This window comes from Brevundimonas sp. GW821-FHT02A10 (genome assembly GCF_059422025.1).
This window is the reverse complement of sequence record NZ_JBWKWC010000001.1, coordinates 1,287,347-1,339,631: the sequence shown is the minus strand read 5'-3', so window position 1 is coordinate 1,339,631 and position 52,285 is coordinate 1,287,347. Positions and strand designations below refer to the sequence as shown.

Below are 52,285 nucleotides of genomic sequence, written 5' to 3'. Positions count from 1 at the left end.
TGGATGGTGCAACGGTCGGCGAGACCGGCGGCGACCACGTTCTTGGCCAGGTAGCGGCAGGCATAGGCGGCCGAGCGGTCGACCTTGGTCGGGTCCTTGCCCGAGAAGGCGCCGCCGCCGTGGGGCGCCGCGCCGCCGTAGGTGTCGACGATGATCTTGCGGCCGGTCACGCCGGCGTCGCCATCAGGCCCGCCGATCTCGAAGATGCCGGTCGGGTTAATGTGCCAGACGGTATTCTCGTCGGTGAAGCCTTCCGGCAGCACTTCGAGAATATAGGGCTTCACGATGTCGGCGACATCAGCAGACGACAGGCCCGGCGCGTGCTGGGTCGAGAGCACGATCGAGGTCGCGCGGACCGGCTTGCCGTCTTCGTAGAGGATGGTGACCTGCGATTTGGCGTCAGGCTCAAGGCGCTTGTCGCCGGCGTGGCGGACCTCGGCCAGCTTCTTCAGGATGTTGTGGCTGTATTGCAGGGTCGCCGGCATCAGCTCGGGCGTCTCGTTCGAGGCATAGCCAAACATGATGCCCTGGTCGCCCGCGCCTTCGTCCTTGTTGCCGGCGGCGTCGACGCCGACCGCGATATCGGCCGACTGACCGTGCAGGCGGTTGATGAACTCGAACTTGTTCCAGTGGAAGCCGGCCTGCTCATAGCCGATGTCCTTGACGGCGGCGCGGACGGCGGCCTCGATCTCGGCCTCGACGCCCGGGGCCCAGTTGCCGGCGGTGTCCATCACGCCTTCGCCGCGGATCTCGCCGGCCAGGACCACCAGATTGGTCGTGGTCAGGGTTTCACAGGCGACGCGAGCGTAGGGGTCCTTGGACAGGAACAGGTCCACGACGGTGTCGGAGATGCGGTCCGCGACCTTGTCGGGGTGGCCCTCGGAAACGCTTTCCGAGGTGAAGAAGAAGGAAGAACGGGACAAGGGTCTGGCTCCGGGAACGCCCGCTGGGCGCGATTGGGACCAGACATATAAAGATATGCTTATATGTTCAAGGCTTCGGGTGGAGGGAACGGCGCGACAGGGGGGGCGCCGCCGACGGTTCCCCCGCCAGCCAGCGTTCGAGAACGCCGCCCAGCAAGGCATAGAGGGTGATCAGGCCGAATACCCATTGCGCCACAATATTCTCGCGCGCCGTGACCTCGGGTCGGCTCATGACGGCCAGATAGGCGAGGACGACCAGCCCCTGGGCGGCGGTCGCCAGCAGCAGCCACCAGCGATCGTACTTCAGCGTCATCCAGCCGAGCACAGCCAGCAGAACGAGATCGGCGGCGGCAAGACCGACCATCACTTCCCCGACCCGGGCCGGCTGCAGGAAGGGGGCCGCGAGATAGTTGAGCAGCAGGACCACAACGACCGCACGCTCGGCGTGCCCCCCCTTCAGCCAGGCGACCGGCAGGATCACCACGGTCGAAATCAGGAAGAAGAGCTGGGTCGGCGGCACGGGTCGGCTACGACTTCTGCTTGGCGACGCCGGGATAGACCTTGGCGTCGATCTTGCCGACCGCTTCGTGCATCTCGCCCAGCATCACCACGGTCGTCGCGACGAAGGCGGCCAGGATGATGGTCAGGCCCACGATCAGGGCGATGCGAAGCGCCGGGTTTCGCGGGGGTGGCCGATATCCGAGACGGGCGCCGTCGGAAGGGTCCGGCGCCGCGACGGCGGCCCGCTCGCGCTCGGGCTTGTCCGGCTCGGTAATGGGCCCGGAGGGTGTGATGGACCTTTTCGGATCCTCCACAACACCGTCCGCGACGGGTCCGGCGGAGGCCTCTGGTACGATCGGGTCCAGGAGCGCGAGGGCGGCCTTGCGCCGGTTGACGCCCAGACGCTGACACGCCTCATGGACGTGCTTCTTCACCGTGGCTTCCGAAATGCCGAGGTGGGCCGCGATCTCCTTGTCTGTGCGGAAGGCGGTGAGGCGCAGACACTGCTCCTGACGCGCGCTCAAACGGGGATGCATCGACGACTCCAAGGGATCGTCTCAACTAGAGCGTTTGCCCTGTCGCCGTCCACCATCTGAACGTGGTTCATCAGGCAGAAAACGCGGGATTTCAAGCCTGCCGTCCTGCAGCATCTTAAAAGTGGGACACCTCGCCCCGCTTTGGGACGGTCGCGGACGTCGGTCTCGCTGTCGGGACGAGGGACGATGGCCCGACGCTGGAACATCGGGCCACCCCATCCGCAATGGATCGCCGCTCGAGGGTGCGGCGCAGGGGTGTGAGCCCCATAGAAAAGACGTCGCCGCCGGGGCCCCGCCTCAGGTCTCGCGCAGAAATATTGCGGGCGCTTCGCTCTTCGGGCGTCGTCGCGGCCCGGCCTTTGCAACCTGAGCCATATTCAGCGGCCCGTGTATCAGGCCGCGACGTCCGGATATGCCGTATGCTCATCGCCGCCATCGTCCTCGCCGCCGCCGCCGTCGTCGCGGTCGTCGTCCTGTTCATCCGCGAGGGGATCGAAAAGCGCGGCTATCTGAGGAACGCCCGACGCAAGCCCGGCCGCATCCCGCTCAACTGAAACAGACCATCCCGACGGCACCCGCCGCGGAGCCTTGGATTTCGGAAGAAAAGGTCGCAGCGCTAGTCAGCGTCGAACGCATTACCGAAACCGTCGGGCCAATTAATCTCATCGAGACCGTATCGAGAGACGCTAAACCCGTCCAGATGGTCAGCGAATCCCGGCTTATCGACGTAATGTCGTATAGCCTCTTTAGCTGCCTTCTCTGACCGAAAGATGCCGAGCGTCTTAACGTGCTCGCACCTGTCTTCATAAGCATGCTCAAGCAGCCAGACTTCTTCGCTGGTTTTATTCATTCAAAACCTCGATCGCGTAATTCCGCAGCCGATTAAACGCACCTCTCGCCCCAGCCATTCTACGCACATTCCGCAAATTCACGGCCATTACGGGCGCTATGGTCGTGAATTCCTGGTCAATACTCGAATTGTTGGTCACTTCGCGCCTCCCCGCCGATCACAAGAGAACATCCGCTTAGTGATGCTCGGGAGGGAGTGGTGCCGCTTAGGTGACTCGAACACCTGACCCCATCATTACGAATTCCACTCAACCGGTGCCGTCAAACCCATTGCCGGCTTGGCTTCAAGCGCCAAAAGGCCAACCAGAAATTCGGGCACCCAACCCCTTCCCAGTTTGGCCGAAGCGAGTGTCTGAAACGTTCCGACGGGAGGCGCCTTCCCGTGGATGCGTCTGGAATTTCGACCTGCGCCATACCTGCGAACCCGTGACCACCGCGCGTTTTAGATGTCGCGTTTCTGATCGGTGCCCACGGCCGCTTCCGACCCATGTCGGACATTAGCACAGTCCGCTTTAGAGGGGGGCGTCGCGTATGACTCAGCCGATATCGGGGTAGTTAGTTTTCAACGCGCGCAAATCGCTGATCCGGCGATCATGAGCGGGAATGATGTGGTTAAGCAGCGCGGAGGTCATTGCATCCGTGAACGAGAGGCCCGCCATGCGTTTGGCATCCTCTAGGACGTATTCGTTCGCCACGATCAGACTGTTGATCTTTTGCGGCATGAAGGACGTGACCAAGGTGTCGTCGATGGCTTCCGGCGGAACCCCTGCCTCAGCTATCTCGCCGAGGAGTTGGTTGCGGATCAGTTTGTCGAGGTCCGGGAGATTCATAGCTCGATCATGCACGCTTCCGGATGATTTTGTCATCAGCGTTAGGTTTCGGCCTCCAGCGCCCCACCCTTGTCGGACGTTGCGAAAGTCCGCTTACGGCTAAGACGCCGTCGGGCTTTCGTAAACATCAGAGCTGAGAGATCACAAGGGCTTGGCAAAGCCCCAAAGGGCTCCGAAAGCCGCTGACAAGAGGATTATCGAAAAACACCGCTAGACGGATCGAGCCTTCTCATACACTTCTGATTGTGACGAGGGGCTTAGAATGTCTAACGAAGACCTAGAGTTGCCGGCGAGCGAGCCGGTGTCCGTGTTCAACAGCGATCTGCCGATCGAAGTGAAATTGGATCGAGCTCGAACCGAGCTACTCGATCTTTCGGCGCGCAATCGCCTGCTCAGCATTCCTCGATCTGCAAAGAGCGCCAAGACGCTCGAATGCGTTGATGAGCTTGGAGTTGAGGTTTTCCGCCTGCTGGTGAAGGAGAGCAAGGCCTTCACCTTTGTTCCCGGAAAAGGTGAGGTGATCGAGAACGAGGATGGCGTCGAAGAAATCGCTGAACTCGCTCAGCCCGAGGACGATGGTGTAGATTCGCGAGGGGTCGCCAATCGTCATGCCGACACCCGGTTGCAGACACGTCTCACCCCCGCCGGGCTGCAGAAAAAGTTGCTGGACCTCTATTACGACGCTCGGACTCTCGAAGAGGAGCAGGGCGTCAATATCCTCTTCCTGGCCATCGGCACGCTCAAGTGGGTCGACCCCAAGAACCCGGCTTTGGTGCGCTACGCCCCTCTCGTTCTCGTCCCTGTAGAACTGGAGCGAGGAAACGCGGCAGAGAAGTTCAAACTAAGGGCGAGGCAGGAAGATGTTTCCGCAAACCTGTCCCTCGAACTCTTTCTTGACCGTGTGCATGGGCTGAAACTGCCGACATTCGAGGCTTCCGAGGATTTCGACTTGTCGGCCTACATGGCGGCTGTAGCCGAAGCGGTTGCCGCCAAGCCGGGCTGGGAGGTCAATCAAAACGATCTGGTCTTGGGCTTCTTCTCGTTCGCCAAATTCCTGATGTATCGGGATCTCGATCCTCAGAACTGGCCCGCTGGCGCGAAACTCTCTGATCATGCGATTCTGAAGCCGCTGATGACCGTGGGCTTTCCCGAAGGAGAGCCACCTTCATCGCACCGGGCGATAGCGGCTTTCGCGAACGCGATCGACCGGTCCGGATCCGCGCGGACGCCGACGTGAACCGGTTGGCCTTTTCGGGTCTGGAATCCCTCATGGATTTCGAGCGAGGGGTCAGGCCGGAAATCAAACGTGGTCGCCATGGCGTCGTAGGGCGTCACGCACCGATACTCACGGCCGTCGGTCACAACGCTATGGGTCGTGAAGTCCGCGAATGGTCCGTTCTCGATCCAGCCGGCAACGGGCCTCAGGGTTCCGAAGCTACGTGCGGCGGCTTCAGCTGCATTGTTATGACAGTCATGCGGAATGAATCCGAAGCTCGCTAAATGCCGAGCGGGTTCACGGGTGACGGTGACGGTCGGTAGCGCTGCAATCTCCGAGTAGAGCTCGGCCTCGTCCGGGAACGGATCTAGCAACGAAGGTTCGATGGCTGCCCGGTAGGCCTGAGCAAACTTTGCGTCCCGTCTGGCCCGATTGCGCTTTCCCTCACCCATTTCTTAGCCCGTGTATCAGCTGCGCGGGCAACTGCAATGTGAGGGTGGTGCCGAAGTGGCGGGATGCCAACACCTACACCTGCGCAACGTGTGACGACCTGCGCTTCACAAACACATCTGGCAGCTTGGCCCGTAGCTCTTGCTCCACGAGATGTGTAAGTGCTCCTTGACCGGAGGAATTTTCTTCAATTCGGACGGCGATTTTGTCCCGTACCGCGCCCGAAGTTGCCTTAGGAATCACTATCGATAGCAGGTCTTCTGTTGTTACGGACGAGAGGCCGTCGGAGCCTGTAGCAAGGCCCCGCATCTGCACTCTGAACGCTTCGCTCGATAGCCCGAACACGATGTCCGCGAGATCCACACCTGAGTCTGGACGAAGCTCGAACTGGGTGCAGCCGCTCGTTACAAGCAACTTCCCGTCCGCGGCTCTATCGTCGGCGATTAGCCATTTCCCCGCGCTAGACCAAATGTTCGCAATGAAAATGTCTCCCGGCAGCGCCGCCAGCTTTGCTCGGCTGGGAAGCGCCCAGCCCTTCACGCGCTGGATGACGTAGGATCCGAAATTCTCGAAGATTTGGTCGATTTCGACGTAATCATACTCCGTAGACGGCTGTTTCTTCCACTTGCGCTGAACTGGCTGAAGCACATCGCCGAGTTGGACATGCGGATGTTGGCGGATTTGAGCGACAACGGTTTGCAGCTTAGCTGATCGGCGCTTCGCATCGAGTATGAGATCCGGGTCGTCCAAAATCTGGCTCGCTTGAACTACCCAACTGGACCCGCCTACCGCATCGGCTACCCCTGGCCGAAACCACGGGAATGCCTCCACTGTCGTCGAGGTATAAAGCTCCGCCAGCACACGGTCGAAATCCGCGTCGATCGCCGGGGTATTTTCTGGCGTCAGCTCCAGAGAGCCGTCGCTGTCGTTGCGTCGGTAAATGCGCTCAGCACGCTTGCTCTGAAGGTTCCAACCGACCTTGTCGACTAGGTTGAAATGAATAGGATATGCGTCTCGATAAACGATTCAGATATCATTGTTCAAAGTCTCGCTCCCGAGTGCTAGAGGACAGCGGCGCACTACTCCCTGTTGAATTAGGCTCCGTAAGAATGAACTTGGATCTCGTGAAAGGCATCGCTTCCGATCTCGTGTCCGAGAAGGGGTGGGAGTTGGTCGAGTACATCGACGCAGGCGCATCGGGAGCCGTGTTTGAAATCAAACACCCCGAGCATGGCCGGGCAGCCCTGAAGGTCTACGATCCCAAATTCTTCGAAGGCGATGATGCCGCTATCGAAGTGAGACGGGTGGTCTTGCAGGAGGATCTTAAAGGCCACGGAAACAAGTATCTCGTCGAGATCTTTGAGATTGGCGAGTACGTGCCCGGCGCGACCCATTATCTCATCATGGAGCTTTGTCCCTGGAAAAGCCTCGACAAACACATCGCCGAGCTTCCGGATGACAGAGTGGAGGAGCTGCTCCGCCAGCTCGTCGAAGCTGTTAGTTTTCTCGACAGCCGCCAACTGGTCCACCGGGACATCAAGCCGGCGAACATCGCGCTCGCTCCCGACTTCAGTCAGTTGAAGCTGCTCGATCTCGGGGTGTTGCGGAAGATGAACCCAGAGGAAGGCGGAGGCACGGAAAGCAAGCGTTTCGTAGCCACGACTCAGTACAGTCCACCTGAATATCTATCGCGGGATGAGGCAGAGGGCGAAGAGGGCTTTGAAGCGCTCAACGTCTACCAAGTCGGAGCCGTATTGCATGACATGATCATGAAGCGCCCGATCTTTGACGATGAAGTAAAGACCAAGAACAAATACATCCTCTTTAAAGCGGTAACTTTCACGCGCCCAACGCTCTTCAATCGCAACCTGCCAGCACGCCTGATCTCGCTGTGCCGCGCTGCTCTCCAGAAGGATCCTGCCAAGCGCTTGGCGGGCGTCAAGCTGCGCGATTTGGCCCAACCGATGGACAGCACCGAAGCGGTAAGACGGCGTCTTGCGGCGCAAAGGCCAGATCGGGAACCGTCCACGAACGAGCCGTCCCTTCGGCTCTGGACGCCGCGCGCCGAGGCATGGATTCGGTCTGCGCTGACTTCCGAGAAGGCGATCATCGGCCCTCACGTTCTCAAGCTCGATAAAGACGCTGCGGGGGTGACGTGGACATTACGCCTCAAATCTCTCGGTCTAACGATGGGTTTGCGGCTAGAGCGGGCGGAGGATGGCCCCTACCTATCTCTGATTGTTGCTGATGGAGCCGCCTCGGAAGGAACACCTCTGCTCGAAATCTACGCGGACGGTCCCGGCATGGAAAAGGACGCCATCGTCGTGCAACTGCGTGAACTGATCTTGTTTGCATTAGACGCCGCCCAAGACGGCGAAATCGAGGAAGAAGCGACCGATGAATGAGACTTGGTGGGTAGACCCGGCGGATCTGGACGAATCCCAGCTTAAGGTCCTCGCCGAGGGGCCGGACAGCTCAATGCTGATCATCGGACCGCCCGGGTCCGGGAAAACGAATATACTGATCTTGAGGGCGAACTACGTTCGGTCGGTCGCACCGCGCATCTTGTTCCTGACGTTTACGCGCACCCTAACGGAATTCCTAAGGGCCGGACCAAACGTAGTTCGGCCGGACCAGCTCCAGCCGGGCGAGATCATGACCTTCATGGCTTGGGGCATCCGCACCATCAAGGAGAACGGGGGTCAATTCGAGTTCTCGGCTGATTTCGACGCTCAAAGAGAGGCGGTGATCGAAGAGCTCAATCGTCTGCTTGACGAAAACAAGATCGGGGAGCTCTACGACGTCGTCTTCATAGACGAGGTCCAGGATCTCCGCGCGGACGAGCTCGCAATCATTCAACGCGTCACAGACCGCATCAACGCGGCTGGCGATGCGCGCCAACGCATCTACGATCATCGGGAAGGTCTTCCGACGATTGAAACGATGGTCGACAAAGTCCTCGAACTGGACACGCACTACCGCGTCGGCCGGAAGATTTGTGCGTTCGCCGACAAAATTCTCCCCCCGCCGCCGGGAGGCCAGACTTTGGAGGAAGGATCCAACTATGATGAAGACAAGCGAGAGTCGTCGGTAGACGTGGTTTCGTCGGCTACCCGTGATGGTCAGCGTCAATGTGCACGCTGGCCGCCAATCTGACCTGCTCCGACCCGGTCCCGCTCGGACTGAATGCTCCGACGATCACCTGAAGGCTGCGACGATCGTCCAGCGTCCAACGATTCCAGGCGAGGAGCTGATGCATTGGCACAGCGCTGCGCCTGACCGGAGGCGGACGAGAGCCACCCCGACGAACGGCGTCCGCACGTACAAGCTGGGCTTCCATCTGGCGGAAGAGACCCAGCGCCTTGTCATAGCCGGCGCATTTCATGGCTAGTTCCCCGAACACCACTTCGGCTTTGTCATCAAACTCGACCAGAAGGTCAGACCTTTCATCGCCAGACAGTCGGGCTTGCAGCGGAGTCGTGCCTCCAGCGCTCGAACGGCATCGAAACCGCCGTTCGATTTCGGTGCGAGACATGTAGGGCTTGATAGTGATCAATCGGTCGAGATGCTGCATCACTGCTGCCCTCGGTTCGGTTGGCGCCCGCTCTGAAAATCGAGTTTGGCTTTGCTTGGGATTGCCTTCTTCCTAATGGACGACGGCTGGGTCTGGGCGGCTTCGGCCTCCTCACACAGGTCCCAGAGAGATCGGGTAGAAAGAGAGGCGGCTCCAGGCTGATCGAACTTCCGGATGACGATCAGCTGGATCAACTCCCGGGTGCCAATCTCGGTGCTGCGACGCCTCTGAACTTCTACGCTTTCGAACTGATTGGCTTTCCATCTCACGTAGGCGCCTTTCAGGTAGCTGTTGGAAGAGGCAGGCTCACCGTGACGGGCGTAAAAGAACGCCCATAGGCCTGCCCAAGCACCTTGGAAATCGTTTGAATTCCAGACGGTGGCCCTTACCCATATCTCGACCAGATGCGTTTCAGTGAAGGTGAGTTTGATATCGAGGGCGTCCGTGAAAGCCCCCCCGAATAGTCGCCGCCCCCACACGCCGGGCTTCGCTTCAAGGAGCCCGGGAAACGATGATTGCGCTTCTGCGAGACTAGCGGTCGCAGACAATATGCGTGCAGTTTCAGTGACGTATTTGGCGATGGGTGATTTCATGTTCGTGCCTTTGGTTGGGTGACGGACGCAGGTCTTCGAGCCCGCAGCGCTGAGCGGCGGGGGTGGAGCAAGTTGATGGGTGGGGGTTGTTATCCGGGCTCGACCCCGCGTGATGTTGCGAGACCCTGTCGATATAGGCAGTGTCCGCAGCCGAGTATGTCGGCAGTTCGGCCACCATCTCGGTCATGGGCGATCCACCTTCGGGCGGAATGAAAAAGCCCTTCGATGCCAGAGCTGCGGCGACATCGTCCCTCGACATGCCCAGATGGACGCCCTTGGCTTCAAACAGACCCAGATACTCGGCAGTGGACGACGGCATGACGTCATCCGAAGGGGGCGGCGGGTTGGCGGCAGCCTGCTTTTCGGCCTCGATCACTTTGGCATAGTCCTCGGCTGAATAGCCTTGGTCCTTGCCCTTGCACCCGGCGAGGGCAGCCAGGATTGCTGCTGCGATGATGACCCGCTTCATTGGTCATCTCCGGCCGGGGTATTGGCCAGTCGATTCAGTTCGGCGATCTCTTCGGCGGTGTAGCCGTCCGGACGCCTCTCGCTGTGGTGATGGATGGTGGCGAAGAGCGCCGGGATCTTCTCCGGCTCGGGTGCGGGCTTGGCCTTGTCGTCGTCGGGCGTGGTCATAATGGCGGTCACCTTAGGTTCCAGTGGGCCACCGGCCTCCCCGCTCAAGGCGACCGAGACAACGAGCGACGTCGGTATTCTTTTTATGGAATAAACTTGGCCGTCCAGCGACGTCAACGCTGGGGCGATGGACATCCGGGTTGTGTTGGGAAGGAATGTGAGGCGGCTTCGCCTCGCCGCAGGCCTGACCCAAGAGCAGTTGTCCGACCGCTGCGATTTCGACCAGCGCTACATCAGCGAACTCGAACGAGGGTTGCGAAACCCCGCAATCCTCAGCGTCCACGAAATCGCCGTGGCCCTTGGCACGAGCGCTGTTGCCCTCATCACCCCGGACGTGGACGGCGACCCCGAAGGCTGATCATCGGCCTCGTGGAGGTCAGATGGCGTCGTCGAACGAGCCCACACGCTCGCAGCTATTCCTCGCCGCCGTGGGCGAACGGGTGATGTTGTTCCGGGAGACAGCCTGCCTCAGCCCGCAGACGCTGGCGTCGAGGACCGGCGTGTCGGTCGCCTATGTAAGGCGGCTGGAGATGGGACGGGCTGATCCGAGCCTGACAAAGCTAGAGCGGATCGCTACGGCCTTGAGCACCACCGTTCAGGAACTTCTTGACGTCGATGGTGAGGAGCTGGGGATGGCGGCCAACCACCGTTCACCGGACTCCTCGCATAGGTAGAATCGGCCCATGATACGTTTCCTAAAGGAGAAGACCATGAGCAAGCCGCAAGATCGAATGGTGTCCCAACGTCCTGATGGCACTTGGGCGAACACTCGAAACGACGCCGATAAAGCGTCGAGCCTGCATGACACTCAGGCCGAGGCAATCGCCGCTGGCAAAGGCATGTTGGCCAGACAGGGTGGTGGCGAGATTTCGATCCAAGGACGGGACAACAAGATCCGAGCCAAGGATACGGTCAAACCGGGCAACGACCCCAAAAAGACAAAGGGTTGAGCTCGTGACCTATCATGATTTCGGTAAGTCAAACTCAGCAATATCCACGGGTCGGTCGCGGGTAGCTAGGTTTTGATGCCTATAGATTTCGTCTATACTGTATAGTAAGTGGTGCCGCTTAGGTGACTCGAACACCTGACCCCATCATTACGAATGATGTGCTCTACCAGCTGAGCTAAAGCGGCCTGCTATACTTACTCTACTTTAATCTACACTAACCGTGAAACCCGGCTGGAAAAACCACTCATTACGAATGATGTGCTCTACCAGCTGAGCTAAAGCGGCCTCTGGCGACCGGGGCGAGGGCCCACGGCGCGAGGTGCGCTCTTTATACGGGACGCGGGGCCTTGCCAAGCGCCTCGATCAGGCTGTTTTCATCCGGGTGGGCGGCGATGCGGATTTCGGTGAAGCCCGAGGCGCGGATCGGTTCGGCGACAGCGGGCGAAAGGGCCACGGCGATCCGGTTCGCCAGAGCGGCCGGCGGCGCCCTCCGGGCCAGGGCCTCGGCTGCACGGGCGGACTGCAGCAGGACGATGTCGAAGGCTTCAGGGACGGGCGCCGCGCTCTCGACGGTGCGATAGACGGCCAGCGATCGTGTCGGGACCCGACCGGCCAGCAGCACGGTCAGATCCGCCGCCGGCTGTTCGGCGCCCGGGACCAAGAGAGCGCCCTTGCGGCCGCTCCAGTCCCGCGCGATCCGTTCGGCGAGGGCCGCCGCGTCGCCCCCGGCCGAGAGGACATCCGTGAAGCCCTTGCGCCGCGCCGCCCCGGCGGTGCGATCCCCGACGGCGAAGACCGGCCAGTCGCGGCGCGGGGTCAGGTCAGCGAAGGCCAGGCCGTTGACGCTGGTGAAGGCCAGGGCCGCGACGTCGTCCAGCGAGACCTCTGGCGCGGAAAAAGCCGGATCGAGGGCCAGCAGGGGGGAGACCACGGCCTCATATCCCGCATCACGGACACGGTCGGCGAGGCGGTCGGCGCCGGGCGCCGTGCGGGTGATCCAGACGATCGGCCCGGATGCGCTCACGCCGGGTCCAACGACTCGGGGGCCACTTCCTGATCGCCCGCCGCCACATGGACCTCATGGCCGAGCGTCTGGCCGAGCGCATGGGCCGCGGCCTCGGCGTCGGCGGCGTGGATGTCGCCGAGCGTCCCGGACCGGCGCCAGCGGGCCGAGCCGTCGGGGCTCAGCATCTCGGTCGTCAGCAGCAGATGGCCGTTGCCGAAGGTCGCATGGGCCCCGACCGCCGTGCGGCAGGACCCTTCCAGTGCAACCATCGCTCCGCGCTCGGCCGCGACGGCCAGGGCCGTCATCGGATGGTTGAGGGCGGCGATCCAGCGGGCGTGCTTTTGCGCCTCCTCATCCCCGTCGCGGGTCTGGATAGCCAGAGCGCCCTGCCCCGGGGCTGGCAGGAAACGATCCAGCGACAGCCGCTCGCGGATGACTTCGGACAGGCCCAGCCGGTTCAGCCCGGCAGTGGCCAGAAGGATGGCGTCGAACTCCCCGTCAGCCAGCCGCTTCAGCCGGGTGTCGACATTGCCGCGCAGCATCTGGATGTCGAGGTCGGGCCTGAGCGCCAGGGCCTGGGCCTGACGCCGCAGCGAGGCCGTGCCGAACCGGGCTCCGGCGGGCAGGTCGTCGAAGGACGCATACTGGTGGCTGATGAAGGCGTCCGAGGCGTCTTCACGCTCGGGGATGGCGGCGATGCGCAGGCCCTTCGGCTGTTCGGCCGGGACGTCCTTCATCGAATGGATGGCGACATCGACGCGGCCATCCAGAAGGGCCTCCTCGATTTCCTTGGTGAACAGGGCCTTGCCCCCGATCTCCAGCAGGCGGCGGTCCTGAACCCGGTCGCCGGTGGTGACGATCTCGACCAGCGGAACCTGTTCGATCGACAGGTCCATGGCGGCGGCGATGGCGCGCTGCATCATGCCCGACTGGGCCAACGCCAGCTTCGAACGCCGGGTGCCGATGCGAATGACAGGGGACGCTGAAGTCATGTGGGCGTTGCGCAGGCCTTGTGGGGTCGCTACCTCGACCCGATGAGTATCGGCGCGGACTATAGCAGCGGGAACCACCCGGCAACCGAGGGCCAATTGCCCAAGGGCGATCTGGTCGTCCTCGGGCTGGAGACCAGTTGCGACGAGACGGCGGCCTCGGTCGTGCGGCTGACGCCGGACGGGACCGCGACGGTCCTGTCCTCGGTCGTCCATTCCCAGATTGACGACCACGCGGCCTTCGGCGGGGTCGTGCCCGAGATCGCGGCGCGCAGCCATGTCGAGATGATCGCCGGCGTGACCGAACGCGCCATGACCGAGGCCGGTCTGGGCTATGGCGAACTGGACGGCGTCGCGGCCACGGCGGGACCGGGTCTGGTCGGTGGCGTCATGGTCGGCCTGAGCTTCGGCAAGGCGGCGGCCCTGGCGCGCGGCCTGCCCTTCGTGGGGGTCAACCATCTGGAGGGCCACGCGGTCTCGGCCCGGCTGGGCGCGCCGGTGGCCTATCCCTTCCTGCTGCTGCTCGTCTCGGGCGGCCATTGCCAGCTTCTGGAGGTGCGTGGGATCGGCGACATGAGCCGGCTCGGCACCACCATTGACGACGCCGCCGGCGAGGCCTTCGACAAGATCGCCAAGGCCATGGGGCTGGGCTACCCGGGCGGGCCGGCGCTGGAGAAGCTGGCCGCCTCGGGCGACGGCTCGCGCTTCGACCTGCCGCGCGCCCTGCTGGGCCGCAAGGACTGCGATTTCTCCTTCTCGGGGCTCAAGACTGCCGCCTCGCGTCTGGCCCAGACCGTGGAGACCGATCAGGACCGCGCCGATCTGGCCGACGCCGTCCAGTCCGCCATCGCCCGCCAGCTGGCAGAGCGCTCCGAGCGGGCGATGAAGGATTATGCGGAGAAGCACGAGCACCGGCTGTTCGTGGTGGCCGGGGGCGTGGCGGCCAACAGGACGGTGCGGTCGACGCTGGAAGCCGTGGCCGCGAAGCAGGGCTTTTCCTTCCTCGCGCCGCCCATGGCCTATTGCACCGACAATGCCGCGATGATCGCCCTGGCGGGCGCCGAGCGGCTGCAACTGGGGCTGACCTCGGACATTGATACAGCCGCCCGGCCGCGTTGGCCGCTGGACGAAGCGCGCGCCTTGGCCGATCCTGTCCACCCCGCGGGCCGCAAGGGCGCGAAAGCGTAGGAAACACGCATGGAATTTCGATCTGCGGGCGTGATCGGCGCCGGCGCCTGGGGCACGGCCCTGGCGCAGGTGACAGGCTGGGCGGGGCTCGACACCCTGCTGCAGGCGCGCGAGCCCGAGGTGGTCGAAAGCATCCGCGAGCGACGTATCAATGAGGCCTTCCTGCCGGGCGTCGTGCTGGACGACCACGTCAACGTCACCCCCGACATCGCCGATCTGGCCGCCTGCGACCTGATTCTGGCTGTGCCCCCGGCCCAGCACCTGCGCTCGGTGATGACGGCCTTCGCCGCCCATTATCGCCCGGGCGTGCCCATCGTCCTCTGTTCCAAGGGCATCGAGCGCGGCTCACTGAAGCTGATGACCGATGTGCTGGCGGAATCGATCCCGGGCGCGACGGTCGCGGTCCTGTCGGGGCCGAGCTTCGCCGCCGACGTGTCGCGCGGCCTGCCGACGGCCGTCACCCTCGCCTGCGCCGACGCGGCTCTCGGCGAAGAACTGATGTGGACCCTGTCGGCGCCCGGTTTCCGGCCCTATCTGGCCACCGACCTGATCGGCGCCGAGGCGGGCGGGGCGCTGAAGAATGTTCTGGCCATCGCCTGCGGCATCGTCGAGGGCCGGGGTCTGGGCCGCTCGGCCCACGCCGCCCTGATCACCCGGGGCTTCGCCGAGATGACCCGTCTGGCCGTGGCGTTGGGCGGCGAGGCGGAAACGGTGGCGGGGCTGTGCGGTCTCGGCGATCTCGTCCTGACCTGCTCCAGCCCGCAGTCGCGCAACATGAGCCTGGGTCTGGCCCTCGGTCAGGGCCAGACGGTCGAACAGGCGTTGGCCGGCAAGCGTTCGGTCGCCGAGGGCTATGAGAGCGCGCCCGCCGTCCGGGATCTGGCCCGCAAGCTGGGCGTCGAGACCCCGATCTGCGAGGCCGTCGCCGCCGTTCTGGCTGGAGAAACCACCGTCGACGTGGTCATCGACGGCCTGCTGTCGCGCCCGCTCAAGGTCGAGCGCAATTGAGCGAAGAGGCGGCTGAAGCGCCGACGGAGCGCAAACGCGTCTGGACCACCCCGCCGAACGTCACCCTCGGCCTGATCGACGACATCGCCGAGCCGGGGTCACGCGGCTATGTGCTTCAGATCGGCGAGGCCTTCTTCCACGGCTTCGTGGTCAGGAAGGGCGGTGAGGTCGCGGGCTGGATCGATCGCTGCCCGCACGCGGGTTTCCCGATAGCCATCCAGATGGATCGCTATCTGACGCCTGACGGCGCGCTCATCCTATGCGGCTGGCACGGGGCGGTGTTCGAGCCGATCAGCGGCAAATGCGTCGGCGGACCGTGCGCAGGCGGAAAACTGTCGCCCTGGCCCGTGAAGGTCGAGGGCGGAATCCTGCGCACGGCCTGAAGGGGCTTTAGCCCTCTTCTTCGCCGCCGAAGGCCTCATCAACCTCGTCTTCGGTGATGCGCTTGGAGGGATCGCCCGGCTGGCCGAGGTTCTGTTCCTCGGTGCCGTCGCCCAGCATGCCGGGGTGCGGATCGGTATCCTTCGGGTCAGCCATGATCGTCATCCTGTTGGAGGAGACTCGACAACGCCGCGTCGACCCCGGCGTTCCGGGGCAGGAAGGTTACTTCTTCAGCCGACGCGCATTGGCCAGGGCGGTGTCGTGGATCGGCTTCAGCGCCTCGGCCTGGGCCTTCAGGAGTTCGGTGTTCAGGGTCAGCATCTGGCCGGCGGCCCGGCCCCACCAGCCCATGGCGTAGTCATACTGGGCGGCGGCGAAGGCCTGGGGCGTGGCGGCGGCGGCCATGGCGGTCGCGGCCTTGCCCGCATGGCCCAGCTCTTCCATCGCCGACTGCGACAGCCGCCCGCCGACATCGCCGAGGTTCTTGCTGAGAGACGCGGCGGCCTCGGACAGGGCCTCGGTCTTTTCCGAACCCATCAGGGCGATCTCGGTCAGGTCGGCCCGGGTCGGGTCGGCCATCCCGGCGGCAAGGATTTCCAGCCGGGCCACGATGACGTCGCCGGCTGCCTTCATCATCTCACCACCCGCGACGGCCGTCGTCGCCGCCGAACGGGCGTTGGTCGCGGCGCGCCGGCTGTCAGCCAGGAATTTGTCGAGCAGGTTTTCGGTCATGGTTTCAGTCGTGCGCCCCCCGGAGACCATGAGCAAGCGATCTTAAGGCAGGGTTTCGTTCGAAAACTCGGCGACGTCCCGCAGCAGGGCCGGAATCGCCAGGTCGATGATGCGCTGACCCTTCTCGGGGCTGGCCTGGGCCGGGTCCGAACCGATACGGCCATCCGGGAAGCGGGCGCGGTAGTCCAGGGCGTCGCGGATCGGGCCATTGGGGGCGATCTTCGGGCTGTAGTCGGCGGTCTTGATCCGGTCCGGATAGGCGGCCTGGGTCACGGCGATCTCGGAAGGCGTCGCATGCATGCCGTGGCCGGTCGGGAACAGGGAGTTGCACAGCCCCATGACGCCGGGAAGGTCCCACCAGTTCCTCAGCTTGAGCACCATCGGCGGATGCTCCTCGACGAAGGACCATTCGGCATAGATTTCCGAAAAGGTCGCCTCGATGGTGGCGACATTGCCGCCGTGGCCGTTGAGGAAATAGATCCGCTCGAAGCCGTGGCGGCTCAGCGAGGAAACCCAGTCGGTGATCGCGGCCATGAATGTCGAGGGGCGGAGCGAGATGGTGCCGGCGAAGGCCAGATGATGCTGGGCCATGCCGATGTTGAAGGTCGGGGCGACGACCAGGCTGTCATCGGTCTTCTCGGCCGCGTGGGCGATGATCTCGGGACAGAGCCAGTCGGTGCCCAGAAGTCCGGTCGGGCCGTGCTGTTCGTTGGAGCCGATGGGGATGACCACTGTCTTCGTCTGCTTCAGACGGGCGTCGATTTCGGGCCAGGAGGACAGGTGGATCAGCATGGTTCGGACTCCGACGCGACAGCAAGTGCGCGCCTTGTATCAGACCCCGGACGGTTCGCGCGATTTCAGCGCAACGATTTCTCCGTCCCGGCGGTTGGCGAAGGCCCAAGCCTCCTCTACCCCTGCGAACAGCCATGACCCATCCTTCATCGCCCTTGCCCGCGGAAGTCGACGTCGCCGTGATCGGCGCCGGATCGGCCGGAATCGCGGCGGCGCGGCGGCTGGCGAAAGCGGGGGTCTCCGTCATCGTTCTGGAGGCGCGCGACCGGATCGGCGGCCGGGCCCACACCGTGCACCGGCGGCTGACCCAGCATCGCGGCGGCAGCCTCGACCTGCCGCTCGACATGGGTTGCGGGTGGCTGCATTCGGCCGATGAAAATCCCCTCGTCGCCGAGACGCGCGAGAACGGCCTGACCGTCGATGAGACCCCGCCGCCGTGGAACCAGGCCGCCTTCGGCATGTCGGTGGACGAGCGCGCGGCCTATCGCGCCGCCTATGACGCTTTCGACGAGCGGGTGGAGGCGGCCGTGGCGCGTGGCGAGGACCGGCCCGCGGCGGACTTCTTCGCTCCGGCCGACACCGCTGAAGGTCGCTGGAACGGCCGGATGGACGCCCTGTCCGGCGCCCTGAACGGGGCCAAATTCGCCGAAGTCTCGACCGTCGACTACGACGCCTACCGCGACACGGGGGTGAACTACCGGGTGCTGGAGGGCTACGGGACCCTGATCTCGACGCTCGGACGCCCCGTCCCCGTGGTGCTGGACTGCCCGGTCGGAAAGATCGACCGGACCGGACCGCTGATGAAGGTCGAGACCCTGCGTGGGGCGGTGCTGGCGAAGACGGTGGTCCTGACCGTCCCGACCAATCTGATCGCATCCGAGGCCATCCGCTTCGATCCGCCTTTGCCGCAGACGGTCGAGGCGGCGGCGGGCCTGCCGCTGGGTCTGGCCTCCAAGGTCCATATGGCGGTCGACATTCCCGAGGACTTCCCGAAGGACGGCCAGCTCTGGGGCCGCAGCGATACGGCCCAGACCGCCGCCTATCATCTGCGTCCCTTCGGTCGACCGGTGATCGAGGCCTATTTCGGTGGCGACCTGGCCTGGGGGCTGGAGGCCGAGGGCGAGGCCGCCTTCTTCGACTTCGCCGTCAGCGAGCTGGTCGACCATCTGGGCTCGGACTTCAAACGGCGGCTGACGCCCCTGACCACCTCGATGTGGGGCGCCGAGACCTGGTCGCGCGGCGCCTATTCCCACGCCCTGCCCGGCCATGCCGGCGACCGCGCCCGGCTGAGCCATCCGGCCGAGAGCCGCCTGTTCGTCGCCGGCGAGGCCACGGCGCCGCATTTCTTCGGCACCTGCCACGGCGCCTGGATGGAGGGCGAACGCGCCGCGCTTCAGGCCATGGCGGCGCTCGGCGTGGACCGCTGGCTGTCGGAGCCGCGGGAAGAGCAGTGAAGGCGCCTGTGAAGCCGAAGGCCGCGGCAAAGAGTAAATCGAAGGCCAAACCCGCCCCCAAACGCCCGTCCATCATGACCGGCGCGGCCATCCCGACCCTGGCCTGGCCGCCGGACGAGGACCGGGTCGAGGAGATCTTCGAGCGCTTGGCCCGGGTCATGCCCGAGCCGAAGACCGAGCTGAATTTCTCCAACCCCTATACGCTGGTGGTCGCCGTCGCCCTGTCGGCCCAGGCGACCGACGTCTCGGTCAACAAGGCCACCGACAGGTTGTTCGCGATCGCCGATACGCCTGAGAAGATGCTGGCGCTCGGGGAAGAGGGACTGGTCCCCTATATCGCGTCGATCGGCCTCTATCGCGGCAAGGCGAAGAACGTCGTCGCCCTGAGCCGGATCGTGATGGAAGAGCATGGCGGCGAGGTCCCCCTGACCCGCGAGGCGCTGCAGGCCCTGCCCGGCGTCGGGCGAAAGACGGCCAGTGTCGTCCTGAACGAACTGGGCATTGAGGCCGCCATCGCCGTTGACACCCATGTCTTCCGCGTCTCGCACCGCCTCGGCCTCGCCAATGCGCCGACGCCTGACAAGGTCGAGGCCCAGCTGTTCCGCGTCGTGCCCGAGGCCTTCCTGCCCAAGGCTCACCACTGGCTGATCCTGCATGGCCGCTACACCTGCACGGCGCGCAAGCCCAACTGCCTCGGCTGCATCATCTCGGACCTGTGTCCGTCCCGGGCCGGTCTGGTGGCCATGGGTGAGGCGCGTCAGGCCTGAAGCCGCGCCCGAACCGCCTCGGCAAAGCCGGCGCCCGCTCTCGGGTCGTTCTTCAAGTAGAAGTCGGGCTCGATCAGTTCGGCCTCCATGAGCACCCAGCGGCCCTCCTTGTCGCGGGTCATGTCGATCCGGGCGTAGAGCAGGGGCTCCTCGATGGCGGCCAGCACCTGCCGCGCCAGAGCCATGGCCTCGGCCGAGGGCTCGACCGGGACATAGGTCCCGCCGAACTGGACCTGAATGCGGAAGTCGCCGGGGACGGGGGTCTTGTTGACCGCATGGCTGAACTTTCCGCCGAAGAAGAGCAGCGAGGTTTCGCCCTCGCTGGCGATGGCCGGCAGATAGGGCTGAATCATCGCGGCGCCGTCGGGGGCGTCAGCCAGGGCCTCGCCGCGCCTGAGCCGCAGGGTCTTCCACGCCCCGCCCGAGACGGTCGGCTTGATCACCAGTTCCTCGGCGCCGAAGGCGTCGAAGGCCGCCGCGACAGCGGCCTCGGTGACCCGGTCGGTGAAACGCGTCGGCGGGATGGGCACGCCCTTCGCCTCCAGCCGCGCCAGATAGGATTTGTCGGAATTCCACCCCAGCACCGAGGCTGGATTGGCCAGAGGCACGCCCGCCTCGGTCCAGGTCTTCACCGCCCGCATGAAACGGTCGTGGTCGCGGTGATAGCCCCAGAGCAGCACGGGCAGGACCAGCGGGAACCGCGTCAGGGCGCCGGCCTCCTCGATATGATCGACCCAGCTCTCGGGCACGGCGACGATGTCGGCCCCGGCCAGGGCGCCTTCCAGACGCGCCAGCACCTGGGGCCACTGGCCGCGATAGGAGGAATCGGCGGGATCAGGGGTCAGGATGGCGATGGTGGTCATGGCGCGGGTATAGCGGAGCCGACATGCTCGGGAAACGCATAAGCATGTCCTTATATGTTTCGCATGACACCCTTCGCCGGGTCGGCTAAGGGGCGAATATGACCCAAGCCCAATATGATGTCTGCGCCGTCGGAAACGCCATTGTCGACGTGCTGAGCCCCTGCGACGACGCCTTCCTGGTCGCCCAGTCCCTGACGCCTGGCTCGATGCAGCTGGTCGACGAGGACCAGAGCGCCGCCCTTTACGACGCCATGGCGGCGGGCGTGGAGGCCTCGGGCGGTTCGGCGGGCAACACCGTCGCCGGCGTCGGCTCCTTCGGCGGCAAGGCGGCCTATATCGGCAAGGTCGCGCCCGATACGCTGGGCGGCGTCTTCACCCACGACATCCGCGCCTCGGGCGTGCATTTCGACACCGCCGCGCTGGAAAACGGCGCCGGCACCGGCCGCTGCCTGATCAACGTCACGCCCGACGGTCAGCGCACCATGTGCACCTTCCTGGGCGCCGCCAACCAGCTTGAGGTCGCCGATATCGACGCGGCCCTGATCGCCGACAGCGCCATCGTCTATCTGGAAGGCTATCTGTTCGACCCGGCCCCGGCCCGCGCCGCCTTCGAGGCCGCCGCCGCCGCCGCGCACAAGGCGGGCCGCAAGGTCGCCATCACCCTGTCCGACACCTTCGTCGTCGCCCGTTGGCGCGCCGAGCTGCTGGCCTTCATCGAAGCCTCGGCCGACATCGTCCTGGCCAATGAAGGAGAACTGGGCGCCCTGTTCGAAACCGAAGACTTCGACGCCGCCGCCACGAAGCTGGCCGCCATGGTCGAGGTCGCCGCCGTCACGCGCGGCGCCGACGGTTCGGTGATCATCAAGGGCGATGAACGCGTCGCCGTCGCCGCCTTCCCGGTCGACAAGGTGGTCGACACCACAGGCGCCGGCGACCAGTACGCCGCCGGCTTCCTGCTGGGTCTGGCGCGCGGCCTGTCGCTGGCCGACGCCGGCAAACTGGGTTCGCTGGCCGCCTCGGAAGTCATCGCCCACTGGGGCCCGCGCCCGATGGTCAAGCTGGACGCCCTGGCGACCGAGAAGAGCCTGACGCTTTCCTAGGCGCAGGCGCTCCGGCAGAGGGTTAGCCGTCGGTCAGCTTTGCGGGGGCAGCCGCGAGGCGCCGGCGGTGATCTTGCAGAAATTTTCGGTCTGGGGTTGGCCCGTCTGTGCGCCCGTGGAGGCCAGGATGCCGCCGCGGGCCTGACACTCGGCCGCCAGCTTCTCCGTACGTTCGGCATAGCTCCCCTCCGTAGGATGGGTGGTGGCGCAGGCCGACAGGGCGGTTGCAGCGGCGAGACCGATCAGCAGGGGGGCGATGAGGGAATGACGCATGGATCCAGCTCCGTGAGACAGGGTGTCAACGTCCCAGCCTGTGCCCCGTTGCTGTCCAGATCAAGGGGGTCAGGTCGTGTCCGCTGGCGAACACAGGCCGGATGCGGCTCGCATAACGCGGCGCTTGCGCCTATCTGTTGTCCATGACCTTCAGACCGACGACGATCGAACGTGCGTATGAACTGGCCCGGAGCGGCGCCTGCCGCACCGTTGGAGACATCAAGGCGAAGCTGCAGGCCGAGGGCCACGAGCGGGTCCAGGACCGGCTGTACGGCGGCTCCCTGACCTCAGCCCTGCGCAAGCTGTGCGTCGAGCACTACGTCGCCCCGGAAGGCGACGACGCGCCCGCGTCAGCCGTCGCCGAGGATGAGGACGCGGCCTGAGCCGGACCCCCGCACAGAGCCAGAAAATTCAACGCCTTGTTTCGGCGCCCATTCGGGCGCATAAGCCTGCTCGTCGATCTCTCTGCGTAACGCCCCTCTCTTTGCGAACGCACCGAGTTTCCAGGCCTTTCCCATTCAGAACCGACAGGCCCCGCGCGCTGTTGCACGTGGCCAATCGCTAGCGGAGGTCCTGAAAATGGCTACCGGCACTGTCAAATGGTACAACTCCACCAAGGGTTACGGCTTCATCGAGCCTTCGGACGGCGGCAAGGACGTCTTCGTCCACGTCTCGGCTGTTGAAGGCGCTGGCCTGAACGGCCTGAACGAAGGTCAGACGATTTCCTACGAAGTCGAACGCGACCGTCGCACCGGCAAGGAATCGGCCGGTCAACTGAAGGCCGCCGAATAGTCTTATCGACTGTTCGACTGAATTCGCGGGGCCGGTGGGAAACCACCGGCCCCGTTTTCATATCCGGAAGGCGGCGCCCTTGCCGCCTCCCGCCGCCCCGCGTAATGGCCGAGCCATGTTCGGCCTCGCCAATCCCGAGCGCTTCATGCGCTTCACCGGCCCCCTGACCCCCTGGCTGTGGGGCGTGGCAACCGTTCTTCTGGCCGTCGGGGTCTGGCTGTCGTTCACTGCGCCCGGCGACTATCAGCAGGGCGACACGGTCCGCATCATGTTCGTCCATGTGCCGGCCGCATCACTGGGTACGATGGTCTATGCGGCCCTTGGCGTTTCCAGCTTCTTCGCCCTCGTCTTCCGCCACCCGCTGGCCGATGCCGCCGCCCGCGCGGCCGCCCTGCCCGGCGCGGCCTTCACCGCGCTCGCCCTGATCACCGGCTCTCTCTGGGGCCAGCCGATGTGGGGGACCTGGTGGGTCTGGGACGCGCGGCTGACGAGTGTGCTGGTCCTGTTCCTCTTCTACCTCGGATACATGGCCCTGCGTTCCGCCATCGACGATGAGCAGAAGGCCGCGCGCGCCGCCGCCGTCCTCGGGCTGGTCGGGCTGATCAACCTGCCGATCGTGAAATTCTCCGTGGACTGGTGGAATACCCTGCACCAGCCGGCGTCCCTGCTGCGCGACGGAGGATCCAGTCTGGCGCCGGTCTTTCTGTGGCCCCTGCTGACCATGATGGCGGCCTATGCGGCCCTGTTCCTGGCGGTCTGGCTGACGTCGATCCGTACAGAGATCGTACGACGTCGTGTCATGTCCCTGCGCGCCCGCGCCGCTTTGGAGGCCTGAGAATGCTCGACCTCGACATGACCCCCTACGCCGCCTTCGTCTGGCCCGCCTGGGGGATCAGCGCACTCGTGCTGGCCGCCCTCGTCGCCCGCGCCGTGATCGCCTCGCGACGCTGGAAGCGGGAGCTGAAAAAGCTCGAGAACGAGCAGACCCGCGCTCAAGTCGCGCAAAGCGCGGTAGCGCCAGAATGACGCGCTGGCTGGCGGTGATCCCGCTCGTCGTTCTCGCTGCCCTGGCCGTGCTGTTCGTCGGCTGGTCGCTGAGGCACGACCCGACCTACAAGCCCGACGCCGCCGTCGGCCAGATGGCGCCGGAGACCATTCTTCCGCTCCTCAACGGTTCGGTCGCGGGACCGTCCAATGTCGACCTGAGAACCGTCGCGATGGGCCGCCCGGTCATCGTCAACATGTTCGCCAGCTGGTGCGCGCCCTGCCGGGTCGAACATCCGAAACTGATGGCGCTCAAGGCCCGGGGCGTGCGCGTCATCGGCGTCGCCTACAAGGACGAGCCCGAGGCCACGGCCAAGATGCTGGAGGATCTCGGCAACCCGTTCGACATGGTGCTGGTCGACCATGAGGGCCGGGCCGGGCTGGATCTCGGCATCTCCGGCGTGCCCGAGAGCTTCGCGGTCGACCGCACCGGAAAGATCGTCGCCAAATCGTCCGGACCGCTGGTCACCGACGCCGACGTCGAACGGCTGGTTGCGGCGCTCAACTAGGCGCTCTCCACAGAGAGGTTAACCGCGTTAACCTTTTTTCGAGAGATTTCGTTAACCTTGTCGGCATGAGCGCGATTCGTCCCGACCTGCCCGCTGTCCAGCCCCAGACTTCCGGGTCTTCCTCGCTGCGTCAGGCTCAGGCCGCCTTCTTCCGCGCGGCGCTCGGCGAGGTTCAGGCGACGCAGGTCCAGACCACGCCGGTGCGCACCACCGCGGTCCAGCCCCAGACCACCGAGCCGGCGTCATCCGCAGGCGGACGGTCGCTGCGCCCCGGCAGCCTCCTCGATATCAAGGTCTAGAAGAAGATCACTCGGCCGGTTCGAGAACCGGCTTGGCCTTCTTGATCTTGGGCGTCTTCTTTACCCCGCCCTCGGCCGCCTTGCGGGCCAGCTTCTCGGCGCGCTTGGCTTCCTTGGCCGCCTTCTTGAGCGCTTTGGCCTCGGCCTTGGCCAGATCGGGGGCCTCGTCGGCCGCATTGGCCAGATCGGCCAGCAGCTCCAGGAAACCGTCGCGCTTGCCCTTGGGCAGCAGGGCCATGATCCGCTTGTCGGCGGCCTCGACCCGGGGGCGGGCGCTTTCCAGCAACGCCAGACCGGCCTCGGACAGACGCACTGCCTTGGCGCGGGCGTCGACGGTCGAGCGTTCGCGTTCCAGCAGGCCCTTGGTGGTCATGCGCGAGACCAGATCGGCGAGGGTCGAGCGGTCGATGCCGGTGGCCCGGACGAGATCCGTCTGGGTCAGGCCCGATTTCGCCGCCACGGCCTCCATGACCGCGAACTGGCGCTGGGTCGGGCCGTCAGCGCCGGCCTCCTCGGAATAGATGTCGAGCGCCAGCTGCAGCACGCGGTGCATCAGGTGGCTGGGCGACTCTGCGAGCGTCCCCAGACGTTTGGACGACTTGCCGGACTTCACCATGGTCGTACTCCCCAGGAAGCTGGTCAGAGGCGTTATGCCGCCTCTACCGTGGACGGAGGGTTATCAGCGTGGCTTTACGGTTTGACGACATTCCGGCGTTGGCGCCTCGCGCCGGCGCTATGCTCGGCTCGCGGAGCCTCGCGACTTGAGCGCCAATCGGACGGTCATTTGCTGTCAAAGCCCGGTATCCGGCGAGGTTGGGCCGGGTTCTTCGTCCTTGATCATATGCTTCATGATGTAGGGAATCTGGAACAGGCCGAAGACGCAGGCGAGGATCCACAGGCCGACGCGGAACTGGACCCAGACGGCGTCCGGCTGGGTGCGCCAGACGAACTCATTGGCGATGGCGATGGCCGCGAAATACAGGCCGTAGCGCAGGGTCAGGACCCGCCAGGCCTGATCCGTGACGTGGATGGCCTCGCCCAGCAGATATTTGAACGGCGACTTGTTCAGCGGAAGCGAGCCCAGCAGGACGATCGCCAGCATGGCGTTCTGCACCGTCAGCTTGATCTTGATGATGCTCTCGTCGTGGAAAAAGATCGTCAGACCACCGAAGACCAGGGCGAAGGCGCCGGTGATCAGGGGCAGGGGGGCGAAACGCTTCTCGACCCAGTATCCGACCGCGAGCGCCACGGCCGAGGCGATGCACAGCACCCAGGTCGCCTTGATCATGTCGCGGGTGATGAAATAGGCGGCGGCGAAACACAGCAGGGCGCCGAAGTCGACGGCCTGACGGATCCACTGCGGACGTTTGGCTTCAGGCACGGTCTGGTCGGTCATTCTCAGTCCTCGAGCCCGACCAGCGAGCGGGAAAAGGCGCGGGCGTCGAAGGGCTGCAGATCCTCGATCCCCTCGCCGACGCCGATCAGTTTCAGCGGCGCGTCGGAGGCCTGGGCCACCGGCACCAGAACCCCGCCGCGCGCCGTGCCGTCCAGCTTGGTCATGACGATGCCCGAGACATAAGCGGCCCGGCCGAAAATCTGTTCCTGGGCCAGGGCGTTGCGGCCGACGGTCGCGTCCAGCACCAGCAGGGTCTCATGCGGGGCGTCCGGATCGATCTTCTTCAGCACCCGAACGATCTTGAGCAGTTCGTCCATCAGGGCGGACTTGTTCTGCAGCCGGCCGGCGGTGTCGATCAGGACGACGTCGTAGTTCTCGGCCCGCGCCTTGGTGTAGGCGTCGAAGGCCAGACCGGCCGGATCGGCGCCGTCGCGGCGGCTTTCGAAATCGGCGCCCGAACGCTCGGCCCAGACCTTGAGCTGTTCGCGGGCCGCGGCGCGGAAGGTGTCGCCGGCAACGATCATGACCTTGGCGCCCTTGCCGGTCAGGTCGGCGGCGATCTTGCCGAGCGTCGTGGTCTTGCCCGATCCGTTCACGCCCACGAACAGGACGACGTACGGCTTGATGCCCTCCGACAGCGGATCGAACACGGCCTGACGCGGCAGCAGTTCAGCGGCGACGGCCTCGGCCAGGGCCTCCTTGACCTCGCGCTCGTCCGACACCTTGCCGAAGCGCAGATCGCGGAAGCGGGCGACGATCCGGTCGGTCGCGGCCGGGCCCAGATCGCTCTCCAGCAGATGTTCCTCCAGCCGGTCCAGCGCCGCCTGATCGAGGGGCTCCTTGACCAGGCCGCCGACGACCGTCTCGGTGATCTGTTTGGACGAGCGGGCCAGACCGTCGGACAGACGCTGGAACCAGCCCTTTTTCGGCGTATCGTTCATGGATACGGCTTTAGCGGTCCCGCCTTCTCAGGTCACGGACTAACATAGCCGCAGTTGGCGGAGCCGGGACTTTGGCTCTATATGAGCATAAGATCCCGAAGGACTACGCCTTGGCCGAACCCCACGCCTTCCATTCCAGCCGCACCCACGGCTTCGTCCGCGTCGCCGCCGCGACCCCGGTCGTGCACATCGCCGACCCGAAATCCAACGCCGAAGAGCATATCGCCCTGATCCGTCAGGCGGCCGAACAGGGCGTCGATCTGATCGTCTTCCCCGAGCTCAGCCTCAGCGCCTACGCCATCGACGACCTGCATCTGCAGGCGGCGTTGCTGGACGAGGTGGAGCGGCAGATCCACGACGTCGCCAATGTCACCGCCGAGACGGGCGTGATCTCGGTCATCGGCGCGCCGCTGCGCAGCGGGGACCGGCTCTACAACTGCGCCATCGTGCTGGGCGAGGGGCGGGTTCTGGGCGTCGTGCCCAAGACCTATCTGCCGAATTACCGGGAATATTACGAAAAGCGCTGGTTCAGCCCGGCCGACGATCATCTGCCCGACCTCGGCGGCGAGTGGGGCGCATTCGGCACGCGACTGATCTTCGCGGCCGAGAACCGGCCCGGCTTCGTCTTCGGCGTCGAGATCTGCGAAGACTACTGGGCGCCCGTGCCGCCCTCGACGCGGCAGGCGCTGGCGGGAGCCCGCATCCTGCTCAACCTGTCGGCGTCCAATGTCGTCATCGGCAAGTCCGACGACCGGGCCATGCTGTCGGCCAGTCAGTCGGCGCGGGGCATGGCGGCCTATGTCTTCACCGCCTCGGGCTGGGGCGAAAGCACCACCGACCTGGCCTGGGACGGTCAGGCGACGGTCCATGAGCTCGGCGCGAAACTGGCCGAGGGGCCCCGGTTCGCGATGGAGTCCCATCTGACCGTCGCCGATGTCGACGTGGACCGGGTCGGTCTGGAGCGGTTGCGCACCGGCACCTTCGCCGACTGCGCCCGGCGCGAGCTGGACGAGGATCACGCCTTCGACATGGTCCTGTTCGAGGCGCGCGAGGAAGAAGCCGCCAACGGTTCCCTGCTGCGGCCGCTCGACCGCTTCCCGTTCGTGCCGGACGACCCTGCAAGGCTGGATCAGGACTGTTTCGAGGCCTTCAACATCCAGGTTCAGGGGCTGATGCGGCGCCTGAAATCGACCGGGTCGAAGAAGATCGTCATCGGCGTCTCGGGCGGACTGGATTCGACCCAGGCCCTGCTGGTCGCCTGCCGCGCCTTCGACCGGCTGGGCATGCCGCGGACGGATATCCTTGCGTACACGATGCCCGGCTTCGCGACCTCGGACGGGACGAAGTCCAACGCCTGGACCCTGATGCGATCGCTGGGCGTCACGGGCGCCGAGCTCGACATCCGCCCGGCCGCCGAACAGATGCTCAAGGACATCGGGCATCCGTTCGCGGACGGTCAGCCGGTTCACGACATCACCTTCGAGAACGTTCAGGCGGGCCTCAGAACGGATTACCTGTTCCGGCTGGCCAACCAGAACTCCGGCTTTGTGCTCGGCACCGGCGATCTGTCGGAGCTGGCGCTGGGCTGGGCGACCTATGGCGTCGGCGACCATATGAGCCATTACAACGTCAACGGCGGGGTGGCGAAGACCTTGATCCGGCACCTGATCCGCTGGGTCGCCGATCGCGAACACGCCGGACCGGCGGCGGACGTCCTGCACGCCATTCTGGCCACCGAGATCTCGCCCGAGCTGGTGCCCGCGGGCGCCGACGGCAAGATCCAGTCGACCGAGGCGACGGTCGGGCCGTATGCGCTGAACGACTTCTTCCTGTTCTACATCACCCGCTTCGGGCTGAAGCCGTCGAAGGTGGCTTATCTGGCGCATCAGGCCTGGGGCGATGCGACCAAGGGCGACTGGCCGGCGCATCATCCGGAGGCGGATCGGGTCGAATACGACCTGGCGACGATCAAGGCCTGGCTGCGGAAATTCCTGATCCGCTTCTTCGCCACCAGCCAGTTCAAACGCTCGGCCCTGCCGAACGGACCCAAGGTCGTGACCGGCGGTTCGCTCAGCCCGCGCGGCGACTGGCGGGCGCCGTCGGACGGCAATGCGCGGGTCTGGCTGGACGAGCTGGACGCCAACGTTCCCGACTAGACGACCAGCGAGACCATCGACCCCGACAGGCCTGCATCTCCCAGCGCCGCGTCGACGGCGTCCAGCGCCTTGTCGGCGTCGGCGACCTCGGGCGTGTTCGGGTCGCCCGCCGCCTTCGCGTCGGCTTCGGCCTTGGCCTTCATCGCCTTGAGCTCGGCCAGAAGCTGTTTGACCGTGGTGGCGAATTCGGAGTCCTCACGCGCGCTTCCGGACTTGCGGGCCTGTTCGGCCGAACTCGCCGCCTGGGCCGCCATGGCGGCGCGGTAGGGGTCCTTGGGCGTGGCTCCGGAGGCCGCGTCGGGATTGGTGTCGGTATCGACCGGGGCCCCGGCGCCGTCGGAAGCGCCTTCGGAGGCCGTGACGGTCGGGGCGGCTTCGGACGCGGTCGCCTCCCCGCCCGCCGTAGGGGCCGCGGTTGGGGTCAGGCCGGTGTCGGACCCGGTCCCGCCATAGGACTTCACGATCGATCCCAGCTCGCGGGCCAGCTGGGCGATGATCTTGCCGGCCGCCTCGGGGTTGGCGGGCATCGACATCTTCAGCATCTGGATGCGGGCCTTGAGTTCCTCGGCCTTCTTCTTGGCGATGGCCTTGCGCTCTTCCGAGGCCTTGTCCTGCCGCACGGTCATGGACTCGACGGCGGCCTTCGCCGCGCGGATCTTCTGCTCGTCGCGGCTCGAGATCGACGGCAGGGACGATGCGGTCGCGGCGACGGTCGAGGAGACGATCGGGTTCATGGCCGCACAGCGTTGGGCGATTTGCCCAACCCGGCAAGCGTGTGCTGCGCGTGACGCCGCCGCCGGGTTGCGCTACCTCGGCGACATGACCGACGCCCCGACGAAAGACTCCAACGGCAACCTGCTCGCCGAAGGCGACAGCGTGACCCTGATCAAGGACCTCAAGGTCAAGGGTTCGGGCGGGGTGACGCTGAAGCGCGGCACGATGGTGAAGAACATTCGCCTGACCGACGACCCGGCCGAGATCGAGGCCAATGTCGAGAAGGTGCGCGGCCTGGTGCTGCGCACGGAGTTTGTAAGGAAGGCCTGACCGCGTCCTTCTCCCCTTGCGGGAGAAGGTGGCCGAGTGAAACGAGGTCGGATGAGGGGTCGTGCCGACGTCTGACGTCCTTCGCCCTCATCTTTGATGCCTGCGTGACCCCTCATCCGTCAGCCTCCGGCTGCCACCTTCTCCCGCAAGGGGAGAAGGACTCACACGTTCTCACCCTCACGCGATCTCTCGCTGAAGCTATCGGGGAAGCGGCGGAGCACGGGCGATCTCGCCCGGGTACCGGTGACGACAACCCTCGCGGATCGCCGCCTCTAATGTGGAGTTTCGGCGTGGTCGCCCGGGCTCCGCTCGACCGTCTCTCGCAAGCGCCGCGGGGGAGGGAAGCTCTTCAGCCGGGAGCAGCGGGGGTCCCATTTGCCCGCCGCCTCAGGTTCACCCGGTTCGTCCCCGTTCCGCCGGCTCAGCCCACGACAGGCGAAGAGGGCCAGGAACCCTCTCCGGACCCGGAGCTCTCCATGCCCCGGCAACCCCGCGATCGACCCCGCCGCACGTCCGGCTCCCGGGCCCGGGACGCCTTCCCCTCGCGACGGGACGAGGAAGATTATACGGCGGGTTTTGGGTGTGCTTATCCGATTGCGGCGAGAAAGGCGGAAAGCCGGGCGGGCTTTGGGATTGGGGAGTCGAATTTAGGATGGCTGGGGGCGTCAGGCGCCCCTTCTTTCGTCATCCTCCGGGCCGCGTAGCGGAACCGGGGGACCCAGCGGCGCGCGAGAGCGCGACCCTGCCCGTGTACTTCACCAGCTTAGTCCGTCTCCACCGGAGGAACCCAGCCCGGGTCGTTTACCGGATACCAGTCGGCTGCCAAGTCGGCCCATTCCGGATTGGCGTCCTCGATCAGCTTCAACTTCCAGTCCCGCAGCCATTTCTTCAGCCGCTTCTCGCGCCGGATGGCGGTGGTGACCCAGACATACTGCTCGAACCAGACCAGACGATCGCAGCCATGGTCAGCGGTGAAGCCGTCGAAGACGCCGGTCTTGTGCTTCCACACCCGGGCGTAAAGGTTGGCGGTCATGCCGATGTAGAGCGTCCCATTCCGTCCGCTGGCCATGATGTAGGTCGCGATGAAGGTCCGGTGCGTCCCCATCCGCACAACCTATGCGGTTCCCATTCTTTCGTCATCCTCCGGCAAGCCGCGTCTTCGCGGCGTAGACCGGGGGACCCAGCGGCGCGCGGGAGCGCGACACTGCCGGGTGTGCCTATCCCAACATCTCAGCTGAACAGATCGCCTGCGGCGCCGCTGGGTCCCCCGATCTCGCTACGCTCGTCGGAGGATGACGAAAGAATGGGAACGCTCCAAACGGGAACAAAAATGGAACATCCACAAACGTTCGTTTAGGATGTCTTAACCGGGCTAGCGAGCAGGATTCGGCCTGCTAGACCGGGAAGGTCAGGACGCCGCCGAGTCTCGAAAACAGACGGCGCCCCTGACTTGCTACCGGCCTCCCTTCCACAAGGAGGATTTGAGCAACGGCCCCCGGTTCAACCCGTGGGGCCGTTTGTGCATATGAAGCACAATGCGAGCGTTACGGAGGGTAGCGCGAGAGGTCAATTCGGAATGGTGCTCAGCACCTCTCGGGCTGCCACTTATCCAGAGATGCCGCCCTCAGTGGGCCCTCGCCTTCCCAATCCCGGGCCGCTTTCGTGGCCCGGGTGACAAGGAGACAGAGACCTCAGTGCACCCGCGCCTTCCCGATCTCCAGCCCGCCCTGACCCGCTGACACGGCGATCACCGCCCCGTCTTCGAACTCGCCGGCCAGCAGCTTCTTGGCGATGGGGTCGACGAGGTCCTTCTGGATCACGCGCTTCAGCGGACGCGCGCCATACACCGGGTCGTAGCCCTTGTCGGCGAGCCAGGCGGCGGCGGTGTCGTCGAGGGCGAGAGTCAGGCGGCGGTCGGCCATCAGCTGCTCCAACCTCGCCAGCTGGATGCGGACGATGCCGCCCATCTGTTCGCGCCCCAAGCGGCGGAAGAGGATGATCTCGTCGATGCGGTTGAGGAACTCCGGGCGGAAGTGGGCGCGGACGGATTCCATGACATAGGGACGGACGGTTTCGACGTCGTCGCCTTCCTGCTGACCCGCCAGCGCCTCCGACCCCAGGTTGGAGGTCATGATGATCAGGGTGTTGCGGAAGTCGATGGTTCTTCCTTGCCCGTCGGTCAGGCGGCCGTCGTCGAGCACTTGCAGGAGCACGTTGAAGACATCGGGGTGGGCCTTTTCGACCTCGTCGAACAGGACGACCTGATAGGGCCGACGACGCACGGCCTCGGTCAGGGCGCCGCCCTCGTCATAGCCGACATAGCCGGGAGGGGCGCCGATCAGGCGGCTGACACTGTGCTTCTCCATGTACTCCGACATGTCGAGGCGGGTGATGGCCGCGTCGTCGTCGAACAGGAAGGCGGCCAGGGCCTTGGTCAGTTCGGTCTTGCCGACGCCGGTGGGGCCGAGGAAGAGGAAGGAGCCCAGCGGGCGGTGCGGGTCGTTGAGGCCGGCGCGGGCGCGGCGGACGGCGTCGGCGACGGCGGTCAGGGCCTCGTCCTGACCGACCACGCGGCCGCGCAGGGCGTCCTCCATCTTGAGCAGCTTCTCGCGTTCGCCCTCCAGCATCTTGTCGACGGGGACGCCGGTCCAGCGGGAGACGACCTGGGCGATCTGTTCGGCGTCGACGACCTCGGGGGTCAGGGGGCCGGACTTGTCGGCCTCATTGGCTTCAGCCTCGGCAAGTTGCTTCTCGATGGCCGGGATCTGGCCATAGGCGATCTCGGACGCGCGGCCGAGATCGCCGTTGCGCTGGGCGAGGGCCAGGTCGGCGCGCAGGCGGTCGAGGGTCTCGCGCAGTTGTGCACCTTGCCCGACCTTCTCCTTCTCGGCCTTCCAGCGGCGGGTCAGGTCTTCCGACTCGACCTCGAGGTCGGAGATGTCGTCCTCCAGCGTTTCGAGACGCTGTTTGGAGGCCGCGTCGGTTTCCTTCTTCAGGGCCTCGCGCTCGATCTTCAGCTGGACCAGACGGCGGTCGATCTCGTCCAGCGCCTCGGGCTTGGAATCGACGGCCATGCGCACGCGGCTGGCGGCCTCGTCGATCAGGTCGATGGCCTTGTCGGGCAGGAAGCGGTCGGTGATGTAGCGGTTCGACAGGGTGGCGGCGGCGACGATGGCGCTGTCGGAGATGCGCACCCCGTGGTGGACCTCATACTTCTCCTTGAGGCCGCGCAGGATGGAGACGGTGTCCTCCACCGAGGGCTCGGCGACGAAGACCGGCTGGAAGCGGCGGGCGAGGGCCGCGTCCTTCTCGACGTGCTTGCGGTACTCATCCAGCGTGGTGGCGCCGACGCAGTGCAGCTCGCCGCGCGCCAGGGCGGGCTTCAGCAGGTTGGAGGCGTCCATGGCCCCGTCGCCCTTACCGGCGCCGACCAGGGTGTGCATCTCGTCGATGAAGAGGATGATCTGGCCCTCGGCGGCCGAGGTCTCGTTGAGCACGGCCTTGAGCCGCTCCTCGAACTCGCCGCGGTATTTCGCCCCGGCGATCAGGGAGCCCATGTCCAGCGACATGACCTTCTTGTCGCGCAGACTCTCGGGCACGTCGCCGTTGACGATGCGCAGGGCCAGACCCTCGACGATGGCGGTCTTGCCGACGCCGGGCTCGCCGATCAGGACCGGGTTGTTCTTGGTGCGCCGGGCCAGGACCTGGATGGTGCGGCGGATCTCCTCGTCGCGGCCGATGACCGGGTCGATCTTCTGGTCGCGGGCGGCCTGGGTCAGGTCGCGGGCATAGCGTTTGAGGGCGTCATAGCCGTCCTCGGCGGCGGCGCTGTCGGCCGTCTTGCCCTTGCGGACATCGGTGATGGCGGCGTCGAGCTTGTCGGGCGTGGCGCCGACGGATTTCAGGATTTCCTTCGCCGTGCCGCCTTCGCGGGCGATGGCCGAGAGCAGGCGTTCGGTGGTGACGAAGGCGTCGCCGGCCTTCTTCGAGGACTCTTCGGCGGTCGCGAAGACGCGGGCGGTGTCGCCGTCGAGATAGAGCTGGCCCGAGCCGCCTGAGACCTGGGCGCGCTTCTGCAGGGCGGTTTCGGTGGCGGTCTCGGCCTTCGCCGCATCTCCGCCGGCGGCGGTGATCAGATTGCGGGCCAGACCGTCGCGCTCCTCCAGCAGCACCTTCAGCAGATGCTCGGGGGCGAACTGCTGGTGACGGCGCGCGAGGGCGAGGGACTGGGCCGACTGGACGGCCTGTTTGGCGCGGTCGGAATAGAGGTCGAGGTTCAAAACGTATCCCCTGTAGAGGCGGAAGTCCGGAAATCAGATGCGACCGACCGCGCGTCCTCTGATGCAAGCAACGCGCCGTTCGGTCGAGCGAGATTTGGGTGTGTCGGGGCGATCACACAAGAGGCGACGGCGAGGATGAAGCCTCAATGTTTCAGTCTTGTTACCTGTTGAACGCAAAGAGAAATATCTCGAGGAGCGGTCGAAATCGGCGGTGCGGACGTTTCATCGACATCGGAGTTCACCGATCAAGAAGGAGACCCCTCATGCGCAACACCCGCACGATCCTGGCCGCCATGGCCGCCGGCCTGATGACCCTCAGCGCCATTCCGGCCTCGGCCGCTCCGCAGCAGCACAACAACGCGCCGCAGCAACAGCAGCGCGGCAATGACCACGACAACCGTGGCAACGGCGGCGGTAATGAATACGGCAGCTGGAACACCGGCTGGGGCGCGCGCCCGCCCGCGCCGCCGCGCAGCTTCACCCGCCACAGCGACTGGTATCGCCACGTCCGCGCCTGCGGCCAGCGGTACAAGAGCTATAATCCGGCCACGGATCGTTACACCGTGCGGCGCGGCCAGACGGCGATCTGCCGCCTGTAATCGCTGAAGAAACCCGCCGGGGTTGCGGCCCCGGCGGGTCGAGCGGTGAAATCTCACCTGCGGTGCAACGTCGCAGGGGGCGGGGTGTTCTTGGTGAACGCCGGGCGGGTCCCGGCCATCGGAGAAACGCTTATGAGAAAACTGCTGATCGCCGCCGCCGCGGGTCTGATGACTCTCAGCGCCCTGCCTGCCGCCGCCGGAACCGTCGGCCAGGAACGTCCCTATAACTCCGGCCCCATGAACGGGCCGATGAATCACGGTCCGGATCGAGGTGGACCGGATCGAGGCGGGCCCAACCACGGCGGTCCCGGCGCGGGTCCGGACCATATGTACGGCACCTGGGATGACCACTGGGGCGCCCGTCCGCCCGCCCCGCCGCGCGGCTGGAGCCGGAACAACGACTGGTATCGCCACGTCCGCGCCTGCTCGCAGCGCTACCGCAGCTACAACTCGCGCACCGACACCTACACGGTCCGCCGCGGCGTCTACGCCCGTTGCCGCCTCTAGGCCGACACCCCGCAAATGAAGACGCCCGCCGTAGCGATACGGCGGGCGTTTTCGCGCGCGGTTGTCAGGTCGCCGGCAGCCCCACCCGGCGGCGCCATGCCGGGTAGTCGCGGTCGATCAGATTGGCCCCGGCGCCGTCGTAATAATTATAGCCCGCACGACGTTCGCGATCGAGATCGGCGAGGGCCGGCTGGAGCACAGAAGTGCGGTCGATGAAGACCGGTCGGTTGGTCCCCAGCTCATAGAAGCGGGCCCAGAGGCGGGCGCCGGGCGAGGCGATCACGCGGCGGTCGTTCTGGCCCTCGGCATTGGTGAAGCGCTCGACGGCGATGTCGGGGATGACGGTCGATCGGAACCAGGCGACCGAACCCTCGACGGCGGCGATGACCTCGGGCGAGGGGTTGGGGATACCCATCAGGAAGCGGGTGATGCCGACGCTCTCATAGCCCGACAGCGACGGCGGCTCGAATTTGCGCGCCCAGGCGGGCGCCAGGGTGACCTCGTCGTGCTGGGCGCACCAGACGGTCAGCTTGCCGTCCTGTCTGATCTGGGTCTTGAGAATGATGTCGATGCCGCGCGTGACCGCCTCGGCCGCCTTCGCCTTGCGACCCGCATCGACGAAGCCGTAGGGGCCGGCGCCGTTCGAGACGTCGCGCAGGACGTTGAGCACCCGCACCATGGCGTCGTCATTGTAGGTGATGTGGGTGTAGTAGCCCGTCCGCAGCGGGAAGAATTGGGGCCAGCCGCCATTCGGATACTGGGCGGCCAGCAGATAGTCGAAACCCTTGTCGAAGGCCGCGATGTAGGCTGGGCTGTTCGGGGCGCCGCCCGCCTGAACGACCTTGGCGAGGAACTCCATCTCGAGCGTGGTCGCCTGGTTGTCGATAGTGTCGCCGAGCTCGCGGTCCACGGGCGCGGCCGGGGGCGCGCTCATGTCGGTGTTCTTGGGCCAGGAGCCGTTTTCGAACTGGTAGAGCAGGACGCTGTCGGCCAGACGCCGGGCCTCGGCCGAGGCGTACCAGGCCGCGTCCTGACGCAGGACGGCGCTGCCCCAGCGGACGGGCGCAGAACTCTGGGCGGCGACGGGTTGCGGCGCAGCGGCCGAAGCCGGTGCGCAGGCGGCCAGTACCGCCAGCAGGGACGCGGCGGCGATCAGCTGACGGGTCTGGGCGCGGCCGCGAGCGGTCGACGAATACGGCATGGGCTCCTCCCGAATGGACCTTCCGGCCCGCCTCGTTCCGTCCCGGACGGCGAGGTCTGGACGGGACGCTACATCAGGTCCGCGACGCGCGAAAGACACCGGTGTCAGAAACCTCCATCCGTAATCATCGCGGGCCGCGCAGACTGTCGTAGACAGCGTCAAAGGCGCGGAAGTCCGGCTCCTCGGGCAGGCTGGCCATGCCCGGGGTCTCGCCGAGGCGCATGGCTTTCGGATCGGCGAGGGTGAAGGGCGTCCACCCCGGGGCCTGGCCACCGTTCGGATCACCGGTCGCGGCGAAGGCGGCCCAGGCGTCGGCCATGCGGTCGGCCAGGGCGCGGTCCGCCGCCGTCCAGTGTCCGTCGGCGGGGTCCAGATGGTCGAACATGTACCAGAGGTCGGCGAAGTGGCTGGCGCCCCAGTTCGCCCGAACCGACCCGGCGGGCCAGGGCGGGCGGCGGTCGAAACGATAGAGGTAGACCGGGCTTCGGCCATGCTCCGCCTGCAACCGGGCCCATGTGCGGATGTCCCAGCCGAAGCGCAGGTCGCGCTCGAAATCCAGCCGTGCGGTGCGCGCCTGATCGTCGGTCGTGAAAACGTAAGGCTCCAGCAGCAGCGGCGGCAACCGGCCCCAGCGGGCGGTCAGCTTTTCGTTGAAGTTGGCGGCGGTGACGTCCGCGACATCGGTCAGGGACCGCGCCTCTTCCGCATTATAGCCGATCAGCAGAGGGACGTCGTTCTGGCGGCCTTCGCGGAAGACCTCGAACGGCGCCTCGGGCAGAAGGCGGGGCTCGATCACCGGATGGGTCACCCCGCCGGCGCCGGCCAGCAGCCGTTCGGCGGGGAGGCGGCGCATCTGCTCCAGCGTCGTCGCGCCCAGCCGGGCCATGAAGGCGGCGCCGTCGGCCTCGGCCTTCGCCAGCTGGTACTGGGGGGCCAGGGCCGTGGGTTCGAACAGGCCGCCCGACTGGCCGATGGCGCGCTGGAACAACCCCTTCGCGCGGGGCGAGGCCATCAGGATGCTGACCGAGGTCGCGCCCGCCGACTGGCCGGCGATGGTCACGCGGTCGGGGTCGCCGCCGAAAGCTGCGGCGTTGGCGCGAACCCATTCCAGGGCCGCGACCTGATCCATCAGACCGTAGTTGCCGGAAGCGTGGTCGGGGGATTCGGCGCTGAGGGCGGGATGGGCGAGGAAGCCGAGCGCGCCAAGCCGATAGGCGACGGTGATCACCACCGCTTCGCGTTTCGCCAGGGCTGCGCCGTCATAGAGGGGAATGGAGGTCGAACCATTGGCCAGCCCACCGCCGGGAAACCAGACGATGACCGGACGCGGCGCCCCACCGGCGGTCGGCGCCCAGACGTTCAGATAGAGGCAGTCCTCGCTGGACGGCGACGGCGGCTCGCCCGGCATGGAGGTTCCGGTCTGGGGGCAGGCCGGGGCAAAGCGGGTCGCGGGGCGATCACCTGTCCAGCGCGGCGCCGGTTGCGGATCGCGCCAGCGTAAGGGGCCGACGGGCGCCGCCGCATAGGGAACGCCGCGAAAGACGCGCACTCCGTCATGCCGCTCGCCGATGATCCTGCCGCCGGCGACGGTTGTGCGGTCGGACGTCTGGGCCACGGCCGCGCCGGCCAGCGTCAACAAGCCTGCGACCACGGCAAGCCGGGTCGCGATCCGTCCAGCGATCGACTTCATCGTCAGCCCTTCTGCAGCCCGGTCATTTGCCGCGCCTGCGACGACGGGCGCCAGTTAAGCTTTGGTAAGAGGCTGATCCCCGGAGCCGGACTCTGGCGCCCGTCTGAATGGGCGGGTAGCGTCGCCGCTCAGGTTTCGCTGGAGCTTTCGCCATGTCCATTCGTCTGTCTCGCCGTCAGGCCCTGTCGTCCGCAGGTCTGGGCGCCGGTCTGGGCATGGCCGGCCTGGCCGGCCCGTCTCTCGCCTGGAGCCAGACTTCGACGGCGGCGCCGGGAGCGGACGGGGGCGCCGCCCTGGCCGAGGCCGTGGACGCCTATGTGAAGCGGGCCATGGCGGCCTTCCCGGATCAGCCGGCGATCTCCATCGCCGTGGTCAAGGACGGCCAGACCGTGCTGGCGCGCGGCTACGGCATCCGCAAGATGGGCGAGGCCCGGACGGTCGACGAACACACCCTGTTCGCCATCGCGTCGAACACCAAGAACGTCACTGCCGCGGCCTTGGCCATCATGGTCGACGAGGGCAAGGTGAAATGGGACGAGCCGGTCAAGACCTACCTGCCCGACTTCGCCCTGTCGGACCCCTATATCGGCGAGCACATCACCGTCCGCGACACCCTGAGCCACCGCGCCGGTTTCGGTCTGGGCGCCGGGGACCTGCTGTTCTGGCCCAACAGCGACCGGACCCGCGACGAGGTCGTGCGTCAGGCCGCCTTCGTGCCGATCGAGGACGGGTTCCGGGCGAATTATCACTACTGCAACCTCATGTTCGTGGTCGCGGGCGCGGTACTGGAGAAGGTGTCCGGGATGCGCTGGGAGCAGTTCGTCCAGACCCGGGTCCTCGACCGCGTCGGCATGACGGAGACCGTGCCGCTGGCGACCCTGGCGGATCCGGCGAAGTCGGCCCTGCCCCACGCCCGGGTCGGACCGCCGCTTCGGACCCACGGGCCGATGACCCTGATCGCGGAGTCCATCGCCGAGGTCTGGAATTGGGATTCGGCGGCGGCCGCGGGCGGCATCTGCACGACGCCCGTCGACTGGGCCAAATGGATCAATGTCCGTCTGTCGATGGGCAAGCTGCCGGACGGAACGCGGCTGTTCTCCGAAGCGGCGGCCAAGGAGATGTGGAAGCCCAACATCATCGTCTCGGGCTCGGAAGGGCCGACGGCGGCCATGCCGGGCCGGGCCATCGCCTCGACCTATGCCATGGGCCATCAGGTGCAGGACTATCGCGGCGAGCGCTACATCAGCCACGGCGGCGGCTCGCCGGGCGGGATCTCGGCGACGGTGATGATCCCGGGCCGCAACGTCGGCTTCTCGGTCTTCTCCAACGCCGAGGAGGGGATGCTGCTGCGCGCCCTGCGCTCGGGCATCGCCGACATCTGCATGGAAAAGGGCGGGTCGTTCGACTGGATCGCCGACTCTGTGCGCCTGGCCGCCGAGGCCGAGCCCAAGGCGGTCGCCGCGGCCGCGGGCATCGACGCGCGTCAGGCCGCGGGGACGAAGCCGTCCCTGCCGCTGGAGGCCTATGCCGGGACCTGGCGCGATCCCTGGTACGGCGACATCACCCTCGAGATGAAGGACGGTGGGTTGTGGATGGCCTTCACCCACACCCCGACACTCAAGGGACCGGTCGAGCCCTATGACGGCGAGACGATGCGCACGCGGTTCCTCGACAAGCGCGAGGAGGACCTGTTGGTCACCTTCGCCCTGACGGACGGCAAGCCGACCACGGCGCGGATGAAGGCCCTGAGCCCGGACGCCGATTTCTCGTACGACTATCAAGATCTTAGACTGACTAAGGTTTGAGGGTCGATGCGCCGGCTGCCCCGTCTTCCGATCCTGGTGGTCGCCTCGGTTCTGGCCGGATCGCCTTTGTTCGCTGCAACCGCCCGAGCAGAGTCCGGGAACGGCGTGGTTCTGGATTGCACCGACGAGGCTTCGGCCCTTGCCGGAATTCGGGCGCGGCTGGCTGTCGGTCATGGTTCCGAAGTGGCACGACGAAGCTGCGTAGCCGTCTTCGATGCCGCCGACCCGCGAACTTATGCGCGTCTGGCCGTGGTTTCCCTGCCTCTACCCAGCCAGACACGACTTGAGCTCTATGGTCTCAGGTCGGACGGGGGATGGACGGACCTGACTCCCGGCGCATTCCTCTATGATCCTGCGCTGGACCGGCTGGATGTCGTGCCGGGCCGGACGAGCGGGATGCCGACCGTCCATGTCTCGCGAGGCGAGACCCGGGTGGTCTTCGTCTTCGACCCCAGACGGGGGCTCTATTGGGTCGTGCCCGCTGAGTGATCTGAATCCTCACCGCGTCAGTTCGAGGATCTCGAGCTTGGCCTCCTGCTTGGGCCAGGGGATGACCAGACGCCAGCGCTGCGGACCGATACGTTCCAGGACGCCGATCTGGTCGCGCGCGCGGGTCTGGCCATAGGTCGGATACGTCGTCTCGTCGCCCCAGGCCTGGGCGCCGAGGAAGACCAGCTGATTGTCAGAGTGGGGATAGAGCAGGCCGCGCGAGCGCTGCGACCCGGTGGCCTTGGTCAGGATCAGGTCGCCGCCGGGCGTCAGCTCCACCGTGCAGCGGAAGTTCGGGTAGGAAAGGAAGGCCGGGCCCTTCTCGTCCTTCGAACCCAGTTTGATCGTGCGGCAGCGGTAGGTTCCGGGCGGAGGCTTAAGACGGCCTGTCAGGGCGGCGTTGGGATCGACGAGAGGGCCCAGAGCCTCGACCCGATCGGCGAACCCCTTGTCCTCGGCCTCGGCGCGGCCGAGCCGCCAGGCCTGATCCAGACGGCCGAGCGCCGAGGCGTCGGCGGCCCGGGCCAGCTGCCGCCAGTCCGAACTTCCACCCTGCACGCCGGGCGCCTGTGACGCGACGGCGGGCGCCGGATCCACGGCCGGCGGCGTCGGTCCGCTCAGCGACTCTCCCGCGGCCGGATCATGGGGCGCCGAGGCGGGCGGGGTGACCCCGTCCTGGGGCGTGGTCTGGGGGTCTTCGGTCGAGGGCGACGGATTCTGGCTGCAGGCTGCCGCGGCGAGCAGGAGGGCGGCGGCGAGAAGACGGGCGGTCATGGGCGCTCCTTCGATCAGAGGGAGACGAACGGACCGGGGCGGATGGAGTTCAACGCCCTCTGGGATCAAGCAACAGCCCGGACACGGTCGCCGCCAGCAAACGGGGCGCGAAGGGCAGGCGCGCGACCTTGCCGAGGATGTGGTCGCGGATCCACGGCAGGACGACGCCGTCGGCCTGGTAGAAGGGGGTAAAGACCATCGACAGGGCCTGATAGAGGCGCACATGCCAGCGCCGGGCGGCGGCATAGGCGGAGAGGGCGTCGGACAGATCGGCGTGGGTCTCCAGCGCATCGGCGAGGGCGAGGGCGTCGAGCAGGCCCATATTGACCCCCTGCCCCAGCTGCGGACTGGTCGAATGGGCGGCGTCGCCGAGCACCGCCAGCCGGTCAGCGACGGGCCGGGTCAGGGTGTGATGGCCGTAGCGGGCGAGGGTCATGGCGTCGGGATCGACGATGGCGTCCAGCACCGACGCGACCTCGGGCCAGAGCGACAGGATTTCGGCCTTCCACAGATCGAGGCCCGCCGCGCGCCAGGCCGGATGGTCGTCGCCCTTGAGGCTCCAGAAGAAGGTGGCGAGGCGTTGGTTGGGCTGATCCGGCAGACCGCCACAGGGCAGGACGCCGATCATCTTCGACGCGCCGCGATAGACCTGTTCCAGCGCCCCCTCGTCGAAACCGCCGCCCGGCCAGGGGACCGTGCCCCACAGACCCGACCAGCCCAGTTCCTGACGGCGGGCGCCGAGGGCTTTCGCGATGGGAGAACGGGCGCCGGTGGCGTCGACGATCAGGTCGAAGGCTGCGCTGGTCCAGCCGTCGGCGCCGGTCAGCCGCCCCTCCGAAGCCCCGACGATCTCGCGCCCGGTCTCGAAGATCACCCCCTCGGCCAGACAGGCGCGGTGCAGGACATGGAACAGGGCCGCGCGATGCACGCCCAGCGAAGGACGCGGCGTCTTGAGGTCGCCGTAGCGGATATCGAGGACGACCCGGCCGCGCCGCGCCTCGCGCCCGAAGATGTGGGTCAGGGGCTGGGCGTAGCGTTCGACCTCCGCCGTCAGACCGAGCCGGTCGAGCACATGCAGGCCGGTGGGCTGGAGCATGAAGCCGGCGCCGACAGGGCGGGCTCGCTCGAACCGCTCATGGACGACCACCTGCCGCCCCTGCCGGGCCAGCATCAGGGCGGCGGCGAGGCCGGTGGGCCCGGCCCCGGCGACGGCGACAGATTTCACCACCGTCAGGCGGGGACCAGTTCGATCAGGTCAAGGTTCGACTCGTTCTGGGGCCAGGGGAGGACGAGACGCCAGCGGCGGTCGCCGATCCGCTCCAGCGTCGCGACGACGTCCCGGTCGGGGCGGCGGCCATAGGTGTTGGCCGGGGGCTCGGCGGCGAGGGCGACGGAGCCGAGGAAGACCATGTGCCGGTCGGTCTCGGGGAAGAGCAGACCGCTGGGCCGCTGGGACCCGGTCAGCTTGGAGAATTTCAGGCCGCGCGGGGTCTGTTCGATGCGGCAGGCGAACCAGCCGTAGACGACATAGCCGAGACCGTCCTCGCCACCCTGCGAACCCAGTTTGACGGTGCGGCAGCGATAGTCGCCGACGGGCGGGGTGACAGGGGCGAAGGCGGCGCGGGGATCGATCAGATCGCCGAGGCTGTTCAGGTCGCCGGAACCGGTCTGACGGCGCGCCTGCTGCAGGGCGAGGGACCAGGCGGCGTCGCGGCGCTGGTAGCGATCGCGGTCGGTGGCGGTGATGACCCCGCGCCAGTCCATGAGGGCCGCGCCGGTCGGCGCCGTCGGTGCGGCCGGATAGGCGGGCTGGTTCGGCGGTGGCGGCGGCGGCGGCGGAGGTGCGCCCGCGGCGCAGGCGGACAGGACCAGCGAGGCGGCGAGACCGGCGAGAACGACGAGACGCATGGACGACCCTGGAGCTACGACAGACGCGTGGCCTTCAGAGCGCTCGCAGCCCGCCCCGTCAAGCGGTTACGCCGCCCGTGCGTCGTCTTGAGCCTCGTTCCGGGCCGCTGTTTCCATCAGCGCGCGATTGAGGGCCCGGGCGAGAACGGGGATGTCGAGCGGCTTGGTGAGATAGTCGCGGAAGCCGGCGGCCCGACCGCGCCGGAGGTCGCCGGGCAGGGCGCCGGCCGACAGGGCCAGCACCGGCAGGCCCTGCGTCAGGGGATCGGCGTCGAGGCGCGCCTTGAGCTCGAACCCGTCCAGCCCCGGCAGGTTGATGTCGAGGATGATGACGTCGGGCCTCAGATCGCGGGCGAGGGCCAGTCCCTCATGCCCGGTCTCGGCGACATGCAGGCGGATGCCGCCCAGAGCCGCGATGACATGCCGCATCAGGGCGATGTTGGACGGATTGTCCTCGACATAGAGCAGGGTCGCCGCGCCGCCCGGCATCACGGGCATGTCCAGCGTCGGGATGGGCGAGGCGACGACCTCGGGCGCCAGCGACCGGGCCAGAGGCAGGCTGAGGGTGAAGATCGAGCCCTCGCCCTCGCGGCTGACAGCCTCCAGCCGGCCCTTCATGGCCTCGACCAGACGGCGCGACACGGCCAGACCGATACCGGTCCCGGCGACCTCCAGGGGCTCGCGGCCGAGGCGGTTGAAGGGCTGGAACAGATCGGTCATCCGGGCCTCGGGAATGCCGACGCCGGTGTCATGGACGGCCAGGGCCACGCCCTCGGCGGTCTGATGCAGCTGCAGGAAGACCGCGCCGCCCGGGCGATTGTATTTGATGGCGTTGGACACGAGGTTGAGCAGCACCTGCCGCAGCCGGGTCCGGTCGGCGACGACGCCGAAGCCGGCGGTGGGCGGCGGCGGGGTCAGGGCGATCCCGGCGGCCTCGGCCTGGGGTCTCAGACTGTCGCAGACCTGGCGCGCGACCAGATGCGGATCCACCGCTTCGATCGACATCGACACCTTGCCGGACTCGATACGGGCCAGCTCGAGCACCTCCTCGATCAGGCCGAGCAGGTGCTGGCCCGAGGCGAGGATATGGTCGACGGCCTGGGACTGGCGCCGGGTCATGGGCTCGGCCTGGACGTTCATCCGCATCAGTTCGGAAAAGCCGATGACGGCGTTCAGCGGGGTGCGCAGCTCATGCGACAGGCCGGTGAGGAAGTCCGCCCGAGCCGCCTCGGCGTCAGCCAGACGGCGGACGCCGTCGGCGGCGGCCTGTCTGGCCTCGGCCAGATCGCGGGCGTCGGCCTCGGCCTGCTCGCTGATCGTCGCGTTAAGCGCCAGCAGTCGGCGCGCCTCCGCCCGCGCCTTCAAGGCCAGCCTCACCCCGGCCCAGGCGCCCGACAGGGCCAGGGCCAGCAGCATCAGAATGCATTCCATCGCACGTCCTCCTTGGCCCAAGGATGACGGCCATAGATTGCATTATGGTAAAACCAGAGGTTGTATTACGAGGCCGAAGAAACCCCGGAGCCGCGAACGGTCCGGGGTGAAAACTACTCTTCGGTGGCGGTTTCGGCCTTGCGGCGGGGCGCGCGCTTCTTCGGCGCGGCCTCGGCGTCAGACGCGGTGACCGGGGCTTCCGCGGCCGGGGCGGCGGGCGCCGAGGACCGGGTCAGGAAACCCGGCAGGGCCGCCGGAGCGTCATCGCCGTCGCCTTCGCGCGGCATGCGGGCGCGGCGCGGACGCTGGGCCTTGGGGGCGTCGTCGGCGGCGGGCTCATAGGGCGTGCCGGTCAGGGCTTCGGCGGGCGATTCCGTCTGGGCGTCGGCGGCGGAGTCCGCGCCGGCGTCATAGGGGGCGTTGTCGGGCGCCTCGCCCACGCCGCCCTCGGCCTCGAAGCGACGGTTGCGCTCCTCGCGGCGGCGCTCCCAGCGTTCGCGGCGGGTCTCGCGGCGCGGACCACCCTCTTCGCCCTCGGCGCGAGGTTGTTGCTGGTCACGGTCGCGATTGTTGTCGCGGTCGCGGTTCTGGTCGCGATCCTTGTTGTTGTCGCGGTCACGCCATTCGCGCTGCTGACCGCCATCACGATTCTGGTCGCGGTCGCGGTTCTGGTTCTGCTCGCGCGGTTGATCATTCTCGCGCGGCTCATTGGCCTGCTGGGCGGCGCGGTCGGCGGCCTGTTGCGCAGCGAGGAAGGCGGCGGCCTGGGCCCCGGTCTCATCCTCGAAGTCGATGTCGAAGCCCTGGTTGGACAGTTCGCGCGCGGCGATCTCGCTGACGGGACGGGCCGGCTGCAGGGCGCGCAGGACGCGGAAATAGTGTTCGGCGTGCTGGAGGTAGTTCTCCGCCAGCACCCGGTCGCCCGAGGCCGTCGCGTCGCGGCCGAGCTGCAGATAGCGCTCATAGACCGTCTGGGCGTTGCCGCGGACCTTGATGTTCTCCGGGCCCTGGGAATCCCACGACCGGTTCGGATTGGCGTTGTTGGCGTTCGACTGACCGCCGCCGGGCTTTCTGTTGCGTCCGCGTTGACGCTTCATGCCCTTGAAATCTCTCATGAGACGCTACCGTGCTTTCGAGAGGACAGCCGGATCGCGATGCGCGTCCAGAGCCTGTCCGTTTCGTCGTTCCGCTTCGTTCGGGGCCAATCCCCAAAAAACGATATGGTCGGAAATCCGTCGTCGCCCCGTGGTCCGCCGGGCTTTCCGGCCCGACCGTCACATGCCCCGAGCGCGCGTGTCTGGGCCGGTAGGCGGCAGAGGCGTGCGGTTTGGGTGGGAGACAGCTTCTGACTTAGCGCGCGCCCGGCTGTTTTCCAAGGGGTTTGTTTGGCGAGGAACCGATAGCTTTCCGGCGCGCGCCGCCCCCTCAACTATCCGTTCACGCGGTGGCCGTGGTCGACGCAACCCGCCGGATTTTGCGATCCAGAATCCAGAAGCCCCCGATCGGCCCGAAATACATCACGATCGCTGTTGTCAGAATTTGCGAGACAGATGCCTTGCCGCGGGCGTCGTCTGCATTCTCCAGTCCCTTCGCGGCCAGCGTGATGTTGACGAACAGGCCGGCAAAGATCGCGAAGGCGGCGGGACTGTTGTGGGTCGACCAACCTGCTAGGCCCGCGATCAGGGCGATCAGGGGCGAGACGGCAAACGACCAGTCCCACACTCCCGGCCGGCCCCTGCCGACCGCGCGCTCCGAGATCCTGTACACCGCCCAGAGCCAACCACTCATGAGTCCCATCATGCCGCCCAGAAGAATGCCGCGAACAAGGGGCAGAACGGGCGCGACTTCGGACAGCGGCAGTGCGACGCTGCCGAGGACGATGGCCGCGAAGAATGAAATCATCAGAACGACGGGATGCAGCCGCACCACCCGATCGGCGATGGTCACGATTACCCCTTCGGAATCGGGTTGGTGCGCGGATCCGGGCCGTTGGTGACGACGCGGTGGCGGTCGCCGAGGTCCTTGACCACGATGACGTTCTCGAAGCCTTCGGCGTCGAACAGGGCCTTGACCGCCTCGCCCTGATCCCAGCCGATCTCGACGGCGAAGACGCCGCCGGGCTTGAGGATGCGGCGGATCTCGGGGGCCAGTTCGCGATAGGCGACGAGGCCGTCGGGACCGCCGTCCAGCGCCAGGATCGGATCGTGCTCGCGCACCTCGGGGTCGAGGCCGGGGATGTCGTCCGACGGAATATAGGGCGGGTTGGACACCACCAGATCGAAGCTGTGGTCGGCGAAGCCCGCCGCCCATTCGGTGCGCAGGAAGGTGGCGCGGCCATCGAGGTCGAGGTTGGTCGCATTTTCCCGCGCCACGGCCAGGGCCTCGAACGAGATGTCGGTGCCGACGCCCTTGGCCGCCGGGCGCTCGGACAGGATGGCCAGAAGGATGGCGCCCGAACCGGTGCCGAGGTCGGCGACGGTGAAAGCCTCGTGCGGGGCGTGGGCCAGCATGGCGATGTCGAGGATGGTCTCGGTGTCCGGGCGCGGGCTGAGCACGTCGGGGGTGACGTTCAGCATGATCTTCCAGAAGCCCTTGCGGCCGAGGATGCGCGACACCGGCTCCCGCTTCAGGCGGCGTTCGACGAAGCCGTCCAGCATGGCCATCTGGTCGGCGCTGACGGCGCGATAGGGGTCGGTCAGGATGTCCATCCGGCTGGCGCCGGTCGCGGCTTCCAGCAGCAGGCGAGCGTCGATGGAGGGGCTGTCGATGCGCGCGGCCTTGAGCCGGGCCTGGGCGGCCTTCCAGGCGGAGACGAGGGTCGGAGTAGAAGAAGCGTCGGTCATGCGGGTCTCGCTACCGGATCGCCGAGCGCGATGCGACCCCCCTCCTCGATCGAGACATAGAGTCCGCACAGCATATGGCCATAGGTGTCGAACAGGGCCCGGACCACGGCGAGGTCGCGCTCGCCCGTCTTCGGATCGACCTCGGTGGCGGCGCAGCGGACGATGGGCTTGGCCCCGCGCAGGACGGTTTCGCCAATGGTCAGGACTTCCCCCGCCCAGTCGTTCTCGACCCAGGGCGCCCAGCCCTCGACCCAGACATTGGCGCGGAAGCGAAGCGGATCCAGCGTCTGGCCCCAACGCTTTTCGAGGTCGCGCACGCTGTTCAGGTTCAGGATCGAAACCCGGCCCTTCGACGAGTCCATGAAGCGATGGTCGGGCCCGGCGTCGATCAGCTTCAGCGGCCCTCTCGCCTCCTCGCCGAGGAAGGCGGCCAGCCGGGCCTCGAAGGCGGCGCGATCATCGGGGTCGTCGAGCCGGACAGAGAGTTGGTCGCCGTCGATCTCCGCGATCAGGATGTTTGTCGCCTCGTCCCAGCGGGTGCGGACCCGGGCGAGGATCGCCTGACGCATCAGGACGGTGAACTTCTGCTTCGGGATCTGTTCGGGGGCTGAGAGATCATAGCCCGAGGGGCCGTTCTCGACCGCCCACATCCGGTCGCCGGGGAACCAGCCGCCCGTCGGCAGGACGGCCTCGGTCAGGGGCTCGGGCGTGAACCCCTTGACCGGATGACGGTAGAGGGCGGCGACGGAAGACATGCGCGATGACTGCCCGACGAACGCAGATCGGGCAAGAGGAGGGTAAAGGCGGGAACGGGGCGCCAGCTTCGCCGTTAGCCGTCGATGGCGTCTTCTCCCAAGCTTCCTTTCAAACTGACCCGCGTCGGAAGCCAGGCTTCGGTCTGGCGGTTTGTCGCCGCGGTCGCGGGCGGTCTGGCGGCGGGCGCCGGGGCGGCGCATCTGCTCTATACCCAAGGCCACAAATACGGCGTGGAGCTGCGGCCGAAGCGGCCCGAGATCCTGCCGCCCAAGGTACCGACGCCCGAGGACTATGACGCCCGCGATCCGGGCCGGGGGCGGCTGGCGACGCGGCCTGAACACATCCCGCACAAGGGCTGGATGGATATCCTCTGGCGGGTGGGCGCGGCCTATTTCGGCGACCGGGTCGGCTTTTTCGCCGGCGGGGTGACCTTCTTCCTGGTGCTGTCCCTGTTCCCGACGCTGGCGGCCTTCGTGACCCTGTACGGCCTGTTCGCCGATCCGGCCGACGCCTGGAGCCGGCTGCAGTTCCTCTATTCCGTCCTGCCCTCGAACGTGGCCCAGTTCCTCGGCGGCGAGATGCAACGGCTGGCCGAGAACTCATCGGGCCAGCTGACCTTCACCCTGGTCTGGACGCTGCTGCTGTCGCTATGGACGGCCAATGGGGGGATCAAAACCCTCTTCTACGGGCTGAACGTCGCCTATCACGAGGTCGAGAAGCGCAATCTGGTCCACTACAACCTGATCTGCATGGCCTTCACCCTGTCGGGGCTGACCGCGGTTCTGCTTTCAGCGGGGCTGGTGGTCGGAGCGCCGATTGTCCTGTCGGTCTTCGGGCTGGAGGAGGATTTCGGGCTTCTGGCCCTGCTGCGCTGGCCCCTGCTGTTCGTCGGCTATGTCGCCGCCCTGACGGCGATCTACCGCTTCGGCCCGTGCCGCCAGAAGGCGCGCTGGCGCTGGCTGACGCCGGGGGCGATCTTCGCGGCGGTGCTCAGCGTGATCGTGTCCTTCGTCTTCAGCTGGTATCTGTCCAACTTCGTGCGGCTGGACAGCTACGGCCCGCTGGCGGCCTTCATGGGCTTCCTGCTGTGGATCTGGTTCTCGGTGCAGATCATCCTGATGGGCGCCGAGGTCAACGCCGAGATCGAGCACCAGACGGCCATCGACACCACCACTGGCGCGCCCCGGCCGCTGGGCGAGCGCGGCGCCCTGGTCGCAGACACCATCGGGCCGAAGCGCGGGTCGCCGGCGGCGCTCGACTTCACCCTCAAACACGCCGAGGCGGTGGCCGACCGGTTAATGAAGAAGAAGGCGAAGACGAAGCGCCAGCCCTGATCAAGGGGATCAGAAGAACAGCGGGTCCGAACGCTTCTCGGGCGGCAGGGTCTCAAGCTTCTGCGGCGTGTCCTCTCGGCGCGGCTTGGGCGCCGGGGCCGGAGTGGGGCGGACCTCGACGCGCGGCGCGGCGGGTTGCTGGCCGTCATAGGGCTCGCCGGCGTTCGGATCGACCGGGGCCACGACCGTGCCGCCGTAAGGATCCTCGACCTGACCGATCAGATCGCCGACCGGATCGGGCGGGACCCAGCCCTCGGGCATGGGCGGGCCGTTGGGGATGGCCGGGGCGTTCAGGCGCGGCAGGGCGGCGGACATGAAGTCCTTCCAGATGGCGGCCGGAGAGCCGCCGCCGGTCACGCCACGCATCGGGGTGGCGTCGTCCTTGCCGACCCAGACGGCGGCGACGAAGCCGCCGGTATAGCCGACGAACCAGGCGTCCTTGTAGTCCGAGGTCGTGCCGGTCTTGCCCGCCAGATCGCGCCCGGGGATCGAGGCCGAGGCGCCCGTGCCGCCGGTCATCACGCCGCGCAGCAGCTGGTTCATATAGTAGAGCGGCGGATTGTTGATCGCCTGACCGCCGATCGCGCCGGAGTTCGAGTGCTGGTAGATGACCCGGCCCGAAGGGGTGCGGATGCGACTGATGCCATAGGCCTCGACGCGGCGACCGCCGTTGGCGAAGGCGTCATAGGCCTGGGCCATCTCGATGGGCGAAACCTCCGAGGTGCCGAGCGCCATGGCCGGATCGAGGCTGATCCGGCTGGTAATGCCCAGACGTCGCGCGGCGCGCGAGACGCTGTCGCGGCCGATCTTGTCGGCGACCGAGGCGGCGACCGTATTGGTCGAATGGGCCACGGCGTTGGCGATGGTCGTCGGGCCGCCGAAGGTGCCGGAATAGTTCTTGGGCGACCATGTGCCGATGGTGATCGGCTCGTCGACCACCGGGGTCTGGGGCGTATAGCCGGCCTCCATGGCCGCCAGGTAGACGAAGGGCTTCCACGAGGAGCCGGCCTGACGCTGGGCGTCGACGGCGCGGTTGAACTGGCTGTCGGCATAGGAGGCGCCGCCGATCATGGCGCGGACGCGGCCGTCGCCGTCGAGCGCCACCAGAGCCGCCTGCTGCACGCCCTTGCCGGCGTCGCGGGTCAGGATGCGGTTCACGGCGCGCTCGGCCGAGGTCTGGATGGTCAGGTCCAGCGTCGTTTCGACGACCATGTCCTCGGTCGGTTCGCCGACCAGGCCGCGGATCTGTTTGTCGAGCCAGTCGATGAAATACTGGGCATGCTGGCTGGCCAGGGTGCGCGAGACGCGGACGGGCTCGAGCACCGCCTGTTCGCGCTGGGCCGGGGTGATGACCCCGGTCTCGACCATCTGGTTCAGGACCACAGTGGCGCGGGTGGCGGCGCGCTCATGCTCGGACACCGGCGAATAGCGGGACGGGGCCTTGAGCAGGCCGGCCAGAAGCGCGGCTTCGCCGACGGTCAGATCCTTGGCCGGCTTGTCGAAATAGCGTTGCGAGGCCGCCTCGATCCCATAGGCGCCGGCGCCGAAATAGACCCGGTTCAGATAGAGGGCGAGAATCTCCTTCTTGGAGAATTTCATCTCCAGCCAGACAGCCAGCATCAGCTCCTGCACCTTGCGGCGCATGTTCTGGTCGGGGGTCAGGAAGAGGTTCTTGGCCAGCTGTTGGGTCAGGGTCGAGCCGCCCTGGACGACACGACCGGCGCGCATGTTGCGCGCGGCGGCCCGCATCATGCCGATGGGGTCGAAGCCCGGGTGCCACCAGAAGCGGCGGTCCTCGATGGCGATGAAGGCGGCGGGGACGTAGTCGGGCAGGCTGTCGAGATCGGCCGGCGGCGCCTGTTGCGTGCCGCGCGTGGCGATCAGAGCGCCGTTGCGGTCCAGATAGGTGATCGAGGGCTGGCGCGAGACATTGTAGAGGCTGGAGGTGTCCGGCAGGCCGCGCGCGAAGACGGCGAAGAAGACCACCAGGAAGATCACCCCCCAGATGGCCAGGACGCCGCCCCAGTAGAGGGCTTGTTGCAGACGGGTGCGCTGCGGCTTGGCGCCGCCGCCGTTACCCGTCGGGCGACCACCCGAGTGGCCACCCTGTCTGCCGAAACCTGGACCGGCCATGGATATCCTCAAAGTCCCGCTGCGGAAGGGTTCTACCCGATCCGGCGCTATCCCACACGTCGCCCATCAAAACAGCCCGCGTGGTGAACAGGCGGTGAAGATGTCACGGGAACGTGAGGGTTGTTTCCGGTGAAATCAGGGCGGAGCGGTTAACGATCGGTGAGGCAGGGGTGCAGGAGCGGTGCAGGGGCGTCGAGAACCCTTGCCGCCATCGCTGGACGGCATAGCGTGTCGCTACTGGAGAAAGGCGCTGACATGAAGGTTGTCTCTTGGCTGCTGCCTGTGAGGTTGTTGGCGTTGGCCGGTTGCGCGACCCAGCTCAGCGCCTCGAACGCAGAAGAGGCCTGCAGTCTGGTGAAAGAGCGTGTCGTCGCGGTTGATCGCTATCCGGAGTCCCAACTCGCCTTCTGCGACCCCTCGATGGGCGCCGATCTGCCGCGCGGCTATTTCGTTCTGGCCCTGCACAGCAATCGCGATTGCGACGGCATCTGCAGCACCAATCTCGGCTGGTTCGCGGTTCGGAAATCGACCGGCGAAGTCTTTGACTGGGATGTCGGGGAGTGGCGGTTGGCAGAGCCGGTTCGCAACTAACCTCGCCGCGCCACCCAGACCACTCCGTGCCCGTCCTGTTCGGCCGCCTCGACCCGATCAGGCGTGAAGCCGTGGGCGGCGAAGATTGCGCGGTATTCCTCGGGCGCGAGGCTGCCGTGGTAGAGGGGTTCGCCACGCCATTCGCCGACGAT

61 protein-coding genes and 1 tRNA gene (2 of these 62 cut by a window edge) are annotated in these 52,285 nt (G+C 66.5%); 27 read left to right on the top strand and 35 right to left on the bottom strand.

The annotated features are described in order from the left end of the window. From metK to AC07U0_RS06290, 3 genes are all read right to left on the bottom strand, one after another. Positions 1–923: the 5' portion of a methionine adenosyltransferase gene (gene metK / locus AC07U0_RS06300; RefSeq protein ID WP_494719157.1), read on the bottom strand. It extends 271 nt beyond the left edge of the window; only the first 923 of its 1,194 coding nucleotides appear in the window; its start codon is at positions 921–923; its stop codon lies beyond the left edge, outside the window. Positions 924–990: 67 nt separating this feature from the next. Further along, complete coding sequence (locus tag AC07U0_RS06295) at positions 991–1,443, bottom strand: hypothetical protein (protein WP_494719156.1); 453 nt, start codon at positions 1,441–1,443, stop codon at positions 991–993. 7 nt (positions 1,444–1,450) lie between these two features. Continuing rightward, positions 1,451–1,960, bottom strand: coding sequence for a helix-turn-helix domain-containing protein (locus tag AC07U0_RS06290; RefSeq protein WP_494719155.1), 510 nt, complete (start codon positions 1,958–1,960; stop codon positions 1,451–1,453). A gap of 419 nt (positions 1,961–2,379) precedes the next feature. Here AC07U0_RS06290 and AC07U0_RS06285 point away from each other — a divergent pair, with 419 nt between their 5' ends. Next, the gene (locus AC07U0_RS06285; protein ID WP_494719154.1) at positions 2,380–2,514 is read left to right on the top strand and encodes a hypothetical protein; all 135 of its coding nucleotides are present in this window, start codon (positions 2,380–2,382) and stop codon (positions 2,512–2,514) included. Between the two features lie 62 nt (positions 2,515–2,576). On the opposite strand, the gene AC07U0_RS06280 is transcribed toward AC07U0_RS06285, so the two are convergent. Together AC07U0_RS06280 and AC07U0_RS06275 are read right to left on the bottom strand one after the other, a co-directional pair. Beyond that, positions 2,577–2,810 carry a DUF7336 domain-containing protein gene (locus tag AC07U0_RS06280; RefSeq protein ID WP_494719153.1) on the bottom strand — a complete coding sequence of 78 codons (234 nt, stop codon included), beginning with the start codon at positions 2,808–2,810 and terminating at the stop codon, positions 2,577–2,579. A gap of 535 nt (positions 2,811–3,345) precedes the next feature. Then, positions 3,346–3,639 carry a hypothetical protein gene (locus AC07U0_RS06275; protein WP_494719152.1) on the bottom strand — a complete coding sequence of 98 codons (294 nt, stop codon included), beginning with the start codon at positions 3,637–3,639 and terminating at the stop codon, positions 3,346–3,348. 262 nt (positions 3,640–3,901) lie between these two features. Here AC07U0_RS06275 and AC07U0_RS06270 point away from each other — a divergent pair, with 262 nt between their 5' ends. Further along, a complete protein-coding gene (locus tag AC07U0_RS06270; protein WP_494719151.1) occupies positions 3,902–4,876 on the top strand; it encodes a DUF4011 domain-containing protein in 975 nt (324 codons plus the stop codon). A 504-nt stretch (positions 4,877–5,380) separates the two neighbouring features. On the opposite strand, the gene AC07U0_RS06265 is transcribed toward AC07U0_RS06270, so the two are convergent. Beyond that, complete coding sequence (locus tag AC07U0_RS06265; protein ID WP_494719150.1) at positions 5,381–6,166, bottom strand: restriction endonuclease subunit S domain-containing protein; 786 nt, start codon at positions 6,164–6,166, stop codon at positions 5,381–5,383. 248 nt (positions 6,167–6,414) lie between these two features. Here AC07U0_RS06265 and AC07U0_RS06260 point away from each other — a divergent pair, with 248 nt between their 5' ends. After that, positions 6,415–7,710 (top strand): protein kinase domain-containing protein, encoded by a 1,296-nt coding sequence (locus tag AC07U0_RS06260; RefSeq protein WP_494719149.1) that lies wholly within the window; start codon positions 6,415–6,417, stop codon positions 7,708–7,710. Continuing rightward, positions 7,703–8,461: a UvrD-helicase domain-containing protein gene (locus AC07U0_RS06255; protein WP_494719148.1), complete on the top strand. Its 759-nt coding sequence runs from the start codon at positions 7,703–7,705 to the stop codon at positions 8,459–8,461. Before AC07U0_RS06260 ends, AC07U0_RS06255 begins: the two co-directional genes overlap by 8 nt. A 417-nt stretch (positions 8,462–8,878) precedes the next feature. Here AC07U0_RS06255 and AC07U0_RS06250 read toward each other — a convergent pair whose 3' ends face one another. From AC07U0_RS06250 to AC07U0_RS06240, 3 genes are read right to left on the bottom strand one after another with little or no spacing between them, the layout of a single operon-like run. Then, positions 8,879–9,472 carry a hypothetical protein gene (locus tag AC07U0_RS06250; protein WP_494719147.1) on the bottom strand — a complete coding sequence of 198 codons (594 nt, stop codon included), beginning with the start codon at positions 9,470–9,472 and terminating at the stop codon, positions 8,879–8,881. Continuing rightward, a complete protein-coding gene (locus AC07U0_RS06245) occupies positions 9,441–9,941 on the bottom strand; it encodes a hypothetical protein (protein WP_494719146.1) in 501 nt (166 codons plus the stop codon). Before AC07U0_RS06245 ends, AC07U0_RS06250 begins: the two co-directional genes overlap by 32 nt. Next, positions 9,938–10,120 (bottom strand): hypothetical protein, encoded by a 183-nt coding sequence (locus AC07U0_RS06240; RefSeq protein ID WP_494719145.1) that lies wholly within the window; start codon positions 10,118–10,120, stop codon positions 9,938–9,940. The genes AC07U0_RS06245 and AC07U0_RS06240 overlap by 4 nt, the downstream gene beginning before the upstream one ends. 115 nt (positions 10,121–10,235) lie before the next feature. On the opposite strand from AC07U0_RS06240, the gene AC07U0_RS06235 reads away from it, so the two are divergent. Genes AC07U0_RS06235 through AC07U0_RS06225 form a run of 3 tightly spaced genes read left to right on the top strand, consistent with a single transcriptional unit; the run spans position 10,236 to position 11,058 of the window. Further along, entirely contained in the window at positions 10,236–10,466 is a 231-nt protein-coding gene (locus AC07U0_RS06235) for a helix-turn-helix domain-containing protein (protein ID WP_494719144.1), read from the top strand. A 22-nt stretch (positions 10,467–10,488) separates the two neighbouring features. Beyond that, a complete protein-coding gene (locus AC07U0_RS06230) occupies positions 10,489–10,782 on the top strand; it encodes a helix-turn-helix domain-containing protein (protein ID WP_494719143.1) in 294 nt (97 codons plus the stop codon). A gap of 36 nt (positions 10,783–10,818) precedes the next feature. Next, entirely contained in the window at positions 10,819–11,058 is a 240-nt protein-coding gene (locus AC07U0_RS06225) for a DUF2188 domain-containing protein (protein ID WP_494719142.1), read from the top strand. 109 nt (positions 11,059–11,167) lie between these two features. Here AC07U0_RS06225 and AC07U0_RS06220 read toward each other — a convergent pair. From AC07U0_RS06220 to hemC, 3 genes are all read right to left on the bottom strand, one after another. Continuing rightward, positions 11,168–11,243, bottom strand: a tRNA-Thr gene (locus AC07U0_RS06220). A 143-nt stretch (positions 11,244–11,386) separates the two neighbouring features. Next, on the bottom strand, positions 11,387–12,082 hold the full coding sequence (locus AC07U0_RS06215; protein ID WP_494719141.1) for a uroporphyrinogen-III synthase: 696 nt from the start codon (positions 12,080–12,082) through the stop codon (positions 11,387–11,389). Further along, a complete protein-coding gene (gene hemC, locus AC07U0_RS06210; RefSeq protein WP_494719140.1) occupies positions 12,079–13,056 on the bottom strand; it encodes a hydroxymethylbilane synthase in 978 nt (325 codons plus the stop codon). Before hemC ends, AC07U0_RS06215 begins: the two co-directional genes overlap by 4 nt. A gap of 42 nt (positions 13,057–13,098) precedes the next feature. Between hemC and tsaD the strand changes: the two genes are divergently transcribed. From tsaD to AC07U0_RS06195, 3 genes are read left to right on the top strand one after another with little or no spacing between them, the layout of a single operon-like run. After that, positions 13,099–14,241, top strand: a complete 1,143-nt coding sequence (gene tsaD / locus AC07U0_RS06205; RefSeq protein WP_494719139.1) for a tRNA (adenosine(37)-N6)-threonylcarbamoyltransferase complex transferase subunit TsaD — start codon at positions 13,099–13,101, stop codon at positions 14,239–14,241. Between the two features lie 9 nt (positions 14,242–14,250). After that, complete coding sequence (locus AC07U0_RS06200) at positions 14,251–15,249, top strand: NAD(P)H-dependent glycerol-3-phosphate dehydrogenase (RefSeq protein ID WP_494719138.1); 999 nt, start codon at positions 14,251–14,253, stop codon at positions 15,247–15,249. Further along, positions 15,246–15,632, top strand: a complete 387-nt coding sequence (locus AC07U0_RS06195; RefSeq protein WP_494719137.1) for a Rieske (2Fe-2S) protein — start codon at positions 15,246–15,248, stop codon at positions 15,630–15,632. The genes AC07U0_RS06200 and AC07U0_RS06195 overlap by 4 nt, the downstream gene beginning before the upstream one ends. 7 nt (positions 15,633–15,639) lie before the next feature. Here AC07U0_RS06195 and AC07U0_RS06190 read toward each other — a convergent pair whose 3' ends face one another. From AC07U0_RS06190 to AC07U0_RS06180, 3 genes are all read right to left on the bottom strand, one after another. After that, positions 15,640–15,786: a hypothetical protein gene (locus tag AC07U0_RS06190; protein WP_492946228.1), complete on the bottom strand. Its 147-nt coding sequence runs from the start codon at positions 15,784–15,786 to the stop codon at positions 15,640–15,642. A gap of 66 nt (positions 15,787–15,852) precedes the next feature. Next, the gene (locus tag AC07U0_RS06185; RefSeq protein ID WP_494719136.1) at positions 15,853–16,362 is read right to left on the bottom strand and encodes a phasin family protein; all 510 of its coding nucleotides are present in this window, start codon (positions 16,360–16,362) and stop codon (positions 15,853–15,855) included. Positions 16,363–16,404: 42 nt separating this feature from the next. Next, a complete protein-coding gene (locus AC07U0_RS06180; protein WP_494719135.1) occupies positions 16,405–17,154 on the bottom strand; it encodes a creatininase family protein in 750 nt (249 codons plus the stop codon). A gap of 134 nt (positions 17,155–17,288) precedes the next feature. Between AC07U0_RS06180 and AC07U0_RS06175 the strand changes: the two genes are divergently transcribed. Together AC07U0_RS06175 and nth are read left to right on the top strand one after the other, a co-directional pair. Further along, positions 17,289–18,608, top strand: coding sequence for a flavin monoamine oxidase family protein (locus AC07U0_RS06175; protein WP_494719134.1), 1,320 nt, complete (start codon positions 17,289–17,291; stop codon positions 18,606–18,608). A 74-nt stretch (positions 18,609–18,682) separates the two neighbouring features. Further along, positions 18,683–19,375: an endonuclease III gene (gene nth / locus AC07U0_RS06170; protein ID WP_494719193.1), complete on the top strand. Its 693-nt coding sequence runs from the start codon at positions 18,683–18,685 to the stop codon at positions 19,373–19,375. On the opposite strand, the gene AC07U0_RS06165 is transcribed toward nth, so the two are convergent. Beyond that, positions 19,366–20,238 carry an ATP-grasp domain-containing protein gene (locus AC07U0_RS06165; protein WP_494719133.1) on the bottom strand — a complete coding sequence of 291 codons (873 nt, stop codon included), beginning with the start codon at positions 20,236–20,238 and terminating at the stop codon, positions 19,366–19,368. The genes nth and AC07U0_RS06165 overlap by 10 nt on opposite strands. 98 nt (positions 20,239–20,336) lie before the next feature. Here AC07U0_RS06165 and AC07U0_RS06160 point away from each other — a divergent pair, with 98 nt between their 5' ends. Then, the gene (locus AC07U0_RS06160) at positions 20,337–21,338 is read left to right on the top strand and encodes an adenosine kinase (RefSeq protein ID WP_494719132.1); all 1,002 of its coding nucleotides are present in this window, start codon (positions 20,337–20,339) and stop codon (positions 21,336–21,338) included. A gap of 33 nt (positions 21,339–21,371) precedes the next feature. On the opposite strand, the gene AC07U0_RS06155 is transcribed toward AC07U0_RS06160, so the two are convergent. Next, positions 21,372–21,611 (bottom strand): hypothetical protein, encoded by a 240-nt coding sequence (locus tag AC07U0_RS06155; RefSeq protein ID WP_494719131.1) that lies wholly within the window; start codon positions 21,609–21,611, stop codon positions 21,372–21,374. A 143-nt stretch (positions 21,612–21,754) separates the two neighbouring features. Here AC07U0_RS06155 and AC07U0_RS06150 point away from each other — a divergent pair, with 143 nt between their 5' ends. The 6 genes from AC07U0_RS06150 to AC07U0_RS06125 all read left to right on the top strand — a co-directional run bounded on the left by AC07U0_RS06150 (position 21,755) and on the right by AC07U0_RS06125 (position 24,255). Next, entirely contained in the window at positions 21,755–21,994 is a 240-nt protein-coding gene (locus AC07U0_RS06150) for a hypothetical protein (RefSeq protein WP_494719130.1), read from the top strand. Positions 21,995–22,190: 196 nt separating this feature from the next. Continuing rightward, positions 22,191–22,403, top strand: coding sequence for a cold-shock protein (locus AC07U0_RS06145; RefSeq protein ID WP_494719129.1), 213 nt, complete (start codon positions 22,191–22,193; stop codon positions 22,401–22,403). A gap of 115 nt (positions 22,404–22,518) precedes the next feature. After that, complete coding sequence (locus AC07U0_RS06140) at positions 22,519–23,238, top strand: heme ABC transporter permease (RefSeq protein WP_494719128.1); 720 nt, start codon at positions 22,519–22,521, stop codon at positions 23,236–23,238. A gap of 2 nt (positions 23,239–23,240) precedes the next feature. After that, complete coding sequence (ccmD, locus tag AC07U0_RS06135; RefSeq protein WP_494719127.1) at positions 23,241–23,429, top strand: heme exporter protein CcmD; 189 nt, start codon at positions 23,241–23,243, stop codon at positions 23,427–23,429. Further along, positions 23,426–23,956 carry a DsbE family thiol:disulfide interchange protein gene (locus AC07U0_RS06130; RefSeq protein ID WP_494719126.1) on the top strand — a complete coding sequence of 177 codons (531 nt, stop codon included), beginning with the start codon at positions 23,426–23,428 and terminating at the stop codon, positions 23,954–23,956. Before ccmD ends, AC07U0_RS06130 begins: the two co-directional genes overlap by 4 nt. Before the next feature lie 65 nt (positions 23,957–24,021). Further along, positions 24,022–24,255, top strand: a complete 234-nt coding sequence (locus AC07U0_RS06125; protein WP_494719125.1) for a hypothetical protein — start codon at positions 24,022–24,024, stop codon at positions 24,253–24,255. A 7-nt stretch (positions 24,256–24,262) separates the two neighbouring features. Here AC07U0_RS06125 and AC07U0_RS06120 read toward each other — a convergent pair whose 3' ends face one another. The 3 genes from AC07U0_RS06120 to ftsY all read right to left on the bottom strand — a co-directional run bounded on the left by AC07U0_RS06120 (position 24,263) and on the right by ftsY (position 26,592). Beyond that, entirely contained in the window at positions 24,263–24,871 is a 609-nt protein-coding gene (locus AC07U0_RS06120; protein ID WP_494719124.1) for a MarR family winged helix-turn-helix transcriptional regulator, read from the bottom strand. A gap of 174 nt (positions 24,872–25,045) precedes the next feature. Next, complete coding sequence (locus AC07U0_RS06115; protein ID WP_494719123.1) at positions 25,046–25,651, bottom strand: inner membrane-spanning protein YciB; 606 nt, start codon at positions 25,649–25,651, stop codon at positions 25,046–25,048. Positions 25,652–25,653: 2 nt separating this feature from the next. After that, the gene (gene ftsY / locus AC07U0_RS06110) at positions 25,654–26,592 is read right to left on the bottom strand and encodes a signal recognition particle-docking protein FtsY (RefSeq protein ID WP_494719122.1); all 939 of its coding nucleotides are present in this window, start codon (positions 26,590–26,592) and stop codon (positions 25,654–25,656) included. Positions 26,593–26,702: 110 nt separating this feature from the next. Between ftsY and AC07U0_RS06105 the strand changes: the two genes are divergently transcribed. Beyond that, positions 26,703–28,748 carry an NAD(+) synthase gene (locus AC07U0_RS06105; RefSeq protein WP_494719121.1) on the top strand — a complete coding sequence of 682 codons (2,046 nt, stop codon included), beginning with the start codon at positions 26,703–26,705 and terminating at the stop codon, positions 28,746–28,748. Here AC07U0_RS06105 and AC07U0_RS06100 read toward each other — a convergent pair. Continuing rightward, positions 28,745–29,482, bottom strand: a complete 738-nt coding sequence (locus AC07U0_RS06100) for a hypothetical protein (protein WP_494719120.1) — start codon at positions 29,480–29,482, stop codon at positions 28,745–28,747. The genes AC07U0_RS06105 and AC07U0_RS06100 overlap by 4 nt on opposite strands. Positions 29,483–29,567: 85 nt before the next feature. On the opposite strand from AC07U0_RS06100, the gene AC07U0_RS06095 reads away from it, so the two are divergent. Continuing rightward, entirely contained in the window at positions 29,568–29,792 is a 225-nt protein-coding gene (locus AC07U0_RS06095; protein ID WP_494719119.1) for an alkylphosphonate utilization protein, read from the top strand. A 763-nt stretch (positions 29,793–30,555) separates the two neighbouring features. On the opposite strand, the gene AC07U0_RS06090 is transcribed toward AC07U0_RS06095, so the two are convergent. Together AC07U0_RS06090 and clpB are read right to left on the bottom strand one after the other, a co-directional pair. Then, positions 30,556–30,897, bottom strand: coding sequence for a GIY-YIG nuclease family protein (locus tag AC07U0_RS06090; RefSeq protein WP_494719118.1), 342 nt, complete (start codon positions 30,895–30,897; stop codon positions 30,556–30,558). A 586-nt stretch (positions 30,898–31,483) separates the two neighbouring features. Then, positions 31,484–34,072, bottom strand: a complete 2,589-nt coding sequence (gene clpB / locus AC07U0_RS06085) for an ATP-dependent chaperone ClpB (protein ID WP_494719117.1) — start codon at positions 34,070–34,072, stop codon at positions 31,484–31,486. A gap of 263 nt (positions 34,073–34,335) precedes the next feature. On the opposite strand from clpB, the gene AC07U0_RS06080 reads away from it, so the two are divergent. After that, entirely contained in the window at positions 34,336–34,671 is a 336-nt protein-coding gene (locus AC07U0_RS06080) for a BA14K family protein (protein WP_494719116.1), read from the top strand. Positions 34,672–34,803: 132 nt separating this feature from the next. Next, positions 34,804–35,178 (top strand): BA14K family protein, encoded by a 375-nt coding sequence (locus AC07U0_RS06075; protein ID WP_494719115.1) that lies wholly within the window; start codon positions 34,804–34,806, stop codon positions 35,176–35,178. 64 nt (positions 35,179–35,242) lie between these two features. Here the strand turns inward: AC07U0_RS06075 and pelA are convergent, their stop codons facing one another. Both pelA and AC07U0_RS06065 read right to left on the bottom strand, forming a co-directional pair. Continuing rightward, positions 35,243–36,379 carry a pectate lyase gene (pelA, locus tag AC07U0_RS06070; RefSeq protein WP_494719114.1) on the bottom strand — a complete coding sequence of 379 codons (1,137 nt, stop codon included), beginning with the start codon at positions 36,377–36,379 and terminating at the stop codon, positions 35,243–35,245. Positions 36,380–36,503: 124 nt separating this feature from the next. After that, the gene (locus tag AC07U0_RS06065) at positions 36,504–38,069 is read right to left on the bottom strand and encodes a carboxylesterase/lipase family protein (protein WP_494719113.1); all 1,566 of its coding nucleotides are present in this window, start codon (positions 38,067–38,069) and stop codon (positions 36,504–36,506) included. A gap of 152 nt (positions 38,070–38,221) precedes the next feature. On the opposite strand from AC07U0_RS06065, the gene AC07U0_RS06060 reads away from it, so the two are divergent. Next, a complete protein-coding gene (locus AC07U0_RS06060) occupies positions 38,222–39,874 on the top strand; it encodes a serine hydrolase (protein WP_494719112.1) in 1,653 nt (550 codons plus the stop codon). 6 nt (positions 39,875–39,880) lie between these two features. Next, positions 39,881–40,363, top strand: coding sequence for a hypothetical protein (locus AC07U0_RS06055; RefSeq protein WP_494719111.1), 483 nt, complete (start codon positions 39,881–39,883; stop codon positions 40,361–40,363). Positions 40,364–40,372: 9 nt separating this feature from the next. Here the strand turns inward: AC07U0_RS06055 and AC07U0_RS06050 are convergent, their stop codons facing one another. The 8 genes from AC07U0_RS06050 to AC07U0_RS06015 all read right to left on the bottom strand — a co-directional run bounded on the left by AC07U0_RS06050 (position 40,373) and on the right by AC07U0_RS06015 (position 48,074). Further along, the gene (locus AC07U0_RS06050; RefSeq protein WP_494719110.1) at positions 40,373–41,137 is read right to left on the bottom strand and encodes a DUF4893 domain-containing protein; all 765 of its coding nucleotides are present in this window, start codon (positions 41,135–41,137) and stop codon (positions 40,373–40,375) included. A 49-nt stretch (positions 41,138–41,186) separates the two neighbouring features. Further along, positions 41,187–42,362 carry an FAD-dependent oxidoreductase gene (locus tag AC07U0_RS06045; RefSeq protein ID WP_494719109.1) on the bottom strand — a complete coding sequence of 392 codons (1,176 nt, stop codon included), beginning with the start codon at positions 42,360–42,362 and terminating at the stop codon, positions 41,187–41,189. A 5-nt stretch (positions 42,363–42,367) separates the two neighbouring features. After that, entirely contained in the window at positions 42,368–43,045 is a 678-nt protein-coding gene (locus AC07U0_RS06040) for a DUF4893 domain-containing protein (protein ID WP_494719108.1), read from the bottom strand. Positions 43,046–43,111: 66 nt separating this feature from the next. Beyond that, positions 43,112–44,476 carry a hybrid sensor histidine kinase/response regulator gene (locus AC07U0_RS06035; protein WP_494719107.1) on the bottom strand — a complete coding sequence of 455 codons (1,365 nt, stop codon included), beginning with the start codon at positions 44,474–44,476 and terminating at the stop codon, positions 43,112–43,114. A 113-nt stretch (positions 44,477–44,589) separates the two neighbouring features. Next, positions 44,590–45,591: a DUF4167 domain-containing protein gene (locus tag AC07U0_RS06030; protein WP_494719106.1), complete on the bottom strand. Its 1,002-nt coding sequence runs from the start codon at positions 45,589–45,591 to the stop codon at positions 44,590–44,592. A gap of 322 nt (positions 45,592–45,913) precedes the next feature. Beyond that, positions 45,914–46,423 carry a hypothetical protein gene (locus tag AC07U0_RS06025; RefSeq protein ID WP_494719105.1) on the bottom strand — a complete coding sequence of 170 codons (510 nt, stop codon included), beginning with the start codon at positions 46,421–46,423 and terminating at the stop codon, positions 45,914–45,916. A 2-nt stretch (positions 46,424–46,425) separates the two neighbouring features. Next, positions 46,426–47,319 carry a peptide chain release factor N(5)-glutamine methyltransferase gene (prmC, locus tag AC07U0_RS06020; protein ID WP_494719104.1) on the bottom strand — a complete coding sequence of 298 codons (894 nt, stop codon included), beginning with the start codon at positions 47,317–47,319 and terminating at the stop codon, positions 46,426–46,428. Next, the gene (locus AC07U0_RS06015; RefSeq protein WP_494719103.1) at positions 47,316–48,074 is read right to left on the bottom strand and encodes an MOSC domain-containing protein; all 759 of its coding nucleotides are present in this window, start codon (positions 48,072–48,074) and stop codon (positions 47,316–47,318) included. The genes prmC and AC07U0_RS06015 overlap by 4 nt, the downstream gene beginning before the upstream one ends. 84 nt (positions 48,075–48,158) lie before the next feature. Between AC07U0_RS06015 and AC07U0_RS06010 the strand changes: the two genes are divergently transcribed. Continuing rightward, positions 48,159–49,409: a YihY/virulence factor BrkB family protein gene (locus AC07U0_RS06010; RefSeq protein WP_494719102.1), complete on the top strand. Its 1,251-nt coding sequence runs from the start codon at positions 48,159–48,161 to the stop codon at positions 49,407–49,409. 9 nt (positions 49,410–49,418) lie between these two features. On the opposite strand, the gene AC07U0_RS06005 is transcribed toward AC07U0_RS06010, so the two are convergent. Continuing rightward, entirely contained in the window at positions 49,419–51,542 is a 2,124-nt protein-coding gene (locus tag AC07U0_RS06005; RefSeq protein WP_494719101.1) for a PBP1A family penicillin-binding protein, read from the bottom strand. A 255-nt stretch (positions 51,543–51,797) separates the two neighbouring features. Between AC07U0_RS06005 and AC07U0_RS06000 the strand changes: the two genes are divergently transcribed. Then, a complete protein-coding gene (locus tag AC07U0_RS06000) occupies positions 51,798–52,133 on the top strand; it encodes a hypothetical protein (protein WP_494719100.1) in 336 nt (111 codons plus the stop codon). On the opposite strand, the gene AC07U0_RS05995 is transcribed toward AC07U0_RS06000, so the two are convergent. Beyond that, positions 52,130–52,285 carry the 3' portion of a class I SAM-dependent DNA methyltransferase gene (locus AC07U0_RS05995; protein WP_494719099.1) on the bottom strand. The gene runs 471 nt beyond the window's last position, so 156 of the gene's 627 nt are visible here — the last part of the coding sequence; its start codon lies off the right edge, out of view; it ends in the stop codon at positions 52,130–52,132. The two genes, AC07U0_RS06000 and AC07U0_RS05995, sit on opposite strands and share 4 nt — an antisense overlap.

Excerpts from the sequence above, each read along its gene's own strand:
- AC07U0_RS06200 (WP_494719138.1), top strand. The coding sequence starts at position 14,251 with ATGGAATTTCGATCTGCGGGCGTGATCGGCGCCGGCGCCTGGGGCACG.
- AC07U0_RS06030 (WP_494719106.1), bottom strand. The coding sequence starts at position 45,591 with ATGAGAGATTTCAAGGGCATGAAGCGTCAACGCGGACGCAACAGAAAG.
- prmC (WP_494719104.1), bottom strand. The coding sequence starts at position 47,319 with ATGACCGACGCTTCTTCTACTCCGACCCTCGTCTCCGCCTGGAAGGCC.
- AC07U0_RS06255 (WP_494719148.1), top strand. The coding sequence starts at position 7,703 with ATGAATGAGACTTGGTGGGTAGACCCGGCGGATCTGGACGAATCCCAG.
- tsaD (WP_494719139.1), top strand. The coding sequence starts at position 13,099 with ATGAGTATCGGCGCGGACTATAGCAGCGGGAACCACCCGGCAACCGAG.
- AC07U0_RS06260 (WP_494719149.1), top strand. The coding sequence starts at position 6,415 with ATGAACTTGGATCTCGTGAAAGGCATCGCTTCCGATCTCGTGTCCGAG.
- AC07U0_RS06120 (WP_494719124.1), bottom strand. The coding sequence starts at position 24,871 with ATGGTGAAGTCCGGCAAGTCGTCCAAACGTCTGGGGACGCTCGCAGAG.
- AC07U0_RS06090 (WP_494719118.1), bottom strand. The coding sequence starts at position 30,897 with ATGGGGACGCACCGGACCTTCATCGCGACCTACATCATGGCCAGCGGA.
- AC07U0_RS06275 (WP_494719152.1), bottom strand. The coding sequence starts at position 3,639 with ATGAATCTCCCGGACCTCGACAAACTGATCCGCAACCAACTCCTCGGC.
- AC07U0_RS06040 (WP_494719108.1), bottom strand. The coding sequence starts at position 43,045 with ATGCGTCTCGTCGTTCTCGCCGGTCTCGCCGCCTCGCTGGTCCTGTCC.
- AC07U0_RS06235 (WP_494719144.1), top strand. The coding sequence starts at position 10,236 with ATGGACATCCGGGTTGTGTTGGGAAGGAATGTGAGGCGGCTTCGCCTC.
- ccmD (WP_494719127.1), top strand. The coding sequence starts at position 23,241 with ATGCTCGACCTCGACATGACCCCCTACGCCGCCTTCGTCTGGCCCGCC.
- AC07U0_RS06245 (WP_494719146.1), bottom strand. The coding sequence starts at position 9,941 with ATGAAGCGGGTCATCATCGCAGCAGCAATCCTGGCTGCCCTCGCCGGG.
- AC07U0_RS06285 (WP_494719154.1), top strand. The coding sequence starts at position 2,380 with ATGCTCATCGCCGCCATCGTCCTCGCCGCCGCCGCCGTCGTCGCGGTC.
- AC07U0_RS06100 (WP_494719120.1), bottom strand. The coding sequence starts at position 29,482 with ATGAACCCGATCGTCTCCTCGACCGTCGCCGCGACCGCATCGTCCCTG.
- AC07U0_RS06130 (WP_494719126.1), top strand. The coding sequence starts at position 23,426 with ATGACGCGCTGGCTGGCGGTGATCCCGCTCGTCGTTCTCGCTGCCCTG.
- AC07U0_RS06250 (WP_494719147.1), bottom strand. The coding sequence starts at position 9,472 with ATGAAATCACCCATCGCCAAATACGTCACTGAAACTGCACGCATATTG.
- AC07U0_RS06225 (WP_494719142.1), top strand. The coding sequence starts at position 10,819 with ATGAGCAAGCCGCAAGATCGAATGGTGTCCCAACGTCCTGATGGCACT.
- AC07U0_RS06050 (WP_494719110.1), bottom strand. The coding sequence starts at position 41,137 with ATGACCGCCCGTCTTCTCGCCGCCGCCCTCCTGCTCGCCGCGGCAGCC.
- AC07U0_RS06180 (WP_494719135.1), bottom strand. The coding sequence starts at position 17,154 with ATGCTGATCCACCTGTCCTCCTGGCCCGAAATCGACGCCCGTCTGAAG.
- AC07U0_RS06185 (WP_494719136.1), bottom strand. The coding sequence starts at position 16,362 with ATGACCGAAAACCTGCTCGACAAATTCCTGGCTGACAGCCGGCGCGCC.
- AC07U0_RS06230 (WP_494719143.1), top strand. The coding sequence starts at position 10,489 with ATGGCGTCGTCGAACGAGCCCACACGCTCGCAGCTATTCCTCGCCGCC.
- AC07U0_RS06010 (WP_494719102.1), top strand. The coding sequence starts at position 48,159 with ATGGCGTCTTCTCCCAAGCTTCCTTTCAAACTGACCCGCGTCGGAAGC.
- AC07U0_RS06280 (WP_494719153.1), bottom strand. The coding sequence starts at position 2,810 with ATGAATAAAACCAGCGAAGAAGTCTGGCTGCTTGAGCATGCTTATGAA.
- AC07U0_RS06055 (WP_494719111.1), top strand. The coding sequence starts at position 39,881 with ATGCGCCGGCTGCCCCGTCTTCCGATCCTGGTGGTCGCCTCGGTTCTG.
- hemC (WP_494719140.1), bottom strand. The coding sequence starts at position 13,056 with ATGACTTCAGCGTCCCCTGTCATTCGCATCGGCACCCGGCGTTCGAAG.
- AC07U0_RS06065 (WP_494719113.1), bottom strand. The coding sequence starts at position 38,069 with ATGAAGTCGATCGCTGGACGGATCGCGACCCGGCTTGCCGTGGTCGCA.
- AC07U0_RS06165 (WP_494719133.1), bottom strand. The coding sequence starts at position 20,238 with ATGACCACCATCGCCATCCTGACCCCTGATCCCGCCGATTCCTCCTAT.
- AC07U0_RS06190 (WP_492946228.1), bottom strand. The coding sequence starts at position 15,786 with ATGGCTGACCCGAAGGATACCGATCCGCACCCCGGCATGCTGGGCGAC.
- AC07U0_RS06160 (WP_494719132.1), top strand. The coding sequence starts at position 20,337 with ATGACCCAAGCCCAATATGATGTCTGCGCCGTCGGAAACGCCATTGTC.
- AC07U0_RS06095 (WP_494719119.1), top strand. The coding sequence starts at position 29,568 with ATGACCGACGCCCCGACGAAAGACTCCAACGGCAACCTGCTCGCCGAA.
- nth (WP_494719193.1), top strand. The coding sequence starts at position 18,683 with ATGACCGGCGCGGCCATCCCGACCCTGGCCTGGCCGCCGGACGAGGAC.
- AC07U0_RS06115 (WP_494719123.1), bottom strand. The coding sequence starts at position 25,651 with ATGACCGACCAGACCGTGCCTGAAGCCAAACGTCCGCAGTGGATCCGT.
- AC07U0_RS06150 (WP_494719130.1), top strand. The coding sequence starts at position 21,755 with ATGACCTTCAGACCGACGACGATCGAACGTGCGTATGAACTGGCCCGG.
- AC07U0_RS06145 (WP_494719129.1), top strand. The coding sequence starts at position 22,191 with ATGGCTACCGGCACTGTCAAATGGTACAACTCCACCAAGGGTTACGGC.
- AC07U0_RS06075 (WP_494719115.1), top strand. The coding sequence starts at position 34,804 with ATGAGAAAACTGCTGATCGCCGCCGCCGCGGGTCTGATGACTCTCAGC.
- AC07U0_RS06000 (WP_494719100.1), top strand. The coding sequence starts at position 51,798 with ATGAAGGTTGTCTCTTGGCTGCTGCCTGTGAGGTTGTTGGCGTTGGCC.
- ftsY (WP_494719122.1), bottom strand. The coding sequence starts at position 26,592 with ATGAACGATACGCCGAAAAAGGGCTGGTTCCAGCGTCTGTCCGACGGT.
- AC07U0_RS06060 (WP_494719112.1), top strand. The coding sequence starts at position 38,222 with ATGTCCATTCGTCTGTCTCGCCGTCAGGCCCTGTCGTCCGCAGGTCTG.
- pelA (WP_494719114.1), bottom strand. The coding sequence starts at position 36,379 with ATGCCGTATTCGTCGACCGCTCGCGGCCGCGCCCAGACCCGTCAGCTG.
- AC07U0_RS06155 (WP_494719131.1), bottom strand. The coding sequence starts at position 21,611 with ATGCGTCATTCCCTCATCGCCCCCCTGCTGATCGGTCTCGCCGCTGCA.
- AC07U0_RS06015 (WP_494719103.1), bottom strand. The coding sequence starts at position 48,074 with ATGTCTTCCGTCGCCGCCCTCTACCGTCATCCGGTCAAGGGGTTCACG.
- AC07U0_RS06125 (WP_494719125.1), top strand. The coding sequence starts at position 24,022 with ATGAGCGCGATTCGTCCCGACCTGCCCGCTGTCCAGCCCCAGACTTCC.
- AC07U0_RS06175 (WP_494719134.1), top strand. The coding sequence starts at position 17,289 with ATGACCCATCCTTCATCGCCCTTGCCCGCGGAAGTCGACGTCGCCGTG.
- AC07U0_RS06035 (WP_494719107.1), bottom strand. The coding sequence starts at position 44,476 with ATGGAATGCATTCTGATGCTGCTGGCCCTGGCCCTGTCGGGCGCCTGG.
- AC07U0_RS06005 (WP_494719101.1), bottom strand. The coding sequence starts at position 51,542 with ATGGCCGGTCCAGGTTTCGGCAGACAGGGTGGCCACTCGGGTGGTCGC.
- AC07U0_RS06080 (WP_494719116.1), top strand. The coding sequence starts at position 34,336 with ATGCGCAACACCCGCACGATCCTGGCCGCCATGGCCGCCGGCCTGATG.
- AC07U0_RS06140 (WP_494719128.1), top strand. The coding sequence starts at position 22,519 with ATGTTCGGCCTCGCCAATCCCGAGCGCTTCATGCGCTTCACCGGCCCC.
- AC07U0_RS06290 (WP_494719155.1), bottom strand. The coding sequence starts at position 1,960 with ATGCATCCCCGTTTGAGCGCGCGTCAGGAGCAGTGTCTGCGCCTCACC.
- AC07U0_RS06270 (WP_494719151.1), top strand. The coding sequence starts at position 3,902 with ATGTCTAACGAAGACCTAGAGTTGCCGGCGAGCGAGCCGGTGTCCGTG.